This window comes from Pseudomonas sp. MD330_10, assembly GCF_042610415.1.
Lineage (GTDB): Bacteria > Pseudomonadota > Gammaproteobacteria > Pseudomonadales > Pseudomonadaceae > Aquipseudomonas > Aquipseudomonas rhodesiae.
Genome location: NZ_JBHGZU010000001.1, coordinates 56,079 through 112,033, shown reverse-complemented (window position 1 = coordinate 112,033; position 55,955 = coordinate 56,079). Strand labels below are relative to the sequence as shown.

General features: G+C 59.6%; 55 protein-coding genes (2 of these 55 cut by a window edge). 28 read left to right on the top strand and 27 right to left on the bottom strand.

Going from position 1 to position 55,955, the window contains the following annotated elements; genetic code table 11:
• From ACFZPT_RS00535 to ACFZPT_RS00525, 3 genes are all read left to right on the top strand, one after another.
• Positions 1-155, top strand: partial view of a sigma-70 family RNA polymerase sigma factor gene (locus ACFZPT_RS00535; protein ID WP_034101614.1) — the 3' portion only. Its footprint begins 352 nt before the window's first position; only the last 155 of its 507 coding nucleotides appear in the window; its start codon lies off the left edge, out of view; it ends in the stop codon at positions 153-155.
• Positions 155-1,099, top strand: a complete 945-nt coding sequence (locus ACFZPT_RS00530; RefSeq protein WP_034115590.1) for a FecR domain-containing protein — start codon at positions 155-157, stop codon at positions 1,097-1,099. The genes ACFZPT_RS00535 and ACFZPT_RS00530 overlap by 1 nt, the downstream gene beginning before the upstream one ends.
• A 90-nt stretch (positions 1,100-1,189) precedes the next feature.
• Positions 1,190-3,628 (top strand): TonB-dependent siderophore receptor, encoded by a 2,439-nt coding sequence (locus ACFZPT_RS00525; RefSeq protein WP_099312967.1) that lies wholly within the window; start codon positions 1,190-1,192, stop codon positions 3,626-3,628.
• A gap of 19 nt (positions 3,629-3,647) precedes the next feature.
• Here the strand turns inward: ACFZPT_RS00525 and mnmE are convergent, their stop codons facing one another.
• From mnmE to rpmH, 5 genes are all read right to left on the bottom strand, one after another.
• Positions 3,648-5,018 (bottom strand): tRNA uridine-5-carboxymethylaminomethyl(34) synthesis GTPase MnmE, encoded by a 1,371-nt coding sequence (gene mnmE / locus ACFZPT_RS00520; RefSeq protein WP_034101618.1) that lies wholly within the window; start codon positions 5,016-5,018, stop codon positions 3,648-3,650.
• Between the two features lie 78 nt (positions 5,019-5,096).
• Positions 5,097-6,800, bottom strand: a complete 1,704-nt coding sequence (gene yidC / locus ACFZPT_RS00515; protein WP_034115592.1) for a membrane protein insertase YidC — start codon at positions 6,798-6,800, stop codon at positions 5,097-5,099.
• 2 nt (positions 6,801-6,802) lie between these two features.
• The gene (yidD, locus tag ACFZPT_RS00510; RefSeq protein WP_080758814.1) at positions 6,803-7,048 is read right to left on the bottom strand and encodes a membrane protein insertion efficiency factor YidD; all 246 of its coding nucleotides are present in this window, start codon (positions 7,046-7,048) and stop codon (positions 6,803-6,805) included.
• Positions 7,041-7,445: a ribonuclease P protein component gene (rnpA, locus tag ACFZPT_RS00505; RefSeq protein ID WP_198712244.1), complete on the bottom strand. Its 405-nt coding sequence runs from the start codon at positions 7,443-7,445 to the stop codon at positions 7,041-7,043. The genes yidD and rnpA overlap by 8 nt, the downstream gene beginning before the upstream one ends.
• A 16-nt stretch (positions 7,446-7,461) precedes the next feature.
• Positions 7,462-7,596 carry a 50S ribosomal protein L34 gene (gene rpmH, locus ACFZPT_RS00500; protein ID WP_003213577.1) on the bottom strand — a complete coding sequence of 45 codons (135 nt, stop codon included), beginning with the start codon at positions 7,594-7,596 and terminating at the stop codon, positions 7,462-7,464.
• A gap of 585 nt (positions 7,597-8,181) precedes the next feature.
• On the opposite strand from rpmH, the gene dnaA reads away from it, so the two are divergent.
• The 4 genes from dnaA to gyrB are packed head-to-tail and all read left to right on the top strand — an operon-like array spanning position 8,182 to position 14,387.
• Entirely contained in the window at positions 8,182-9,699 is a 1,518-nt protein-coding gene (dnaA, locus tag ACFZPT_RS00495; protein WP_034101621.1) for a chromosomal replication initiator protein DnaA, read from the top strand.
• Between the two features lie 38 nt (positions 9,700-9,737).
• Entirely contained in the window at positions 9,738-10,841 is a 1,104-nt protein-coding gene (gene dnaN / locus ACFZPT_RS00490) for a DNA polymerase III subunit beta (protein WP_099312968.1), read from the top strand.
• A 20-nt stretch (positions 10,842-10,861) separates the two neighbouring features.
• On the top strand, positions 10,862-11,965 hold the full coding sequence (gene recF, locus ACFZPT_RS00485; protein WP_034101623.1) for a DNA replication/repair protein RecF: 1,104 nt from the start codon (positions 10,862-10,864) through the stop codon (positions 11,963-11,965).
• Between the two features lie 4 nt (positions 11,966-11,969).
• Positions 11,970-14,387, top strand: coding sequence for a DNA topoisomerase (ATP-hydrolyzing) subunit B (gene gyrB, locus ACFZPT_RS00480; RefSeq protein WP_034101625.1), 2,418 nt, complete (start codon positions 11,970-11,972; stop codon positions 14,385-14,387).
• Between the two features lie 105 nt (positions 14,388-14,492).
• Here the strand turns inward: gyrB and ACFZPT_RS00475 are convergent, their stop codons facing one another.
• Entirely contained in the window at positions 14,493-15,215 is a 723-nt protein-coding gene (locus ACFZPT_RS00475) for a response regulator transcription factor (RefSeq protein ID WP_034111079.1), read from the bottom strand.
• Positions 15,216-15,611: 396 nt separating this feature from the next.
• On the opposite strand from ACFZPT_RS00475, the gene ACFZPT_RS00470 reads away from it, so the two are divergent.
• A complete protein-coding gene (locus ACFZPT_RS00470; RefSeq protein ID WP_047882302.1) occupies positions 15,612-17,891 on the top strand; it encodes a CHASE2 domain-containing protein in 2,280 nt (759 codons plus the stop codon).
• 180 nt (positions 17,892-18,071) lie between these two features.
• Here the strand turns inward: ACFZPT_RS00470 and ACFZPT_RS00465 are convergent, their stop codons facing one another.
• The 4 genes from ACFZPT_RS00465 to glyQ all read right to left on the bottom strand — a co-directional run bounded on the left by ACFZPT_RS00465 (position 18,072) and on the right by glyQ (position 22,469).
• Positions 18,072-18,842: a 1-acyl-sn-glycerol-3-phosphate acyltransferase gene (locus ACFZPT_RS00465; protein ID WP_034101628.1), complete on the bottom strand. Its 771-nt coding sequence runs from the start codon at positions 18,840-18,842 to the stop codon at positions 18,072-18,074.
• Between the two features lie 83 nt (positions 18,843-18,925).
• On the bottom strand, positions 18,926-19,462 hold the full coding sequence (gene gmhB / locus ACFZPT_RS00460) for a D-glycero-beta-D-manno-heptose 1,7-bisphosphate 7-phosphatase (RefSeq protein ID WP_167389864.1): 537 nt from the start codon (positions 19,460-19,462) through the stop codon (positions 18,926-18,928).
• A gap of 2 nt (positions 19,463-19,464) precedes the next feature.
• Positions 19,465-21,519: a glycine--tRNA ligase subunit beta gene (gene glyS, locus ACFZPT_RS00455; RefSeq protein WP_034101629.1), complete on the bottom strand. Its 2,055-nt coding sequence runs from the start codon at positions 21,517-21,519 to the stop codon at positions 19,465-19,467.
• The gene (glyQ, locus tag ACFZPT_RS00450) at positions 21,516-22,469 is read right to left on the bottom strand and encodes a glycine--tRNA ligase subunit alpha (RefSeq protein ID WP_003187265.1); all 954 of its coding nucleotides are present in this window, start codon (positions 22,467-22,469) and stop codon (positions 21,516-21,518) included. Before glyQ ends, glyS begins: the two co-directional genes overlap by 4 nt.
• Positions 22,470-22,550: 81 nt before the next feature.
• Between glyQ and ACFZPT_RS00445 the strand changes: the two genes are divergently transcribed.
• Entirely contained in the window at positions 22,551-23,108 is a 558-nt protein-coding gene (locus ACFZPT_RS00445; RefSeq protein WP_034111085.1) for a DNA-3-methyladenine glycosylase I, read from the top strand.
• A gap of 40 nt (positions 23,109-23,148) precedes the next feature.
• Positions 23,149-24,036, top strand: coding sequence for a lysophospholipid acyltransferase (locus ACFZPT_RS00440; protein WP_034101631.1), 888 nt, complete (start codon positions 23,149-23,151; stop codon positions 24,034-24,036).
• A 95-nt stretch (positions 24,037-24,131) separates the two neighbouring features.
• Here the strand turns inward: ACFZPT_RS00440 and ACFZPT_RS00435 are convergent, their stop codons facing one another.
• The 5 genes from ACFZPT_RS00435 to def all read right to left on the bottom strand — a co-directional run bounded on the left by ACFZPT_RS00435 (position 24,132) and on the right by def (position 28,686).
• Positions 24,132-24,437: a tetratricopeptide repeat protein gene (locus ACFZPT_RS00435; protein WP_047882303.1), complete on the bottom strand. Its 306-nt coding sequence runs from the start codon at positions 24,435-24,437 to the stop codon at positions 24,132-24,134.
• Between the two features lie 17 nt (positions 24,438-24,454).
• A complete protein-coding gene (trkA, locus tag ACFZPT_RS00430) occupies positions 24,455-25,828 on the bottom strand; it encodes a Trk system potassium transporter TrkA (protein ID WP_034101634.1) in 1,374 nt (457 codons plus the stop codon).
• A 21-nt stretch (positions 25,829-25,849) separates the two neighbouring features.
• Positions 25,850-27,160 (bottom strand): 16S rRNA (cytosine(967)-C(5))-methyltransferase RsmB, encoded by a 1,311-nt coding sequence (rsmB, locus tag ACFZPT_RS00425; RefSeq protein WP_099312972.1) that lies wholly within the window; start codon positions 27,158-27,160, stop codon positions 25,850-25,852.
• Complete coding sequence (gene fmt, locus ACFZPT_RS00420) at positions 27,157-28,110, bottom strand: methionyl-tRNA formyltransferase (protein ID WP_099312973.1); 954 nt, start codon at positions 28,108-28,110, stop codon at positions 27,157-27,159. Before fmt ends, rsmB begins: the two co-directional genes overlap by 4 nt.
• Before the next feature lie 69 nt (positions 28,111-28,179).
• Entirely contained in the window at positions 28,180-28,686 is a 507-nt protein-coding gene (gene def / locus ACFZPT_RS00415) for a peptide deformylase (protein WP_034101640.1), read from the bottom strand.
• Between the two features lie 135 nt (positions 28,687-28,821).
• On the opposite strand from def, the gene ACFZPT_RS00410 reads away from it, so the two are divergent.
• The 3 genes from ACFZPT_RS00410 to ACFZPT_RS00400 all read left to right on the top strand — a co-directional run bounded on the left by ACFZPT_RS00410 (position 28,822) and on the right by ACFZPT_RS00400 (position 31,385).
• A complete protein-coding gene (locus tag ACFZPT_RS00410; protein ID WP_099312974.1) occupies positions 28,822-29,598 on the top strand; it encodes a peptidoglycan-binding protein in 777 nt (258 codons plus the stop codon).
• Positions 29,599-29,661: 63 nt separating this feature from the next.
• A complete protein-coding gene (gene dprA / locus ACFZPT_RS00405; protein ID WP_099312975.1) occupies positions 29,662-30,756 on the top strand; it encodes a DNA-processing protein DprA in 1,095 nt (364 codons plus the stop codon).
• A 71-nt stretch (positions 30,757-30,827) separates the two neighbouring features.
• Positions 30,828-31,385, top strand: coding sequence for an L-threonylcarbamoyladenylate synthase (locus tag ACFZPT_RS00400; protein ID WP_034101645.1), 558 nt, complete (start codon positions 30,828-30,830; stop codon positions 31,383-31,385).
• Positions 31,386-31,466: 81 nt separating this feature from the next.
• On the opposite strand, the gene ACFZPT_RS00395 is transcribed toward ACFZPT_RS00400, so the two are convergent.
• A complete protein-coding gene (locus ACFZPT_RS00395; RefSeq protein ID WP_034101646.1) occupies positions 31,467-32,444 on the bottom strand; it encodes a quinone oxidoreductase in 978 nt (325 codons plus the stop codon).
• A gap of 176 nt (positions 32,445-32,620) precedes the next feature.
• On the opposite strand from ACFZPT_RS00395, the gene hemF reads away from it, so the two are divergent.
• Both hemF and aroE read left to right on the top strand, forming a co-directional pair.
• The gene (gene hemF, locus ACFZPT_RS00390) at positions 32,621-33,553 is read left to right on the top strand and encodes an oxygen-dependent coproporphyrinogen oxidase (protein ID WP_034101647.1); all 933 of its coding nucleotides are present in this window, start codon (positions 32,621-32,623) and stop codon (positions 33,551-33,553) included.
• Entirely contained in the window at positions 33,553-34,371 is an 819-nt protein-coding gene (gene aroE, locus ACFZPT_RS00385) for a shikimate dehydrogenase (RefSeq protein ID WP_034101648.1), read from the top strand. The genes hemF and aroE overlap by 1 nt, the downstream gene beginning before the upstream one ends.
• Before the next feature lie 11 nt (positions 34,372-34,382).
• Here the strand turns inward: aroE and ACFZPT_RS00380 are convergent, their stop codons facing one another.
• From ACFZPT_RS00380 to betC, 3 genes are all read right to left on the bottom strand, one after another.
• Positions 34,383-35,951 carry a SulP family inorganic anion transporter gene (locus tag ACFZPT_RS00380; protein WP_099312976.1) on the bottom strand — a complete coding sequence of 523 codons (1,569 nt, stop codon included), beginning with the start codon at positions 35,949-35,951 and terminating at the stop codon, positions 34,383-34,385.
• A gap of 84 nt (positions 35,952-36,035) precedes the next feature.
• Positions 36,036-36,950, bottom strand: a complete 915-nt coding sequence (gene choX / locus ACFZPT_RS00375) for a choline ABC transporter substrate-binding protein (RefSeq protein WP_034101651.1) — start codon at positions 36,948-36,950, stop codon at positions 36,036-36,038.
• 18 nt (positions 36,951-36,968) lie between these two features.
• A complete protein-coding gene (betC, locus tag ACFZPT_RS00370; RefSeq protein WP_379554934.1) occupies positions 36,969-38,480 on the bottom strand; it encodes a choline-sulfatase in 1,512 nt (503 codons plus the stop codon).
• Positions 38,481-38,583: 103 nt separating this feature from the next.
• Between betC and ACFZPT_RS00365 the strand changes: the two genes are divergently transcribed.
• From ACFZPT_RS00365 to ACFZPT_RS00340, 6 genes are all read left to right on the top strand, one after another.
• Positions 38,584-39,534 (top strand): choline sulfate utilization transcriptional regulator, encoded by a 951-nt coding sequence (locus ACFZPT_RS00365; RefSeq protein ID WP_034111097.1) that lies wholly within the window; start codon positions 38,584-38,586, stop codon positions 39,532-39,534.
• A gap of 31 nt (positions 39,535-39,565) precedes the next feature.
• Positions 39,566-39,892 (top strand): DOPA 4,5-dioxygenase family protein, encoded by a 327-nt coding sequence (locus ACFZPT_RS00360; RefSeq protein WP_034111099.1) that lies wholly within the window; start codon positions 39,566-39,568, stop codon positions 39,890-39,892.
• 166 nt (positions 39,893-40,058) lie between these two features.
• A complete protein-coding gene (locus tag ACFZPT_RS00355; RefSeq protein ID WP_034101655.1) occupies positions 40,059-41,024 on the top strand; it encodes a 2-dehydro-3-deoxygalactonokinase in 966 nt (321 codons plus the stop codon).
• Position 41,025: 1 nt separating this feature from the next.
• Positions 41,026-41,646: a 2-dehydro-3-deoxy-6-phosphogalactonate aldolase gene (locus ACFZPT_RS00350; RefSeq protein WP_094064471.1), complete on the top strand. Its 621-nt coding sequence runs from the start codon at positions 41,026-41,028 to the stop codon at positions 41,644-41,646.
• Positions 41,647-41,693: 47 nt separating this feature from the next.
• Positions 41,694-42,842 (top strand): galactonate dehydratase, encoded by a 1,149-nt coding sequence (gene dgoD / locus ACFZPT_RS00345; RefSeq protein ID WP_034111103.1) that lies wholly within the window; start codon positions 41,694-41,696, stop codon positions 42,840-42,842.
• Positions 42,843-43,020: 178 nt separating this feature from the next.
• Complete coding sequence (locus tag ACFZPT_RS00340; RefSeq protein WP_034111105.1) at positions 43,021-44,331, top strand: MFS transporter; 1,311 nt, start codon at positions 43,021-43,023, stop codon at positions 44,329-44,331.
• Between the two features lie 66 nt (positions 44,332-44,397).
• On the opposite strand, the gene ACFZPT_RS00335 is transcribed toward ACFZPT_RS00340, so the two are convergent.
• The 3 genes from ACFZPT_RS00335 to trpB all read right to left on the bottom strand — a co-directional run bounded on the left by ACFZPT_RS00335 (position 44,398) and on the right by trpB (position 48,267).
• A complete protein-coding gene (locus tag ACFZPT_RS00335) occupies positions 44,398-46,056 on the bottom strand; it encodes an FAD-binding protein (protein ID WP_379554935.1) in 1,659 nt (552 codons plus the stop codon).
• A gap of 174 nt (positions 46,057-46,230) precedes the next feature.
• Entirely contained in the window at positions 46,231-47,040 is an 810-nt protein-coding gene (gene trpA, locus ACFZPT_RS00330; protein WP_034101661.1) for a tryptophan synthase subunit alpha, read from the bottom strand.
• The gene (gene trpB, locus ACFZPT_RS00325; protein ID WP_034101662.1) at positions 47,041-48,267 is read right to left on the bottom strand and encodes a tryptophan synthase subunit beta; all 1,227 of its coding nucleotides are present in this window, start codon (positions 48,265-48,267) and stop codon (positions 47,041-47,043) included.
• A 110-nt stretch (positions 48,268-48,377) separates the two neighbouring features.
• Here trpB and ACFZPT_RS00320 point away from each other — a divergent pair, with 110 nt between their 5' ends.
• Positions 48,378-49,274, top strand: a complete 897-nt coding sequence (locus tag ACFZPT_RS00320) for a LysR family transcriptional regulator (protein ID WP_099312996.1) — start codon at positions 48,378-48,380, stop codon at positions 49,272-49,274.
• Here the strand turns inward: ACFZPT_RS00320 and ACFZPT_RS00315 are convergent.
• Positions 49,271-49,597 (bottom strand): YqjD family protein, encoded by a 327-nt coding sequence (locus ACFZPT_RS00315; protein WP_034101663.1) that lies wholly within the window; start codon positions 49,595-49,597, stop codon positions 49,271-49,273. The two genes, ACFZPT_RS00320 and ACFZPT_RS00315, sit on opposite strands and share 4 nt — an antisense overlap.
• 156 nt (positions 49,598-49,753) lie before the next feature.
• Between ACFZPT_RS00315 and ACFZPT_RS00310 the strand changes: the two genes are divergently transcribed.
• Positions 49,754-49,969, top strand: a complete 216-nt coding sequence (locus tag ACFZPT_RS00310) for a dodecin (protein ID WP_003170747.1) — start codon at positions 49,754-49,756, stop codon at positions 49,967-49,969.
• Positions 49,970-50,082: 113 nt separating this feature from the next.
• A complete protein-coding gene (locus ACFZPT_RS00305; protein ID WP_034136332.1) occupies positions 50,083-50,307 on the top strand; it encodes a DUF1161 domain-containing protein in 225 nt (74 codons plus the stop codon).
• A gap of 63 nt (positions 50,308-50,370) precedes the next feature.
• On the opposite strand, the gene ACFZPT_RS00300 is transcribed toward ACFZPT_RS00305, so the two are convergent.
• Positions 50,371-51,372: an LLM class flavin-dependent oxidoreductase gene (locus tag ACFZPT_RS00300; RefSeq protein WP_034111111.1), complete on the bottom strand. Its 1,002-nt coding sequence runs from the start codon at positions 51,370-51,372 to the stop codon at positions 50,371-50,373.
• A gap of 216 nt (positions 51,373-51,588) precedes the next feature.
• Here ACFZPT_RS00300 and ACFZPT_RS00295 point away from each other — a divergent pair, with 216 nt between their 5' ends.
• Complete coding sequence (locus tag ACFZPT_RS00295) at positions 51,589-52,020, top strand: OsmC family protein (RefSeq protein WP_034101667.1); 432 nt, start codon at positions 51,589-51,591, stop codon at positions 52,018-52,020.
• Between the two features lie 141 nt (positions 52,021-52,161).
• Positions 52,162-52,401: a DUF1161 domain-containing protein gene (locus ACFZPT_RS00290; protein WP_099312979.1), complete on the top strand. Its 240-nt coding sequence runs from the start codon at positions 52,162-52,164 to the stop codon at positions 52,399-52,401.
• Here ACFZPT_RS00290 and ACFZPT_RS00285 read toward each other — a convergent pair whose 3' ends face one another.
• Complete coding sequence (locus ACFZPT_RS00285; RefSeq protein WP_034101670.1) at positions 52,402-52,824, bottom strand: hypothetical protein; 423 nt, start codon at positions 52,822-52,824, stop codon at positions 52,402-52,404.
• A gap of 110 nt (positions 52,825-52,934) precedes the next feature.
• Between ACFZPT_RS00285 and ACFZPT_RS00280 the strand changes: the two genes are divergently transcribed.
• Positions 52,935-53,978 (top strand): aminopeptidase, encoded by a 1,044-nt coding sequence (locus tag ACFZPT_RS00280; RefSeq protein WP_034111113.1) that lies wholly within the window; start codon positions 52,935-52,937, stop codon positions 53,976-53,978.
• A 66-nt stretch (positions 53,979-54,044) separates the two neighbouring features.
• Here the strand turns inward: ACFZPT_RS00280 and ACFZPT_RS00275 are convergent, their stop codons facing one another.
• On the bottom strand, positions 54,045-54,704 hold the full coding sequence (locus ACFZPT_RS00275; protein ID WP_099312980.1) for an HAD family hydrolase: 660 nt from the start codon (positions 54,702-54,704) through the stop codon (positions 54,045-54,047).
• Positions 54,701-55,243: a gamma carbonic anhydrase family protein gene (locus tag ACFZPT_RS00270; RefSeq protein WP_034111115.1), complete on the bottom strand. Its 543-nt coding sequence runs from the start codon at positions 55,241-55,243 to the stop codon at positions 54,701-54,703. Before ACFZPT_RS00270 ends, ACFZPT_RS00275 begins: the two co-directional genes overlap by 4 nt.
• A 54-nt stretch (positions 55,244-55,297) precedes the next feature.
• Between ACFZPT_RS00270 and prlC the strand changes: the two genes are divergently transcribed.
• On the top strand, positions 55,298-55,955 hold the start of the coding sequence (gene prlC, locus ACFZPT_RS00265) for an oligopeptidase A (protein WP_169902272.1). 1,439 nt of this gene lie beyond the right edge of the window; 658 of the gene's 2,097 nt are visible here — the first part of the coding sequence; its start codon is at positions 55,298-55,300; the stop codon falls past the right edge of the window.

Sequence of the window (55,955 nt, the reverse complement as noted above, 5' to 3'; positions counted from 1 at the left end):
TTGGCGGGCGTGCACGAACAATCTTCATGCTGTCCCAGATCGATGGGCTGACTTATCAACAGATCGCCGATCAACTGCAGGTTTCGCTCACAACGGTGAAAAAACACATGATCCGAGCGTTTACCGAGTGTTCATTGATCATGGCCAGTTCCTGATGGCCGCCCCCGATCGCGACACCTTTGAAGCCGCCGCCACTTGGTATGTGCAATTTCAGTCTCAAGCTCCCACACCCGCCGAACACCATGCCTGGCAGCAATGGTTGAGCCGCGACCCTTCCCATCTGGCCGCTTGGAACCAGCTCGAACAACTGCAACGTAGTCTGGGCGGGTTACCTCAGGACGTCACTCGGCGTGCGCTGTCGACGACTCAACAACGCCGGCAAGTACTTAAATGGATGCTGGTGCTTGGCGGTGGGGGTTATCTCGGTTGGAATCTTCAGCAACACAGTGGCGTGGGAACGTTGTTGGCCGACTACCGCACGCCGATTGGCAAACATCAACGTATCCAGTTGGCCGACGGCACCCGAATCGAACTCAACACTCGCTCAGCAATCGATGTGATATTCGACGAACGGCAGCGGCTCATTCGTCTGCGCGAGGGTGAGGTACTTATCCACACCGGCAGGTTGGCGGCGCAGCTACCCTTCTATGTTGAAACTCGCCAAGGTCGGGTTCAGGCATTGGGCACCCGCTTTACCGTACGTCAGTTGGCCGATTCCACTCGCGTTGGAGTGTTGGAGGATCGCGTACAGGTGTCACCCGTAGACAATCCCTCCTCTGGTCAACTCCTTAAGGCGGGGCAGAGCGCCGACTTTGATCGGCTTAATGTCGGCCCGATCCATCCCTTCACCGCAACTCAGGCCGCCTGGGTCGACGGCCAATTAATCGTGCTGGATGCGCGGCTTGGCGATGTAATCGACGAGTTGTCACGCTATCGGTCCGGTGTCCTGCAATGCGATGCCATCTCTGCCCGTCTGCGCGTATCCGGGACGTTCCGTCTGGACGCCACCGATGCAGTACTGACCAACCTGCAAGCCACCTTGCCTATCCAGGTGAAATATTTCACCCGCTATTGGGTTTCGATAACGCCAATCGGTTGATCAAAAATAATTCACCAGGAGGGTTACCTTTTTTTCACTTGGCGCGGCCCTAAAGGTAATTACGACAATACCTTCAGGGTTTATCCGCCAATGCGCCTCCCCATCCAGCTACGCCAGCGACTTTCCTGCCATGGCATGACCTATGGTCTGCTGATTGCCACTGCCACCGCAGCCAGTACCCTGTTTGCCACCGGCGTCTTGGCCGCCAGTATGGTGCAGCATTACGCCGTTGCGGCCGGTCCGCTGGACAGGGCATTAAGCCAATTTGCGGCCAGCGCGAATGTGATCTTGTCTTTTTCGCCGGAGCAGACCGCACGGCTGACGACACCTGGGCTCGAGGGCGACTACTCGATTGATCAGGGGTTCGCTTTGCTGCTGCAAAGCACTGGGTTGTCGGCGGTCGCCCAAGCTCCTGGCAGCTACGTATTGCAGGTCGCTCCCGCAGACCAACTCACGCTTGCGCCGACGACGGTGAGTACTTATCAACAGGATGGGTTCAACCGGGATATCGCTGGGGATGTGGGCTACAAGGCGCAGAACAGTCGGATCGGTACCAAAACCAGTACGCCCTTGTCGGAAACACCGCGTTCAGTCTCGGTTGTCACCGGTCAGCGCATCAAGGATCAGAAGGCGCAAAGCCTGACGGAAGTGTTGGGGTACGTGCCGGGCATCTTCGCGCCACCCTTTGCCGCCGGCGACAGTCTGGCAGGCGACCTGTTTTTCATCCGCGGTTTCAACGCCACTGACTACGGCTACGGTCTGCTGCGAGATGGCCTACGCGTGCAAGGCAATCGATACGACACCACCAGCGAGCCTTACGGCCTAGAGCGCGTTGAAGTTTTCCGCGGTCCCTCCTCCCTGCTCTATGGCGAAAACGCGCCGGGCGGCCTGGTGAATCTGGTGAGCAAACATCCGACGGCCACGCCCCAAGGTGAGGTGCAACTGGGGTATGGCTCCAATAATCGCCGCCAGTTGGGTGTGGATATCTCGGGCCCGCTCAACGGTAATGACAACGTCCTCGGCAGGCTGGTGATGCTGGGGCGAAAATCCGATACGCAAACCGACCATGTACCGGATGACCGGCTCTATCTTGCGCCGTCCTTGACGCTCAACTTCGACGATTACAACACCCTGACCCTGCTGGCCAATTACCAGAAGGATCACACCAACCTGGAACTCGGCCTTCCGGCTGCGGGAACTCTGCTTACCAACCCTAACGGCAAGTTATCCAAACACACGATGCTGGGTAACCCGGACTGGAACACCTTCGAACGTGAAGCCTGGAGCACTGGCTACGAATTCAGTCACAGCTTTAACGACGACTGGCAGTTCAGGCAGAACTCCCGTTACATGCAGTCGCGCATCAACCGCCATGAAACCTGGCCCAGCGCCCTGAACAATCGCGGCTTTGGCACGCAACTGAACATGACCGCCTACGATCGCTATAACAAATCAATGGTTTACTCCCTGGATAACCAACTGGAGGGCAAATTCCGACTCGGCGATTTGGAAAATACCGTGCTGTTGGGCGCCAGCTACGACCGTACCTCGTTCAACCAAGATTGGGACGCAGGGTTTGCGGGGACCATTAATGTGTATAACCCCGTGTACCTGCGCGATCCACTAACCCCCATCGCGGTACAAAACACCCTGCTTGAGCAACAAATGAAAGGGGTTTATGCACAGGTACAGAGCAAATACGAGCACTGGTTGTTCTTACTCGGCGGTCGTCAGGACTGGGTGGACAGCGAATTCCGCGACAAGGTGAACAAGGCCAGCAACACCCAGGCGGAAGACCGCAAATTCACCTATCAGGGCGGAGTCATGTACCAGTTCGACAACGGCCTGACGCCGTATGTCAGCTATTCCACCGCGTTCGTCCCTGTACAGCAGATCTCCAACGCTGGCTCACCGTTGAAACCGATCACCAGCAGCCAATACGAAGTGGGCGTTAAATACGAACCGCTCGGCTGGGACACGGCGATGACGCTGTCGGTGTATGACCTACGTAAACAGGACGACACCTACCTCGACGCCACCACCAACAGCTATCGGCAGGTAGGTGAAAGTCGCGCCAAAGGTGTGGAAGTGGAGGTCAACAGTAACCTCACGCAGAATCTCAATGTGACGGCAGCCTATACCTGCACCGATGCGCGTATTACCAAGGATTCGGCCACGTCTTTGGTCGAAGGGCATCAGATGACGGGCGTCCCGCGCAACCAGGCTTCCGTGTGGAGCAAGTATCGCTTCCTCGACGGTCAGCTTAAGGGGCTCTCCCTAGCTGGGGGTGTTCGCTATTTCGACAGTACTTTTTCCTACACCGCGCCGACGTTGTACGGCAAATTGGACGCAGGAAGCGTCACATTGGTGGATGCCGCGGTTGGTTACCAGATTGATAAACACTGGTCTGTGGATCTGAATGCGAAAAACCTGTTCGACAAGGAATATGTGTCCGGTTGCAACGATGCGGGGCGTTGCTACTGGGGTGACAGCCGTACCTTGCTCGGTACGGTGTCTTACAACTGGTGACCAGGTCGTGGATAACCGGTTATTTGCCGATGCAGAAGCTGGAGAAGATCCGCCCAAGTAAATCATCGGAGCTGAAGGCGCCGGTGATTTCCCCCAAAAGCTGCTGAGCCTGTCTCAAGTCTTCGGCCAGCAGCTCCCCTGCTCCTGCCAAGGTCAATTGTGCGCGTCCGTGCTCCAGGGCCGCGCTGGCCTGACGCAGCGCTTCAAGGTGCCGACGGCGAGCGCTGAAGCTGCTTTCCGAGGTCTGTTCGTAGCCCATGCAGGCTTTGAGGTGATCGCGCAGCAGCTCCAAGCCTTCCCCTGCCGATTTGGCGCTCAGACTGAGGGTGACATGGCCATCTTCGCTGGTTTGCAGAGCGATCGCTTCTCCCGTCAAGTCGGCTTTGTTACGGATCAACGTGACCTTGGCCGGATCCGGCCGCTGCTCCAGAAACTCCGGCCATAGGGCAAAAGGATCCACAGCCTCCGGTGCCGTGGCGTCCACGACCAAAAGTACGCGATCAGCTTCACCGATGGCCTTGAGTGCTCGCTCAACGCCAATTTTTTCGACCTGGTCATCGGTATCACGCAAACCAGCCGTATCGACGACGTGCAACGGCATGCCATCGATGTGGATATGTTCGCGCAGGATATCTCGGGTCGTGCCGGCGATCTCAGTCACGATGGCCGCTTCCCGACCTGCCAACGCGTTGAGCAGGCTGGATTTACCGGCGTTGGGACGACCGGCGATCACCACCGTCATGCCGTCACGTAGCAATGCCCCCTGACCCGCCTCACGCAGAACTGTGGATAACTCGTCGCGGACTTTGTCCAGCATCGCCAACACGTGGCCATCGGCAAGAAAATCGATTTCTTCCTCCGGGAAATCAATCGCCGCCTCAACGTAGATACGCAGACCGATCAACTGTTCCGTGAGGTTATGCACACGCAAAGAAAATGCGCCTTGAAGCGAGCGCAGCGCATTGCGCGCCGCCTGTGCAGAACTGGCCTCAATCAAATCCGCGATAGCTTCGGCCTGGGCCAGGTCCAACTTGTCATTCAAGAACGCTCGCTCGCTGAATTCCCCTGGCCGAGCCAGACGGCAACCCAATTGCAGACAGCGCTGCAGCAGCATATCCAACACAACCGGGCCGCCGTGTCCCTGCAGTTCCAGAACGTCTTCACCGGTGAATGAATTTGGGCCAGGAAAATACAGCGCCAGTCCTTCGTCCAACACCTCGTTCTCGGCATCCAGGAACGGGCCGTAATGCGCGTATCGGGGCTTCAGGTCTCGCCCGCTGATGGCCTTGGCGGCTACGCCAGCAAGCGGCCCGGAAATACGAACGATACCGACACCACCACGACCTTGAGCGGTAGCGACAGCAGCGATGGTTTCACGAGGAGCGCTCATCAACAGGTTCCAGAACAAATGTGACGGAAAGCAAAACGCCCCACTAGGGGGCGTCTTGAGTGGTTATCCACAGAGTAATTACGCCGCGGCTTTTTGGGTAGCCGCTTCGATTTTACGTGTGATGTACCACTGTTGAGTAATCGACAACACGTTGTTGACCACCCAGTACAGCACCAGACCCGCCGGGAACCACAGGAAGAAGAAGGTGAAGATGATCGGCATCATTTTCATCACCTTGGCCTGCATCGGATCCGGAGGCGTTGGGTTCAGACGCTGCTGGATAAACATGGTCGCGCCCATGATGATCGGCAGGATAAAGAACGGGTCTTTGATCGACAGGTCAGTTATCCACAGCATGAACGGCGCCTGACGCATTTCCACGCTTTCCAGGAGTACCCAGTACAGCGATAGGAATACCGGCATCTGTACGAGAATCGGCAAGCATCCACCCAGCGGGTTGATCTTTTCTTTCTTGTACAGCTCCATCATGGCCTGCGACATTTTCTGCCGGTCATCACCATGTTGCTCTTTCAATGCAGCCAGCTTCGGCGCCACGGCACGCATGCGCGCCATCGACTTGTAGCTGGCGGCCGACAGAGGGAAGAAGATGCCCTTGATCAGCATGGTCAGGAAGATGATCGACCAGCCCCAGTTACCGACGATGCTGTGGATATGTTGCAACAACCAGAAAATCGGTTGGGCAATGAACCACAGAATGCCGTAGTCCACAGTCAATTCCAGGCCTGGGGACAACTCTTTGAGCACAGCCTGGCTTTTCGGGCCGGCATACAGAGTCGCGCTGGTTTCGCCAGTGGCACCTGGCGCGACGGTCAACGACGGGCCGGTGTAGCCAATGATGTAGTTACCCTTGGAGTCCTTGCGTGCCAGAACCACGTTATTCTGGCCTGGCTGTGGAATCCACGCGGTCACGAAATAGTGCTGCAACCAGGCAACCCAACCGCCGTTCACGTTGTAGGTGATGGCTGGCTTGGTTTTGTCTTCGCTCACCTTGTCCATGTCTTTCATGGACACTTTTTTGTACGGTTCCGAACTTGTCCACAGGGCGGCGCCCAGGTAAGTCGCGGTGCCCGTTGCTGTACTGGACGAAGGATCGGAGCTGGCGTCGCGCTTGAGTTGCGCGAACATGGCGCCGTTCCAAGGCTGAGCGCTTTGGTTGTCGATCAGGTAGGTGACAACGATGTCGTACAGACCACGCTTGAGCGTGAACCGCTTGATGTAGTTGACGCCATCCTTGCTGAACTTCAGGTCTACGACCAATTGGTCCTGACCGTCAGCCAGTTGATAACTTTTCTTCTCCGAAGAGAAAACCGGACGACCGGCTTGGCTTGCATCGGGACCGTTGGTACCGATCAGACCGCTTTGAGCCTGGTAAATACGCTCGCCACCGTTATCGAACAGCTGGAAAGGGATTTCCGGATGGTCTTGGCGGCGTGGATACAGCGGCAGGGTCAGCTTGGCTACGTCACCACCTTGTGGGTCGACTGCCAGGTCCAACACATCCGTTTTGATCTGGATGAGGTCGGTGCTTGCTGCAACTGGAACTTCGGCGGGCGCTTTGGCTTCGCCTGCTGCGCGTGGAATGTCATCACTGGCGGCAGCGTTAGTGCCACTTGCCGTGTCGGGAAGTCCCGCAGGTGCAGTGTTGACGGCAACATTCTGAGTCGGCAGGGCAGCTTGGCCATAGTCTTGGTTCCACTTAAGAACCATAACGTAGGACACGATTGCCAGGGCGACGATCAGGATCGTGCGTTTAATATCCATGATTACTCGGCCATCGAAGAAGAACGGGAGGTGGGGACAGGTGGAACCGGGTCATAACCACCGGGATTCCACGGATGACAGCGACCTAAACGACGAAAGGTCAGCCAGCCACCGCGCAGAAGACCATGATTTTCTATGGCCTCTAACGCGTAGCAGGAACAACTGGGGTAGAAACGACAGTGATTGGCCATCAGAGGACTAATGGCGTAGCGGTAAAACTGGATCGGAACGAGGGCCAGTTTACGCATCGTTGCTGTCTACCCCTACAGTTTCGGGGCTGGCTGGAGGTGCTGGCTTGTGGGTACGCGCCAAACGTTTCCAGAGCTTGCCGAAATGCTGAATCAATTCGGGGTTTTCTACATCCCCCAAGCCTTTACGCGCGACGATAACAATATCCCAACCAACCAGGGTGTCCTGGTGGAGGCGAAACGATTCGCGCATCAGACGCTTGAGGCGATTGCGCTCAACGGAGAGCTTTACGCTCTTTTTGCCGATCACCAACCCGAGACGGGGGTGATCCAGATCGTTGTTACGCGCAAGGAGCAGGAGATTTTTCCCCGGAACCTTGCCGGTGGGGGAGTCAAAGACTGCCTTGAAATGCCGGGGAGTTAGCAGACGCTTTTCCCGACTGAAGTCCTGACTCACCACCAGTGCCGGATTATCAAACTGCCAGACGCGCACGACCTTTGGCGCGGCGACGCGACAGGACGGCACGACCGTTCTTGGTAGCCATGCGGGCACGGAAGCCGTGGGTACGGGCGCGTTTGATGGTGCTGGGTTGGAAAGTACGTTTCATGGCGTTGTTACCTGGTTCGTCACAACGGGCCGGAATGGCCCCCGTTTTAAGAGACCGGCGATTCTAGAGAAAGCAAGCCTCTAGGTCAATTTCCAACCAGCTATTCCTTTAATTAGATCTGAATACGGTAGCGTCGCTGTTTTCACCGTTCAGACACTCATCAGCACGAACCTAGATATAGAAATAAAGAAGGAAGTTATTTAAAGCCTTTCTGTAAAGCTTATAAAAGCTATGCAGTCCATCCTCTGTGGATAACTGCCTCAAGCCCTTATTCCACTTGATGTACAGAGAATGACAACACAGGGGAGAAACGGTGTTCTGCCTGTGCTGCGCTATCGGATAAGCTGTGGGTGGAATGGCATGTTATCCACAGGTCAGTTACCCACAGACTTTCGGACCTACTTGTGCAACGAGCTCAGGTACGCTTATCCACAGAGCTTATGCACAGACCATCGGTCGGCTTTTTCAAGGTTAAGGCATTGATTTTGGCTGGGGTGTCAGCAAGCTACATGTGGATAAGTGGACAGCTGATCGCTACAATGGCGGCTGTTTTTGCCTCACCGGCTTTCAACTTAGGGGATATCCGTGTCAGTGGAACTTTGGCAGCAGTGCGTGGAGCTTTTGCGCGATGAGCTGCCTGCCCAGCAATTCAACACCTGGATCCGTCCGCTACAGGTCGAAGCCGAAGGCGACGAGTTGCGTGTCTACGCGCCCAATCGGTTTGTGCTCGACTGGGTCAACGAGAAGTACCTGAGCCGTGTTCTCGAATTGCTCGACGAACATGGCAATGGTCTCGCACCAGTGCTCTCCTTATTAATAGGCAGCAAACGTAGCTCCGCGCCTCGCGCTGCACCTAATGCACCGCTGGCGGCTGCGGCGTCTCAAGCTCAGGCGGCGACCGCACCGGCTGCCCCGGCGCCTTCCGCTGCGCCGACGCCCTCCAAATCTTCAACGCAAAAAAATGCGCCGGAGCATGAAGAGCCGTCCCGCGATAGCTTCGACCCGATGGCAGGAGCCAGTTCCCAGCAGGCCCCTGTTCGTGCCGAGCAGCGCACTGTGCAGGTCGAAGGTGCGCTCAAGCACACCAGTTACCTGAACCGCACATTCACCTTTGAAAACTTCGTCGAAGGTAAATCCAACCAGCTTGCGCGCGCCGCTGCCTGGCAGGTCGCCGACAACCCCAAGCATGGTTACAACCCGCTCTTCCTTTATGGTGGCGTTGGCTTGGGTAAGACCCACTTGATGCACGCTGTGGGTAACCATCTATTAAAGAAGAATCCGAATGCCAAGGTCGTATACCTGCACTCGGAGCGCTTCGTGGCTGATATGGTCAAGGCCTTGCAGCTCAACGCTATCAACGAATTCAAGCGTTTCTATCGCTCTGTTGATGCCTTGCTGATCGATGACATTCAATTCTTCGCCCGCAAGGAACGTTCCCAGGAAGAGTTTTTCCACACGTTCAACGCTCTGCTCGAAGGCGGCCAGCAGGTTATTCTGACCAGCGACCGTTATCCGAAGGAAATCGAAGGTCTGGAAGAACGCTTGAAGTCCCGCTTCGGCTGGGGCTTGACGGTTGCTGTAGAGCCGCCCGAGCTTGAAACCCGCGTCGCGATCCTGATGAAAAAGGCCGACCAGGCCAAGGTCGAGCTTCCCCACGATGCGGCGTTCTTTATCGCCCAACGCATCCGCTCCAACGTGCGGGAGCTGGAAGGTGCACTCAAACGGGTAATTGCCCACTCGCATTTTATGGGCCGCGATATCACGATTGAGCTGATTCGCGAATCTCTGAAAGACCTGCTGGCTCTGCAAGACAAGCTGGTGAGTGTGGATAACATCCAGCGCACTGTGGCCGAGTACTACAAGATCAAGATTTCCGACCTGCTGTCCAAGCGTCGTTCGCGCTCGGTAGCGCGTCCGCGTCAGGTGGCCATGGCCCTTTCCAAGGAATTGACCAACCATAGCCTGCCGGAAATCGGTGATGTATTTGGTGGTCGCGACCACACCACGGTCTTGCACGCGTGCCGCAAGATCAACGAACTTAAGGAATCCGACGCGGATATTCGCGAGGACTACAAGAACCTGCTGCGTACACTGACTACGTGATGACACCAGCGCAGCTTATTAAGGCAAGGGACTAGACCATGCATTTCACCATTCAACGCGAAGCCCTGTTGAAACCCCTGCAACTGGTCGCAGGCGTCGTCGAGCGCCGTCAGACCTTGCCGGTACTCTCTAACGTATTGCTGGTGGTCGAAGGCCAGCAATTGTCCTTGACCGGTACCGACCTGGAAGTCGAGTTGGTGGGCCGTGTGCAGTTGGAAGAGCCTGCTGAACCGGGCGAGATCACCGTACCGGCGCGCAAGTTGATGGATATCTGCAAAAGCCTGCCGAACGATGCGCTGATCGACATCAAGGTTGATGAACAGAAGCTGGTGGTAAAAGCTGGCCGTAGCCGTTTCACCCTGTCCACGCTGCCGGCCAATGATTTCCCGACCGTCGAAGAAGGTCCCGGCTCGCTGACGTGCAGCCTGGAACAGAGCAGACTGCGCCGTTTGATCGAACGCACCAGCTTCGCCATGGCCCAGCAGGATGTGCGGTATTACCTAAATGGCATGTTGCTGGAGGTATCCGAAGGCGTCATCCGCGCGGTCGCTACCGACGGTCACCGCTTGGCGATGTGCTCGATGCGCGCCGATATCGGTCAGCCCGATCGTCATCAAGTCATCGTGCCACGCAAAGGTATTCTTGAGCTGGCACGCCTGCTCACTGAGCCGGACGGCAATGTGAGCATCGTTTTGGGCCAGCATCACATCCGCGCCACTACGGGCGAATTCACGTTCACCTCCAAGTTGGTTGATGGCAAGTTCCCGGATTACGAGCGTGTATTGCCTAAAGGTGGCGACAAGCTGGTGATCGGCGATCGCCAGGCGCTGCGCGAAGCGTTCAGTCGTACTGCCATTCTGTCCAACGAAAAGTACCGTGGTATCCGTCTGCAATTGGCCAATGGTCAGCTGAAGATCCAGGCTAACAACCCAGAACAGGAAGAAGCGGAAGAAGAAGTGGGCGTCGACTACAACGGCGGCTCGCTGGAAATCGGCTTCAACGTGAGCTACCTCTTGGACGTGCTGGGTGTGATGACCACCGAACAGATTCGCCTGATTCTGTCGGACTCCAACAGCAGCGCGCTGGTGCAGGAATCCGATAACGACGACTCGGCTTACGTTGTCATGCCGATGCGCCTGTAACCATGCTCAGCAGAAGCTAGATGTCCCTCAGTCGCGTCTCGGTCACCGCGGTGCGCAATCTGCACCCGGTGACCTTCTCCCCCTCCCCCCGCATCAATATCCTCCACGGCGCCAATGGCAGTGGCAAAACCAGTGTGCTGGAAGCCATTCATTTGTTGGGGCTCGCGCGTTCTTTTCGCAGTGCTCGTCTTTTACCGGTTATTCAATACGAACAGTTGGCTTGCACCGTGTTTGGCCAGGTCGAACTGGCTGAGGGTGGGCACAGCAGTTTGGGAATATCCCGTGATCGCGGGGGAGAGTTTCAGATCCGTATAGATGGGCAAAATGCTCGTAGCGCGGCTCAGTTGGCCGAAATTCTGCCGCTGCAGCTGATCAATCCGGATAGCTTCCGGCTACTGGAAGGTGCGCCAAAAATACGCAGGCAATTCCTCGATTGGGGAGTGTTCCACGTGGAACCGCGATTTATGGCCACATGGCAGCGCCTGCAGAAGGCCCTGCGGCAGCGGAACTCGTGGCTGCGGCATGGTACACTTGACGCCGCTTCGCAAGCGGCCTGGGACCGTGAACTGTGCCTGGCCAGCGACGAAATAGATGAATACCGCCGTGCCTACATCAAAGCCTTGAAACCAGTCTTTGAACAGACCTTGAGAGAGTTACTGGATCTCGAAGGGCTGACGCTGAGCTACTACCGTGGTTGGGACAAAGAGCGTGAACTCAGTGCAGTTCTCGCCACGTCCTTGCAGCGGGATCAGCAGATTGGTCACACCCAGGCCGGCCCTCAACGGGCTGATTTGCGTCTTAGATTAGGCGCTCATAATGCCGCGGACATCTTGTCCCGCGGTCAGCAAAAGTTGGTGGTGTGCGCTTTGCGTATCGCCCAGGGCCACTTGGTGAGCCAGGCCCGGCGCGGTCAGTGTATTTATCTGGTGGATGACCTGCCGTCCGAACTTGACGAGCAACATCGCCGCTCGTTATGCCGCTTGTTGGAAGACTTACGCTGCCAAGTGTTTATCACTTGTGTAGACCACGAATTATTGAGGGAAGGCTGGCAGACGGAAACGCCAGTCGCTTTGTTCCACGTGGAACAAGGCCGTATCACCCAGACCCACGACCATCGGGAGTGAAGGCATGAGCGAAGAAAACACGTACGACTCGACCAGCATTAAAGTGCTGAAAGGTTTGGATGCCGTACGCAAACGTCCCGGTATGTACATTGGCGACACTGATGACGGTAGCGGTCTGCACCACATGGTGTTCGAGGTGGTCGACAACTCCATCGACGAAGCTCTGGCCGGTCACTGCGACGACATCAGCATCATCATCCATCCGGATGAGTCCATCACCGTGCGCGACAACGGTCGTGGCATCCCGGTAGATGTGCATAAAGAAGAAGGCGTATCTGCGGCAGAGGTCATCATGACCGTGCTCCACGCCGGCGGCAAATTCGACGACAACTCCTATAAAGTATCCGGCGGATTGCACGGCGTAGGTGTTTCGGTAGTGAACGCTTTGTCTGAAGAGCTGATCCTGACCGTACGTCGTAGCGGCAAGATCTGGGAGCAGACCTATGTGCACGGTGTGCCTCAAGCGCCTATGGCCATTGTGGGAGACAGCGAAACCACGGGCACCCAAATTCACTTCAAGGCTTCCAGCGAGACCTTCAAGAATATTCATTTCAGCTGGGACATTCTGGCCAAACGCATCCGTGAACTGTCTTTCCTTAACTCCGGTGTAGGTATCGTCCTCAAAGACGAGCGCAGCGGTAAGGAAGAACTGTTCAAGTACGAAGGCGGTTTGCGTGCGTTCGTTGAGTACCTGAACACCAACAAGACGCCGGTCAACCAGGTGTTCCACTTCAACATCCAGCGTGAAGACGGCATCGGCGTGGAAATCGCCCTGCAATGGAACGACAGCTTCAACGAGAACCTGTTGTGCTTCACCAACAACATTCCGCAGCGCGACGGGGGTACTCACCTTGTGGGTTTCCGTTCGGCGCTGACGCGTAACCTTAATACCTACATCGAAGCCGAAGGCTTGGCCAAGAAGCATAAAGTCGCCACTACGGGTGACGATGCACGCGAAGGTCTGACGGCGATCATCTCGGTGAAAGTGCCGGACCCTAAGTTCAGCTCCCAGACCAAAGACAAGCTGGTGTCTTCTGAAGTGAAGACCGCTGTGGAACAGGAGATGGGTAAATACTTCTCCGACTTCCTGCTGGAGAACCCGAACGAAGCCAAGCTGGTTGTCGGCAAGATGATCGATGCCGCTCGCGCGCGTGAAGCGGCGCGTAAGGCTCGTGAGATGACCCGTCGTAAAGGCGCGCTGGATATTGCCGGCCTGCCGGGCAAATTGGCGGACTGCCAAGAGAAAGACCCTGCCCTCTCCGAACTGTACCTGGTGGAAGGTGACTCTGCTGGCGGTTCCGCCAAGCAGGGTCGTAACCGCCGTACCCAAGCCATCCTGCCGTTGAAAGGTAAGATCCTCAACGTTGAGAAGGCGCGCTTCGACAAGATGATTTCCTCTCAGGAAGTCGGCACCTTGATCACGGCGTTGGGCTGCGGTATTGGCCGCGAAGAGTACAACATCGACAAATTGCGTTATCACAACATCATCATCATGACCGATGCTGACGTCGACGGTTCGCACATTCGTACCCTTCTGCTGACGTTCTTCTTCCGTCAATTGCCAGAGCTGATCGAGCGTGGCTACATCTACATCGCTCAGCCACCGTTGTACAAAGTGAAAAAAGGCAAGCAAGAGCAATACATCAAAGACGACGACGCCATGGAAGAATACATGACGCAGTCGGCCCTGGAAGATGCCAGCCTGCACTTGAATGACGAAGCGCCAGGCATTTCCGGTGAAGCGTTGGAGCGCCTGGTTAACGACTTCCGAATGGTGATGAAGACCCTCAAGCGCCTGTCGCGCCTGTACCCGCAGGAGTTGACCGAGCACTTCATCTACTTGCCGGCCGTTAGCCTGGAACAGTTGAGCGACCACGCAGCAATGCAAGATTGGCTGGCTCAGTATGAAGTGCGTCTGCGCACCGTTGAGAAATCCGGCCTGGTCTACAAGGCCAGCCTGCGTGAAGACCGTGAGCGTAATGTCTGGCTGCCAGAGGTCGAGCTGATCTCCCACGGCCTGTCGAACTACGTTACTTTCAACCGCGACTTCTTCGGCAGCAATGATTACAAGACCGTGGTGACCCTGGGCGCACAACTAAGCACCCTGCTCGACGACGGTGCTTACATCCAGCGTGGCGAGCGTAAGAAACAGGTTAAGGAATTCAAAGAAGCCCTTGACTGGCTGATGGCCGAAAGCACCAAGCGCCACACCATTCAGCGATACAAAGGTCTGGGCGAAATGAACCCCGATCAATTGTGGGAAACCACCATGGATCCAAGCCAGCGTCGTATGCTGCGCGTGACCATCGAAGACGCGATTGGCGCGGATCAGATCTTCAACACCCTCATGGGTGATGCGGTCGAACCTCGTCGTGACTTCATCGAAAGCAACGCCTTGGCAGTTTCTAACTTGGATTTCTAAGTTCGATTAACGCGCCAAAAACAAGAAAGGCCAACGCTCTGCGTTGGCCTTTTTTATTGTTGGATGACCAGTTTTGCAAATGCTCCACGTGGAACATCGGCCTACTTAACCCGCCGAGCTGGTAGGAACACTTTCCAAGCGATAGCCATATCCATAAATGGTTAACAGCTGCCATCCCCTATCGGCAGTCAGTCCCAGCTTATTACGCAGTCGATAGATATGCGTATCTAGCGGCCGAGACGAGACCATTTCTTCGTGCGTCCAGAATCGCTCATAAAGGTATTCGCGAGACAGCGGACGCGCCAGATTGGCGAACAGGCAGCTGGCCAATCGGTACTCGCGCTCGGTGAGGTTGATCGGTTTTCCTGCGCGGGTGACTGTCAGTTCAGCATCGTCAAAAGTCAGGTCGTTGAAACTTTGCAGTTCATGGGTCGTGGATTTTTGCAGGCCATGGCGGCGAAGAACCGCGCTGACACGCGCCTTCAATTCATTCGGGCGAAACGGTTTGCTGACATAGTCATCGGCACCGCTGTTCAACGCCGTGACAATATCGCTTTCAGCGTCACGGCTGGTCAGCATGATGACCGCAGGGGGCGCATCCATGTGTTCGCGTGTCCAGCGCAGCAGTGCGATACCGGTGATGTCTGGCAACTGCCAGTCGAGTATCAGTAGATCAAAGGTTTCTCGACGTAACTGGCGTAGCAGGTCTTCACCCCGCTCGAAACAATGCAGGGTCCAAGGCTGTTCAGTGGTACCAGGGATTTGTCGCAGTGTCTGTTCCACCCGGCGCAATTCCGCGGGTTCGTCATCCAGTATTGCGACACGCATGGGTGGGTCCTTTCATTGAAGAGTACGGCAGCCGTCAGCCTGATCAAGGCACGTACTGCGCAGATGCCGGCCGTTGAATCTGAAGAATTGTGCTCAGAAACGGCGCTCCCTGGATCTCTCGGTAGGCTGAAGTCCATGAGCGGTTAACATGGAAATCCTCGCTACTCAGGTAGGGAAGATACCGACTCCCGATAGTAAGGAAAAGGATCAGCCGACGCATGAGCTGTCGTAGACTCCTGTCCGAGTTACCGCCAAATAATCCCATCGTGCTCAATTCGCCACGGGCAATGCCTTCATGAACTTCAAGCAGGAAACATCCTCCAGCGGGTCGAAAATGAGCTTCACTGGGGTCAAGGCGTGTGTGCCTATCCAGCCACTGCTTAGATACGGTGACCTATGATGCTTTGGGGCAAGGCTGAAAAACGCCAACCGACCCACGCCCAGCGGTTGTTTCATGGCCTGGTGCGCGAATGGGTGTGGATTGGCTTGCTGCTGCTGCCTATGACGGCCTACCTGTCGGTGAGTTCGGGGTTGGCGCTGAATAACTCCTTCTATGACACTTTTCGCCGCCTCACTCCTCTACCGGTGGATCCGCGCGTATTGCTGGTGACCATCGACGAACCGAGCCTCAAGAAACTGGGGCCGTGGCCATGGTCACGCAGCGTGCACGCCGATTTGATTGACCGCCTCAACGCTGCACAACCGGAAGGAGTTCTGTTGGATGTCATCTTCAGCGAACCTGAAGAACCTGCGAGCGACAAGCGCCTGTCTGACGCCTTATGTAACGCCGGCAATGTAGTGCTGCCGTTGGTTCGCGAAGGCTCTTCTCGCTACAGCCAGGCCGACGCGCAAATGTTGCCCCTGCTTAAATGTGCCAAAGGGCTGGGCCATATCAACGTAGAAGCCGACCCTGATGGCGTGGTGCGCAGTCTGTACCTACGTGAGGGACCTGCCGGTGCCACCGTCCCGCAGTTGGCCTGGTTGGCTTATGAAATGGGCAGGGAGCCGAACCCGATGCCGGGCACCCCGCAGGCGTCGATATCGCAACGTTGGCAGCGCGAGTATGGGGTTCGTGTCCCCGTTATTGCGTCTGATACCCGGTTTCCCAGCGTCTCTTATGTCAGCGTATTGCATGGTGAGGTACCACCTGAAATGCTGCATGGCCGCCTGATTTTGGTGGGGGCGATGGACTCAGGCCTGGGCGATTATTTTTTCAGCCCGCTCTCCTCCGCTGTCGGCGCCACGGCCGGGTTGGACATCCAGGCCAACGTTCTCAATGCCTTGCTCCAGGGACGCAGCATCGTGGATCTGCCAGGATGGCTGGCGGCGCTGCTAGCGACGAGTCTTGTGGCGGTGCTGCTGGGCCTGCTGCTTCATCGTCCCCGCTATGCCCTGTGGATGACCGTGGGCTGCATGCTCACGGCGTTGCTTATCGCTTTGGGGTTACTGCGGTTGGGTCACTGGTGGTCCCCCGCCGCGTGTTTGATCGGTTTGCTGCTCAGCTACCTGATCTGGAATTGGCGTCGCCTGAGTGTGATCCTGGCCTATTTCGGTTGGGAACTGGCGCGTCTGGATAACGAGCCCAAGGTGCTTCCCGAACGTCGCCGCGCACCCGCCAGCCGTGGTGATGTGTTGCAAGCACGCATTTTTGCCTTGGAACAGGCCGTCAGCCGCACGCGGGACACCCGCCGTTTTATGGCTGATGGGTTGGAATGCCTGCCGGTGGCCACGCTGATTACCGACCCCCGCGGCAATATTCTGTTGGCTAACCGCATTGCCCGTGAGGTGTTCGGTAATGACCTGGTCGCCGAAAACCTGCTGGAGCAACTTGCCGATCTGGGCTATCCACCGCTGCACAATGGCGTGCGCCCCGCCCTGTCGGCGTTGGAATTGGTGGAGTTTCGCGACATCCATCAACGCAGTCTGCGCATGGAGCTTGCCCCGTTGCTACCGGCTGAAGGGGACATCGCCCTCGGCTGGCTGCTGAGCCTCACCGACCTGAGCAAAGAGCGCGAGGCCCAGCAGCATCGAGAAACCATGCTGCGGTTCCTGTCCCATGACCTGCGTGCGCCCCACTCGGCCATCCTCGCGTTACTGGATGTGCACAGCGGTGAGTCGCCGGTGTTTGCCCAGGTCGAACAACAAGTTCGACGTGCGCTGAGCCTCACGGAGTCATTTGTGCAGTTGGCGAAAGCTGAGGCCGACGGCTATCAATTCCAGCCGACTTTGTTCGCCATGTTGGTGATGGATGCCTTCGACCAAGTGGCAGTGATCGCCCAGCTCAAAGGCATACACCTGGTTCATGATCTGGATGAGACTGACGAAGGCATGGTGTCAGCCGACCAATCGCTGCTGACGCGTGCGTTGTTTAACGTGCTGGAGAATGCCGTCAAATACTCACCTTCCGGGACTACCGTCAGGTTGAGTCACGCCAGTGAGCAGGGCTGGTTGGAATGCCGGATCAGCGACCAGGGCCCAGGTATAGCACCAGAGGATTTGCCGGAGCTGTTCAGCCAGTACCGGCGCTTTGATTCTGCACAGGGCAGCGAAGGGCTGGGGTTGGGGCTGACGATGGTTAAAGCGGTGGTTGAGCGCCACAGAGGCCGGATCGACTGCGAAAGTACACTGGGCAAAGGCACCGCCTTCAGCCTACGTTTGCCCCTTTTGGATGAATGAGTAACGGCTTTTTCACAGGCACAAAAAAACCGGTCATCAGGACCGGTTTTTTATAGCTGGAAAAACTTATGCACGGTTTTGGTGATTTTATTCTTTTTTTGAATATTCAATAAAATCAGCTAGTTATGTTGAAAAAAGAGCCATTTGCCAACAATCCGTGCACAGGTTATCCACAGAACTTCAAACGACGGGCGTGTCCACCACCACCGGCTCCGGAGGCAGTGAGCCCATGGCCCGTTGCTGCGCTTCATTCCACGCCTGAGCACGGTCGTTCAGCGCTGCAATAGCCCTTGGGCCCTCTCCTTCGGCGTACATCGGTTCGCCAATCACCACAGTGATCGTGCCTTCGCGTTTGGCCCAGCCAGTTTTTGGCCAGAATTTGCCGGCGTTATGGGCAATCGGCAATACCGGCAGATTGGCGTTGACCGCCAAAGCCGTCCCGCCACGGGAGAACTTGCCCACAGTGCCGTAGGGTACTCGTGTGCCTTCGGGGAAGATCAGTACCCACACACCATCTTTGAGTAGCTCATCGCCCTTCTTGGCAACGTGCTTGAGCGCGGCTTTGGGGTTGTCTCGATCAATCGCGATCGGCCGCAACATGGCCATGGCCCAACCGAAGAACGGAACATACAGCAGCTCGCGCTTGAGCACCTGGCTCAGGGGCGAAAAGTATGCCGAGAGAAAGAACGTTTCCCAGGTGCTCTGATGGTTCGACAGAATCACGCAAGGCTGCTGCGGGACGTTTTCCGCGCCCTTGACCTCGAAACGGATATTCAGGAATACCTTGGCCAACCACAAAGCGCAGCGGCACCAGTAGACGTTGATAAAGCGATAGCGCGCCTTGAACGGCAGGAACGGCGCAATAAAAAAGCTCAGGGTGCACCAGAGAAACGAACTGGTGCCCAGCAGCAGGTAAAAGAAAAAGGTTCTGATGGCCTGCAAGATCGACATGGCGGCATTTACCGTTGCGGGACACGGCCCGCCTGTTGAACAGCGCACTCCCGAACAATCCTTGGTCAGGAAGTCGAGGGCGGCTAGTTGTTGATAAGTTCTGCGGCAACTGCCGCCAGATCGTCAAAAATCAAAGTGCCTACCGGCAGGTTTTTCGCCTGGGTCTTTTCGCCTTTCCCGGTCTTTACCAAAACTGGCTGAGAGTCGACGGCCTTGGCCGCCTCCAGGTCACCGAGGCTGTCTCCGACGAACCATATCCCAGCCAATGGCACGTTGTAATGTTCTGCAATGGTTTTCAACATGCCCGGCTTGGGTTTGCGGCAATCGCAGCCCTCGTCCGGTCCATGGGGGCAGTACACCACCAACCCCACCTCACCGCCCTGCTCGGCCACCAACGTGCGCAAGCGCGCGTGCATGGCGTCCAGGGTTGCGAGGTCATAGTAGCCACGGGCAATGCCGGACTGGTTGGTGGCGACGGCCACCGTCCAGCCGGCTTTGCTCAACTGCGCAATGGCCTCGATCGAGCCGGGCAGTGGAATCCACTCCTCCACCGACTTGATGTAAGCGTCGGAGTCGTAATTGATCACCCCGTCCCGATCGAGAATCAGCAGTTTCAGCATGGTCAGCTCAGGGTCGAAATATCGGCGATATTGACGAACAAGCCGCGCAGACGCGCGAGCATGGCGTAGCGGTTTTTCCGTACACCGGCATCTTCGGCATTGATCATCACCGCTTCGAAGAACGCATCCACCGGCTCACGCAAGGTAGCCAGGCGCGCCAGTGCTTCGGCGTAATTGCGTTCTGCAATCAGCGGTTTCACCGCATTCTCGGCCTTGGCGATGGCCGAGTTCAGCGAGAACTCCTTGGCATCGGCAAACAGGCCAGGGTCGACGTCGGCATTGCCCAGGCCTTCGGCCTTGCTCAGCAGGTTCGACACACGCTTGTTCACGGCCGCCAGTGCGTCGGCTTCCGGCAACTTGCGGAACGCCTGCACGGCTTGTACGCGCTGGTCGAAGTCCAGTGCCGAGCCCGGTTGCAGAGCGCGAACCGACAGGTACACCGACACGTCCACGCCCTCGTCTTCGTAACGCGCACGCAGACGGTCGAACACGAATTCCAGCACTTGTTCAGCCAGGCCGGCCTGCTTGACCTTGCCGCCGAACTGGCCGACCGCGAACACCACGGCCTGGGTCAGGTCGAGGTCGAGCTTCTTGTCGATCAGAATGCGCAGCACGCCCAAGGCCGCACGGCGCAGGGCATAGGGGTCTTTGCTACCGGTCGGCAGCATGCCGATACCGAAGATGCCGACCAGGGTGTCCAGCTTATCGGCGATGGCCACGGCCGCGCCGGTCAGGGTGGACGGCAACTCGGCGCCGGCACCGCGCGGCATGTACTGCTCGTTCAGCGCCAAAGCCACGTCGTTCGGCTCGCCGTCGTTGAGGGCGTAGTAGTAACCGGCGACGCCTTGCATCTCGGGGAACTCACCGACCATCTCGGTGGCCAGGTCGCACTTGGACAGCAAGCCCGCACGCGCGGCCCAGGCGGCATCACCGCCAATGCGCGGTGCAATGTAAGCGGCCAGTTTCGAAACCCGGACGGCCTTGTCATAGACACTGCCGAGTTTTTCCTGGAACACCACGTTCTGCAGGCGCAGGTTGAAGTCTTCCAGCTTCTGCTTCTTGTCTTGCTTGAAGAAGAACTCGGCGTCGGTCAGGCGCGGGCGAACGACTTTCTCGTTACCGGCGATGATCTGCTGCGGGTCCTTGCTCTCGATGTTGGCCACGGTGATAAAGCGCGGCAGCAACTTGCCATCCATGTCCAGCAGGCAGAAATACTTCTGGTTGTCCTGCATGGTGGTGATCAGGGCTTCCTGCGGCACGTCGAGGAAGCGCTCTTCGAACGAGCACACCAACGGCACCGGCCATTCAACCAGCGCGGTTACTTCGTCGAGCAGGTTCGGCGGCACGATGGCGGTGCCTTCCTGCAGGCGGGCCAGCTCTTCGGTGCGCTTGCTGATCAGTTCACGACGTTCATTGGCATCGGCCAATACGTAAGCGCCGCGCAGGTCACTGAGGTAATTGGCCGGCGAGGTGATGCGCACGCTTTGCGGATGATGGAAACGGTGACCGCGGGAGTCGCGGCCAGCCTTCTGGGCGAGGATGGTGCAGTCGATGACTTGGTCACCGAGCAGCATCACCAGCCACTGGGTCGGACGCACGAACTCTTCCTTGCGCGCGCCCCAGCGCATGCGCTTGGGAATCGGGAGGTCGTTCAGGGAGTCTTCGACAATGGTCGGCAACAGGCTGGCGGTCGGCTTGCCGGTAATCACCTGGCTAAAGCGCAGTTTCGGACCACTTTGATCGATGTCGCTCAGCTCGACGCCACATTTTTTGGCAAAGCCAAGGGCGGCCTGGGTCGGGTTACCTTCGGCGTCGAACGCGGCCTGGCGCGGCGGGCCGTCGAGGTTTATGCTGCGGTCCGGCTGTTGGGTTTCCAGCGCGGTCAGCAACACCGCCAGGCGGCGCGGCGCGGCGTAGACTTTTTTCGCTTCAAACTTCAAACCTGCGGTCTGCAGGCCTTTTTCGATCCCGGCCAGGAACGCATCGGCCAGGGTATTGAGTGCCTTGGGTGGCAGCTCTTCGGTGCCCAGTTCAACCAGGAAATCTTGAGCACTCATTGTGCAGCCTCCAGCTTAGCCAACACTTCATCACGCAGGTCCGGGGTTGCCATCGGGAAGCCCAGCTTGGCGCGTGCCAGCAGGTAGGCTTGGGCGACGGAACGCGCCAGGGTGCGTACACGCAGGATGTATTGCTGACGCGCGGTCACCGAGATGGCGCGGCGGGCGTCCAGCAGGTTGAAGGTATGGGAAGCCTTCAACACCATTTCATAGCTCGGCAACGGCAGCGGCTGATCCAACTCGATCAGGCGCTTGGCTTCGCTTTCATAGAAATCGAACAGTTCGAACAGCTTGTCGACATTGGCGTGTTCGAAGTTATAGGTCGACTGCTCCACTTCGTTCTGGTGGAACACGTCGCCATAGGTGACTTTGCCGAACGGGCCGTCAGCCCATACCAGGTCGTAGACCGAGTCCACACCTTGCAGGTACATCGCCAGGCGTTCCAGGCCGTAGGTGATTTCGCCGGTCACCGGGTAGCACTCGATGCCGCCGGCCTGCTGGAAGTACGTGAATTGCGTCACTTCCATACCGTTGAGCCAGACTTCCCAGCCCAGACCCCAGGCGCCCAGGGTCGGCGATTCCCAGTTGTCTTCGACGAAACGGATGTCGTGTACCAGAGGGTCCAGGCCCACATGCTTGAGCGAGCCCAGGTACAGTTCCTGGAAATTGTCCGGGTTGGGCTTCAATACCACCTGGAACTGGTAGTAGTGCTGCAGACGGTTCGGGTTTTCGCCGTAGCGGCCGTCAGTCGGGCGGCGACTGGGCTGCACATAAGCGGCGTTCCAGGTTTCCGGGCCGATGGCCCGTAGGAATGTTGCGGTGTGGAAAGTGCCGGCGCCTACTTCCATATCGTAGGGCTGAAGTACCACACAACCTTGCTCGGCCCAGTATTGCTGGAGGGCGAGGATCAAGTCTTGGAAGGTACGCACGGCTGGCGTAGGCTGGCTCACGAAATTCACCTGTTACTTGGGCTGCGATTTAAAGAGCGGGAGTATACCCGATTCGGCCGCGCCACCATCCCCTGGAGCCTTATGCCACGCTGCTTTTGGTGTTCTGAAGATCCGCTGTACATGGCTTATCACGATCAAGAGTGGGGAACGCCGCTGCGCGATGCGCAGGGTTTGTTCGAGTTGTTATTGCTCGAAGGGTTCCAGGCGGGCCTGTCCTGGATCACCGTTTTACGCAAACGCGAGCATTATCGAAAGGTGTTGTTCGGCTTCGACGCCCAGCGCCTGGCGCGCTTGAGCGATGATGAAATCGAAGCGTTGATGCAGGACCCAGGCATCGTGCGCAATCGCTTGAAGCTCAACGCCACCCGCCGCAATGCGGCTGCCTGGCTGGCGCTGGAAGACCCGGTGGGCTTGCTATGGTCTTTCGTCGGTGGCGTGCCCAAGATCAATCACTTCAAGGATCGCAGTGAAGTTCCGGCGATCACGCCAGAGGCCGAGGCGATGAGCAAAGCCTTGAAAAAAGCCGGTTTCACCTTTGTCGGTCCGACCATTTGCTACGCCTTTATGCAGGCCTCGGGCATGGTCATGGATCACACTCAGGATTGCGACCGTTACGCGCAGTTGGTCAACGCCGGTTAGAATGCGCGCTTTGCGCACCGCACACGATCAGGAGTGACCTGTGGAAAAGTTTAAAGGCGCCTTGTTGGTAGGCGCTCTCCGGTTGTTCGCCCTACTGCCCTGGCGCGCTGTCCAGGCCGTCGGTACCGCGATTGGCTGGGTCATGTGGAAAACCCCCAACCGCTCTCGCGACACGGTGCGGATCAACCTCTCCAAATGCTTTCCGGACATGGACCCCGCCGAGCGCGAGCGGCTAGTCGGCCGCAGTCTGATGGACATCGGCAAGTCCCTGACCGAAAGCGCCTGCGCCTGGATCTGGCCGGCCCAGCGCTCCATCGACCTGGTGCGTGAAGTCGAAGGACTGGAAGTCCTGCACGAGGCTCTGGCGTCGGGTAAAGGCGTGGTGGGCATCACCAGTCATCTGGGCAACTGGGAAGTGTTGAACCACTTCTATTGCAGCCAGTGCAAACCGATCATTTTCTACCGCCCGCCCAAGCTCAAGGCGGTGGACGAATTACTGCGCAAACAACGGGTGCAACTGGGCAACCGCGTAGCTGCGTCCACCAAGGAAGGCATCCTGAGTGTGATCAAGGAAGTGCGCAAAGGTGGCCAAGTGGGTATTCCCGCCGACCCGGAACCGGCGGAGTCCGCGGGAATCTTCGTACCGTTCTTCGCCACCCAAGCCCTCACCAGCAAATTCGTGCCCAACATGCTCGCCGGCCACAAGGCTGTGGGCGTGTTCCTGCATGCCCTGCGCTTGCCGGACGGTTCGGGCTACAAAGTGATCCTGGAAGCGGCGCCGGAAGACATGTACAGCACCGACACCGCCACGTCCTGCGCGGCGATGAGCAAGGTGGTGGAACGTTACGTCGGCGCCTACCCGAGCCAGTACATGTGGAGCATGAAGCGCTTCAAGAAACGTCCGCCGGGTGAAGCACGGTGGTACTGACCTACTGCTGACCGAAAAACAACGGCAAACCAAATGTGGGAGGGGGCAAGTCGAATCGTCGCACCGCCCCTCCTACATTTTCGATCTGCTCGGGTTCAGCGGTCGAGTTTCTTCAGGAACACCATCATCTCTTTCTCGGCCTGCTTGTCGCCGTGGGCCTGGGCCGCTTCGACGCCCTTCTCCCACGCCTGTCGTGCTGCGGTGTTATCGCCCAGGCCCAATTGCGCCTTGCCTAACAACTTCCACGCCGCCGAATATTTCGGATCAAAGCCGACGCACCGCTGCAAATGCTCCGCTGCCTTGGCGTTGTCCTTCAAATCCAAATAACCCTTGCCCAGGCCAAAGCGCAGCAGCGAGTTATCCACACCCTTGGCGAGCATTTTCTCCAGGGATTCAAGCATGCCGGCGTACTCCTAAATCAGAAAAAGCTCAGCCCCACGTGGAACAGTTTCTCCACGTCACGGATATGTTTCTTATCCACAAGGAAAAGGATGACGTGGTCACCAGTGGCGATCACCGTGTCGTCGTGGGCAATGATCACCTCTTCATCGCGAATGATCGCGCCAATGGTGGTGCCCGGCGGCAGGCCAATGTCGCGAATGGCCTTGCCGATGACCTTGCTCGACTTCGAATCGCCGTGGGCAATCGCCTCAATCGCTTCCGCCGCGCCCCGGCGCAGGGAGTGCACGCTGACGATATCGCCACGGCGCACATGGGCGAGCAAAGTGCCGATGGTCGCCAGTTGCGGGCTGATGGCGATGTCGATATCGCCACCCTGGATCAGGTCCACATAGGCCGGATTGTTGATGATGGTCATCACCTTTTTTGCCCCCAGGCGCTTGGCCAGCAGGGAGGACATGATGTTTGCCTCGTCATCGTTGGTCAGCGCCAGGAAAATATCGGCGTCGGCGATGTTCTCTTCCACCAGCAGGTCGCGGTCTGAAGCGCTGCCTTGGAGTACGACCGTACTGTCCAAGGTGTCGGATAAATGCCGGCAGCGTGCAGGGCTCATCTCGATGATCTTGACCTGGTAGCGGCTTTCGATGGCCTCTGCCAAACGCTCACCGATTTGCCCGCCGCCGGCGATGACGATGCGCTTGTAGGTTTCGTCCAGTCGGCGCATTTCGCTCATGACTGCGCGAATATTCGCTTTGGCGGCGATGAAAAACACTTCGTCGTCGGCTTCGATCACCGTGTCGCCCTGGGGCAGGATCGGCCGATCACGACGGAAAATCGCCGCCACGCGGGTTTCGACGTTCGGCATATGTTCGCGCAATTGGCGCAACTGCTGGCCCACCAAAGGCCCGCCGTAATAGGCCTTCACCGCTACCAGCTGCGCTTTGCCTTCGGCGAAGTCGATCACCTGCAAGGCGCCGGGGATCTCGATCAGGCGCTTGATGTAGTGGGTAACCACCTGCTCCGGGCTGATCAAGACATCCACCGGGATCGCATCGTTATCGAACAGCCCTGCGCGGGTCAGGTAGGCGGCCTCACGCACCCGGGCGATCTTGGTCGGCGTGTGAAACAACGTGTGGGCGACCTGGCAGGCGACCATGTTGGTTTCGTCGCTATTGGTCACGGCGACCAGCATGTCGGCGTCGTCGGCACCGGCTTGGCGCAGTACGGTAGGAAACGAGGCGCGGCCTTGTACGGTTCGGATATCCAGGCGGTCACCCAAATTCCGCAGACGCTCGGCGTCGGTGTCCACCACGGTGATGTCATTGGCTTCGCTGGCCAAATGTTCAGCCAACGTGCCACCGACCTGCCCTGCGCCTAGGATGATGATTTTCATCCGGTCACTCCCTCAAAGCCTTTAGCCGCGCGCGGCGGCGATCTTGATCAGTTTGGCGTAGTAGAAGCCATCGTGCCCGCCTTCCTGCGCAAGCAGTTGGCGGCCATGGGGCTGTTTGATACCGGCCGCGGTGGCGAGGTCCAGCTCCCGCGCCCCGCTGGTGCGCGCGAGAAAGGCTTCAATGACCTCGGTGTTCTCGGTGGGTAAAGTGGAGCAAGTGGCGTAGAGCAGAATGCCGCCGACTTCCAGGGTTGGCCACAGGGCAGCGAGCAACTCCCCTTGCAGCGCGGCGAGGGCGGCGATGTCATCGGCTTGGCGGGTGAGTTTGATGTCCGGGTGGCGGCGGATCACGCCGGTGGCAGAGCATGGCGCATCGAGCAGAATGCGCTGGAAAGGTTTGCCGTCCCACCAAGTGGCGGTGTCGCGACCGTCGGCGGCAATCAGTTCGGCGCTCAGGCCCAGGCGCGCAAGGTTTTCCCGTACACGCACCAGGCGCTTGGCTTCCAAGTCGACGGCGACTACCTGCGCCAGGTCTTTTTCCACTTCCAGAATGTGACACGTCTTACCGCCCGGCGCGCAGCAGGCATCCAGCACACGTTGGCCTGGCGCCAGATCAAGCAGGTCGGCGGCCAGCTGTGCGGCTTCGTCCTGCACGCTGATCCAACCCTCGGCAAACCCCGGCAGGCTGCGCACATCGGTGGCGGCTTCGAGCACGATGCCGTCGACGCTGTAGGCGCATGGCGTGGCGCTGAGACCGGCATCGCTGAGCAGTTTCAGGTAGGCGTCGCGCTGATGATGGCGGCGATTGACTCGCAGGATCATCGGCGGGTGCGCATTGTTGGCTGCGCAGATCGCTTCCCACTGCTGCGGCCAAAAAGCTTTCAGGGATTTCTGCAACCAACGTGGGTGGGCGGTACGAACCACCGGGTCATGTTCAAGCTCGGCCAGCAGCGCTTCGCTTTCACGCTGGGCGCGGCGCAGCACGGCGTTGAGCAGGGCCTTGGCCCAGGGCTTTTTCAGTTTGTCGGCACAGCCGACGGTTTCTCCGATGGCGGCGTGGGCCGGCACCCGGGTGTAGAGCAGTTGATAGAGGCCCACCAAAAGCAGCGCTTCGACATCCGCATCCGCCGCCTTGAACGGCTTTTGCAACAGCTTGGCTGCCAACGCCGACAAACGTGGTTGCCAGCGGGCTGTGCCGAAGGCCAGGTCCTGAGTGAAACCGCGATCGCGATCTTCAACCTTATCCAACTGTGTGGGCAGCGAACTGTTGAGCGATGCCTTGCCGTTGAGAACGGCGGCGAGTGCCTTGGCGGCGGCCAGACGAGGGTTCATTGGACGGCTGCCCCGAGGACGGTACCCAGGGAAAACTTCTCACGTCGGCTGTTGAACAAATCGCTGAAATTCAGCGCTTTGCCACCGGGCAATTGCAGACGAGTCAGGCATAGCGCCTGTTCGCCGCAGGCCACCAGCAGGCCGTCCTTGCTGGCGCCGATGATCTCACCGGGCGCGCCGGTGCCGTCGGCCAAGGTAGCGGCCAGCACTTTCAGGGCTTCGCCATTGAGGGCGCTGTGGCAGATCGGCCAGGGGTTGAAGGCCCGCACGAGGCGCTCCAGCTCCACGGCCGGGCGGCGCCAGTCGATGCGTGCTTCGTCTTTGTTCAATTTGTGTGCGTAAGTGGCCAGGCTGTCGTCCTGCACTTCGCCTTGCAGGGTACCGGCAGCCAGGCCGGCGATGGCCTGGATCACGGCTGGCGGGCCCAGCTCGGCGAGGCGGTCGTGCAGGCTGCCGCCGGTGTCTTCGGCGGTGATTGGGGTGGTGACTTTCAACAGCATCGGGCCGGTGTCCAGGCCTGCTTCCATGCGCATCACGGTCACGCCGCTTTCGCTGTCGCCGGCCTCGACGGCACGCTGGATCGGCGCCGCACCGCGCCAGCGCGGCAATAGCGAGGCGTGGCTGTTGATGCAGCCCAGGCGTGGGATATCCAAGACGGCCTGAGGCAGGATCAGACCGTAGGCCACCACCACCAGCAGGTCCGGTTGTAACGCGGCCAATTCGGCCTGGGCCTCGGCGTTGCGCAGGGTCGGCGGCTGCAGCACTGGGATGTTGTGTTCCAGCGCCAGTTGCTTGACCGGGCTCGGCATCAGTTTTTGCCCACGCCCGGCCGGGCGATCCGGCTGGGTGTACACCGCGACCACCTCATAGGGGCTGGCGAGCAGCGCCTTGAGGTGTTCGGCGGCAAATTCGGGTGTACCGGCAAAAACAATGCGCAGTGGCTCGGTCATGGGCGTTCTCGGTTAAAAACAGTCACAAAAGAAAAAGGCTTGCCGCAGCAAGCCTTTGGAAGAGGGGCATCAAGCTTGCTGGCGATGCTTTTTTTCCAGCTTCTTCTTGATCCGGTCACGCTTAAGCGTGGACAGGTAATCGACAAACAGTTTGCCGTTGAGGTGGTCGCACTCGTGCTGGATACATACCGCAAGCAGGCCGTCGGCGATCAGTTCATAGGGCTTGCCATCACGGTCCAGAGCCTTAATTTTCACGCGCAACGGGCGCTCGACGTTCTCGTAGAACTCCGGCACCGACAGGCAGCCTTCCTGGTATTCGCCCATCTCGTCGGTCAGCGGTTCGAATTCGGGGTTGATGAACACCCGTGGTTCGCTGCGATCTTCCGACAGGTCCATGACCACGACGCGCTGATGCACGTTGACCTGGGTCGCGGCGAGGCCGATGCCCGGGGCTTCATACATTGTTTCAAACATGTCATCGACCAACTGACGAACCTTGTCGTCCACTACGGCCACCGGTTTGGCGATCGTGCGCAGGCGCGAGTCGGGAAATTCGAGGATGTTCAAAATAGCCATAAGCGTAATTGCTGCACATGTGAGGTAAAGGCAAATCGGCGGTGGGATGGACCCATACGGCCGGTGTGAAACGCTCGAAAGCCGCGAAGGCCAAGGCATTTCACGCGAACGCACATAATAAAGGAGATTGACCCCATGAGGAAATCGCTACTCGTCTTGCTGCTGTGGGCGCCGTTTGCCATGGCGTTCTTGCCGCGGCCAGACCAGCCTCTCGATCCATCGACGCAACAGGCCATCCAACGCTTCCTGCTGCATAACCGCATTCTGGATAAACCCGAGGATCTGGACACAGCGCCTTACATTATCGCGGCCGACAACGGTCGGGTCATGGGCGCCAACGGTGAGCGTGTGCATGCCCGTGGCGTTTTGGATCCCGCCCAGCCCGCCTACGCCGTGGTGCGGCGCGGCAAGCTTTACACGGACCCTGCCACCCATGAATTGCTGGGCGTCAATGCCGACGATATAGGCAATGCTCGCTTTATCCACTCTGGTGATCTGAGCACCCTGGCGCTGCAACGGGTGACCCAAGAGGTACGCCCCGGTGATCGCTTGCTGCGTGCCGAGCCTGCGGTGGACCTGGCAAGGCTCAAAGTGCCGCTGAATGCGGCGTTTATCGAAGGGCGCATCATCGATGTCCCCCGAGGCGTCACCCAGATTGGGGTACTCGACGCCGTCACTCTGGACAAAGGTCGTCGCGATGGCTTGGTCGAAGGCCAGTTGCTGACCGTCATCAAAGCCGGTGCCACCATCAGGGACTCCCTGAATGACTCCCCGGTAACGCTTCCCGATGAGCCCGCCGGCACCCTGCTGGTGTTTCGCACCTATGAAAAGCTCAGCTTTGGCCTGGTGCTCAGCGCTTCACAATCATTGGCGGTGATGGACCGTTTCGAGACTGCCCGTCAAACCCAATAAGTAGCCTGCTAAATAAGTTACCAACAGACTTATCCACAGCTTGTTCCGGTCAAGGATGATCAGATGACTCCAATAAACAGCCACGAAATTTCCCCATCAGAACTGGAGGCCCGCCTACGGTTGCACAGGCTGCCAGAGCTGGGGCCGAAGCGTTTTCGTTTGTTGATTGAGGCGTTCGGTTGCGCCTCCAAAGCCATCAGCGCCCCTGCCAGTGCCTGGCGATCTCTGGGCTTGCCGGCCATCAGCGCCGAGGCACGGCGAAGCCAGGACATCCGCGACGGTGCCAGCGCGGCATTGGCGTGGCTTGAGCATCCGGCCCAGCATTTGTTGATGTGGGATCAGCCTGAATACCCGGCACTGTTGGCTCAGATCGATGATGCACCGCCGTTGTTATTCATTGCCGGCGACCCTGGCATTCTGGAAAAACCGCAGTTGGCGGTGGTCGGCAGTCGTCGCGCATCCCGCCCAGGTATGGACACCGCCGCTGCGTTTTCCCGCAGCCTGGCGGGTGCCGGGTTTGTCATCACCAGTGGCTTGGCGTTGGGTATCGACGGCGCGGCGCATCAGGCTGCGCTGGAGGTGGGCGGTCAGACAATCGGCGTGCTGGGCACGGGAGTGGAAAATTTTTATCCACAACGTCATCGGCGCCTTGCCGCGGCGATGATTGCTCAAGGCAGCGCGGTGGTTTCTGAGTTTCCGCTGGATGCCGCGCCCCAGGCTGCCAACTTTCCACGGCGTAACCGGATCATCAGCGGGCTGTCCCTGGGCGTACTGGTGGTGGAAGCCAGCATGGCCAGCGGTTCGCTGATTACGGCCAAACTGGCGGCCGAGCAGGGCCGTGAGGTGTACGCAATCCCTGGCTCTATCCATCACCCTGGCGCCAAGGGCTGCCATCAGTTGATCCGCGAGGGTGCGGTGCTGGTGGAAACCATCGAGCATATTCTGGAAGGGTTGCGTGGCTGGCAGGCGTTATCACAGCCGGCGCCGATCCCGGTTACTCATCCGCTGGTCGCACTGCTGCACGCTGCTCCCCAGACCAGCGAGGGGTTGGCCATTGCCAGCGGGCGCACATTATCCCAAGTGCTGGCGACGCTCACCGAGCTGGAGCTGGAAGGCCAGGTCATCTGCGAGAGCGGGCGCTGGCTCGCGCGTGGCTAGGTTTTTGTGCTGCTAGGTTTTGCAAAGAAGATGGGTAAACTGCGCACAGCTTTAGTCCGGAGAGTTAAACCATGGTCAACAGGTGGCGTGTGCTGAAAGCCGCACAAGAGGTTCGCGCAGGCGCGGTGATTGCCTATCCGACCGAGGCGGTCTGGGGCCTGGGCTGCGACCCTTGGAACGAAGAGGCGGTGGATCGGCTGCTGGCGATCAAGAATCGTTCGGTGGACAAAGGCCTGATCCTGGTGGCGGACAATATCCGCCAGTTCGATTTTCTGTTCGAAGACTTCCCGCAGGCCTGGATCGAGCGCATGGCCAGTACCTGGCCCGGGCCCAATACCTGGCTGGTGCCGCATCAGAATCTGTTGCCGGAATGGGTCACCGGCGTGCACGACACGGTAGCGTTGCGGGTAAGCGATCATCCGCTGGTACGGGACTTGTGCGCACTGGTGGGGCCGCTGATTTCCACCTCCGCCAACCCCCAGGGCCGCCCGGCGGCACGAACGCGGATCCGCGTGGAGCAGTACTTCCGTGGCCAGCTAGACCTGGTGTTGGGTGGTGCCCTGGGCGGACGCAAGAACCCGAGCCTGATTCGCGACCTGGCGACGGGCAAGGTGGTCCGCCCGTCTTGATCCTCGCACCTACCCTGGGGCGAAGGCGCTGGTTTCGGTTGGCCTGTTAAGCAGGCCAACCAGCCCAGGCACCTCAGCCCGTCAAGGTAACAGGATGGTCGACCCCGTTGTACGCCGTCCCGACAGCTCGGTCTGCGCCTTGGCCGCCTCGGCCAGCGCATATCGCTGGTTGATATCGATGCGTACCTTGCCGCTTTGGATCATCGAGAACAGATCGTCAGCCATTGCCTGCAAGTTTTGTGGATTGTTGGCGTAGGTCGCCAGGGTTGGCCGGGTGACATACAGCGAACCTTTCGCCGCCAGAATCCCCAGGTTTACCCCATCCACCGCGCCCGATGCGTTGCCGAAGCTCACCACCAGCCCGCGTGGTGCGGCGCTGTCCAGCGAGGTCAGCCAGGTGTCCTTGCCGACGCCGTCATACACCACCGGGACTTTTTTGCCGTCGGTCAATTCCAGCACTCGCTGTGCGACATCTTCCTTGCTGTAGTCGATGGTTTCCCACGCGCCGAGGGATTTGGCCAATGCGGCTTTCTCCGGCGAACTTACCGTACCGATCAACTTAACGCCCAGGGCCTTGGCCCATTGGCAGGCCAGCGAGCCCACGCCACCGGCGGCGGCATGGAACAGGATGGTTTCACCACCCTTCAATTCATAGGTCTGGCGCAGCAGGTACTGCACCGTCAGACCCTTGAGCATGGCCCCGGCGGCTTGTTCGAAGCTGATGTCGTCGGGCAAGTGCACCAAGTTGGCGGCAGGCAGCACATGCAACTGGCTATAGGCGCCCAACGGGCCGCTGCCGTAGGCGACGCGATCGCCGACCTTGAATTGCGTGACCTCGCTGCCCACTGCATCCACCACGCCGGCCCCTTCCGCGCCCAGCCCCGATGGCAGGGATGGCGGTGCGTAGAGGCCGCTGCGGAAATAGGTGTCGATGAAGTTCAGGCCTATCGCCTCATTACGTACGCGAACCTGCTGTGGGCCCGGTTCCGCCGGCGTGTAGTCCACATATTCAAGTACTTCGGGGCCGCCATGGGCACTGAACTGGATACGCTTGGCCATCTGCACTTCTCCTTGGGTCGTTTTCACGAAGGCCCCTATCGGACTCCTATGCTTGATCTTCGTCAACTGCGGCGCACCTAAGTGCAGTGCTCATTAAGCGCGGTGGTATCCTGTGCGCCCATTTGCCGCCGACGCCTGATGGCCTCGCGTAGCTTTGCCCGATTCAAGGTGATGCCATGACTACCCGCACCGAGGCTGTAAAGGCCTACCTGCTTGACCTGCAAGACCGCATTTGCAGCGCCCTGGAAACCTTCGAGACGGACACTCGCTTTATCGAAGACGCCTGGACCCGGCCTGCCGGCGGCGGCGGTCGCACCCGTGTGATCGCGAACGGGACGGTGATCGAAAAAGGCGGCGTTAACTTTTCCCACGTGTTCGGCAGCGGCCTCCCACCGTCCGCCAGCGCCCATCGCCCAGAGTTGGCCGGTCGCGGGTTTGAAGCGCTGGGCGTGTCACTGGTGATTCACCCGCACAACCCCTATGTGCCGACGTCCCACGCCAACGTGCGTTTTTTCATCGCCGAAAAAGAAGGCGAAGAAGCGGTGTGGTGGTTTGGCGGCGGCTTCGACCTCACCCCTTACTACGCCAACGAAGAAGACTGCATCCACTGGCACCGTGTGGCCGAGCAGGCGTGTGCGCCGTTCGGCCCCGACGTCTACGCGCGTTACAAAGCCTGGTGCGACACCTACTTCCACATCAAGCACCGCAACGAACCGCGTGGCATCGGCGGCCTGTTCTTCGATGACTTGAACGAGTGGGGCTTCGACACCTGTTTCGCCTTTATTCGCGCCATCGGCGACGCCTATATCGACGCCTACCTACCGATCGTGCAGCGCCGCAAGGCCATGGCTTATACCGAGCAACAACGCGAGTTCCAGGAGTTCCGTCGTGGCCGCTACGTCGAGTTCAACCTGGTCTACGACCGCGGCACCTTGTTTGGCCTGCAATCGGGTGGCCGTACCGAGTCGATCCTGATGTCGCTGCCGCCGCAGGTGCGCTGGAGCTATGACTGGAAAGCCGAGGCCGGCAGCGAAGAAGCGCGTCTGACCGATTACTTCCTGCAGGACCGCGACTGGCTCGGCATCGCGGCCCCCAAGGCGGCGAACTGATGGATCGCTACGTCGTCTTCGGCAACCCCATCGGCCACAGCAAATCGCCGCTGATTCACCGGATGTTCGCCGAGCAGACTGGCGAACAGTTGGACTACAGCACGTTGCTTGCACCGCTGGAGGACTTTACCGGCTGTGCCCGTGAGTTTTTTCAACAGGGCCGTGGCGCCAATGTCACCGTGCCGTTCAAGGAAGACGCTTATCGCCTGGCCGACACCCTCACCGAACGCGCCAAGCGCGCCGGTGCGGTGAACACCTTGAGCAAACTCGCCAATGGCACCCTGCTGGGCGATAACACCGACGGCGCCGGGCTGGTGCGTGACCTGACGGTCAATGCCGGGTTGAGCCTCAACGGTAAACGCATCCTGCTGCTGGGCGCCGGCGGCGCGGTGCGTGGGGCGCTGGAACCGTTGTTGGCCGAACACCCGGCTTCGCTGATCATCGCCAACCGCACAGTGGAAAAAGCCGAATTGCTCGCCGAGTTGTTCGATGACCTGGGCCCAGTGTCGGCCAGTGGTTTTGATTGGCTGCGTGAGCCAGTGGACGTCATTATCAACGCCACCTCCGCCAGTTTGTCAGGCGATGTACCGCCGATTGCCAGCAGCCTGATCGAACCGGGTAGGACTTTTTGCTACGACATGATGTACGCCAAGGACCCTACCCCCTTCTGCCGCTGGGCCACGCAGCACGGCGCCGCCGTCTCGATGGATGGCTTGGGCATGCTGGTGGAACAGGCGGCCGAAGCGTTCTTCCTGTGGCGTGACGTGCGCCCGGCATCGGCTCCGGTGCTGGCTGAGTTGCGTCGGCAGTTGGCCTGACGCCCCTCTGGTTAGTCTTCGAAATGGATGGGGCAGTGGTCGGCCCCTTCCAGCTTCTTCAGTTCCTCGACCACCTGCGGTCTGGCCCGACGCAACGTCAGGCTGCGCCCCAACCTGCGTAAACGCCGCGCTTCCTGGTGCAGCATCTCCACCCCGGAATAGTCGATAAAGTTGATCTGCTGCGCCTCGATGACCACGCGTTCGCCCTGTAAGCGTTGCAAGCGCGCTTGCAGGTAGTGGCTGGCGCCGAAAAAGATCGAGCCGCCGACGCGCAGCACATCCTCGTCACCGTCGCGCCAATGGTGGACGCGGGGCTGCGAGGTGCGCTTGAGATAGAAAAACAACGAGGCCAGCACGCCTGCATAAATCGCCGTTTGCAGCTCCAGCAGCAAGGTGGCCACGCAGGTCAGGCCCATCACCGCAAATTCGGCGCGGCTGACCCGGAACAATGCGCGAATACCGCGGTGATCCACCAGGCCCCAACTGATCAGGAGGATGCTGGCGGCCATGCTCGGGATCGGGATTTGTGAGATCAATGCCGCGCCAAACAGCGCGAACAGTGCCACCCATAACGCGGAAAACACCCCAGCCAGCGGTGAGCAGGCGCCGGCTTCATAACTGAGCCCGGAACGGGTAAAGGACCCGGCTGACAGGTATCCGGAGAAAAATCCGCCGATGATGTTGGAGAGTCCCTGCGCGCGAATTTCCTGATTCGCATCGAGCAGCTGTTGCGAGCGGGCCGACAGCGAGCGCGCAATCGACAGGCTGGTCACCAGCCCCAGCATGCCCACGGCCACGGCGCTGGGGAGCAGGCGCAGAATCGTGTCCAGGTCCATCGGCAACGGGCTGAACGGCGGCAATTTGCCCACGAATGAACTGACCCGCGCCACCTGCACGAACATCGCCGGCCACAGCCAGGCCACCAGGCTACTGAGGGCCAGGGCGATCAACAGCGTCGGCCAGCGCGGTTTCCAGTATTTGAGCAGCGCCCCCGCCAGCAATGTGCCGAGGCCCAGAGCGAGCGAGGCGTGGTCCCATTCGCCGCGGTGCTCGATCAGCGCCAGCAGGCTGTTAATCGCCGTGGCCTGGCTGGGCAAATCCAGCCCCAGCAAATTGGGCAGTTGCCCCAGCGCGATCACCACCGCGGCGCCCAGGGTGAACCCCAGCACCACCGAATGGGAGACGAAATTGACCAGCGCGCCGAAGCACAGCATGCCCAGCAACCACTGGAAAACGCCGGCTATACAGGTGAGCAACAGGATCAAGGTGATGTAGTCCTGCGATCCGGGCACGGCCAGAGGGCTGACACTGGCGTAGAGCACGATGGAAATCGCGGCGGTCGGGCCGCAGATCAAGTGCCACGACGAACCCCACAGGCAGGCGATCAGCACCGGGATGATCGCGGCGTACAGCCCGTATTCCGGTGGGAGGCCGGCGATCAGCGCGTAGGCAATCGACTGCGGCAACGCCAACACCGCGCCGCTGAGGCCGACTATTGCATCGCGGCCCACGCTGGCGCGGGTCTGGCGCGGCAGCCAACTGAGGAAAGGCAAGAGAGTGTGGCGGTTGAGCCGGGGCATTTATAACTCGGTTGAAAAGGTTTGAATCAGGGTATCAGTACACACCGAAGTTTGTGGGAGGGGGCCCTCCCACAATGTCAGCCTTTAGAGTTTGGCTTTTACCGCCGGCAATGCCTCTTGACCGTCCAGGGTTTTTACGCCGTCGAGCCACTTGTCCAGCACCGCTGGGTTCGCCTTGATCCATGCCTTCGCCGCGTCGGCATTGCTGACTTTGTTGTTGGCGACCTCGGCCATAATGCTGTTCTCCATCTCTTGGGTAAAACTCAAGTTGGTCAGCAGTTTTCCTACGTTCGGGCAGGCCTGTGCATAACCTTTGCGTGTCAGGGTGTAGACGCTGCCGGTGTCACCGAAGTACTTCTCGCCGCCCTTGAGGTAGTGCATTTTCAATTGCACGTTCATCGGGTGCGGGGTCCAGCCCAGGAAGGTGACGAAACGCTGTTTTTTCACCGCTCGCGACACTTCGGCCAACATCGCCTGTTCGCTGGATTCGATCAGCTTCCACTGGCCCAGGTCGAAGTCGTTCTTCTTGATGATCTCTTGCAGCGAGATATTGGCCGGTGCGCCGGAGCCGATGCCGTAGATCTTCTTGTCGAACTTGTCGGCAAATTTGTTCAGGTCAGCAAAGTTGTGCACACCGGCATCCCATACGTAGTCCGGCACGGCGAGGGTGAACTCGGTGCCGTCGAGATTTTTCGCCAGTTGCACCACGTCGCCATTGGCCACGAATTTGTCGTAGAAGCCTTGCTGTGCCGGCATCCAGTTGCCCATGAACACATCCACTTGGCCGTCCTTGAGCCCGCCGAATGTGATCGGCACGGCCAGGGTATCGACCTTGGGTTTGTAGCCCATGCCCGTCAGCAGAAAACCGGTGATGGCATTGGTCGCGGCGATGTCGCTCCAGCCTGGGTCGGCCATCTTCACCGTCTCGCAACTGGTGTCTGCGTACACGTTGGCGCTGGTCAGCGCCAGGATGCTCAGTACTACCGTTAACTTTTGCATGGCCTTCCCTCAGTTTTATTAGTGTTGGCAGGGTTGTGGATAACGTGCCTTGCGCTCCAGGTCGTCGAGGTCGATATGGTTGCGCATGTACTGCTGACTGGCGTCGACCAGTGGCTGGTGATCCCAGCTCTTCAGCTTGCCGTGGGTCAGCGCCTCGAACACCAGGCGACGACGGCGTTGGCTGGCGAGCACCTGCTGGTGGATCGCCGGGATGTCCCATTTAGCCCGCGCTTCCTGCAAAAACGCCTCGAACAGTGGCCGGTGTTCCGGTGACTGGCTGAGGTTTTCCCGCTCGTGCGGGTCGTTGTGTACATCGAACAGCAGGCATGGGTCGTCCTCGCTGTAGATGAATTTATAGGCGCCCCGGCGGATCATCACCAGTGGGCTGATGGTGCCTTCGGCCATGTACTCGCCGAATACCTCGTCATGGCCGCCCTGCCCTTGCAGATGCGGAACCAGCGAGCGGCCGTCCAGCGGCAGGCGTTGGTCCAGTTCGCCACCGGCCAGTTCCACCAGGGTCGGCAGCAGGTCGGCGGTGGACACCGCAGCGCTCACCCGGCCCGCCGCGAATTGCCCCGGCGCGTATACCAGCAGCGGCACGCGGGCGGCCATCTCGAACCAGTGCATTTTGTACCAGAGGCCGCGCTCGCCGAGCATGTCGCCGTGGTCGCCGGAGAACACGATCAGGGTGTCGTCGGCCAAGCCGGTGTCTTCCAGGGTTTGCAGAAGTTTGCCGACATTGCTGTCGATGTAACTGCACGCACCGAAGTAGGCGCGGCGGGCGTCGCGGATCTTATCCACAGGCAGCGGCTTGTCCCACAGGTCATAGACCTTGAGCAAGCGTTGGGAATGGGGATCGAGGTCGCCTTGGGCCGGTGTGGCGGGCAAGGGGATATCGCTGTCGTCGTACAAATCCCAGAACGCCTTGGGAATGGTGTACGGGTCGTGGGGATGGGTCATCGACACGGTGAGGCAGAACGGTTGGTCACCGTCTTCGCGGATATGGTCGAACAGGTATTGCTGGGCTTTGAACACTACTTCTTCGTCAAAATCCAACTGGTTGGTACGCACGCACGGGCCGGCTTGCAGCACCGAGGACATGTTGTGATACCAGCTGGGGCGCACGTCCGGCTCGTCCCAGTTCACCGCCCAGCCATAGTCGGCGGGGTAGATGTCGCTGGTCAGGCGTTCTTCGTAGCCGTGCAATTGGTCGGGGCCGCAGAAGTGCATCTTGCCCGACAGCGCAGTGCGATAACCGAGGCGGCGTAGGTAGTGGGCATAGGTCGGTACATCGGCGGGGAAATCCGCTGCGTTGTCGTAGGCGCCGATCTTGCTTGGCAACTGGCCGCTGACCAAGGTGAAACGCGAGGGCGCACACAGCGGGCTGTTGCAATAAGCGGCGTCGAACACTACACCCTGGGCGGCGAGACGGCTGAGGTTGGGCAACTTGATTGGCGAGGCGCCGTAGAACGGCAGCAGCGGCGCGGCCATTTGATCGGCCATGATGAAAAGAATGTTCTTGCGCTTCATGGGTTATCGGCATTCCATAGGCGATGTTTATGCCAGTGAGCATGCAGCCCATGAAAAATGGGGTAAAGCCCATGAAAAGCAATGTCTAGGATAAGCACAGCTTATGTATGAAGCCCTGGGAGATCTGTCACTGGACCTGCTGCGCGCATTTGAAGCCGCCGCGCGCCACCGTAGTTTTACCGCCGCCGCCATGGAGCTGGGCACCACCCAGCCGGCCATCAGCCAGCAGATCAAGCGCCTGGAAGAACAATTGGCGATTCGCCTGTTCGACCGCATCTACCGTGGCATTGAACTGACCGACGCTGGCGCTCTGCTGTTCGAACACGTCCAAGGCGGCCTGCAGGCTATCAACCAAGGCCTGAGTACGATCACCCAGCACAGCCAGCACGAAGTGCTGCAAGTGGCCACCGACTTTGCTTTCGCCGCTTACTGGCTGATGCCGCGCCTGCATCGATTCCACCAGGCCAACCCGCAGGTGGATGTAAGCCTGGTGACCAGCGAACGCAACCACGCCACCTTGCGCAGCGATATCGACGTGGCGGTGTTGTTCGGCGATGGCCGGTTCAAGCAGGGCGACAGTCTGTGGTTGTTCAACGAGGAGGTTTTCCCGGTGTGCAGCCCGCAGTGGCTCAAGGGCCAAGACAAAGCCTTGACCGTGCAGGACTTGCCCGACTGCCCCCTGCTGCACCTGCGCCAGGAAAACAACAGCCAGTGGTTCGATTGGAGCGGCGTGTTCCGCGAATTGGGCCTCAGCGCCGCACCGCCCCCCGGCCAATTACGCTTCGACAATTACACCTTGCTGATCCAGGCGGCGATCGCCGGCCAAGGCGTGGCCATTGGCTGGCGTCATCTGGTGGATAACCTGCTGGAACAGAACTGGCTGTGCCGGCCATTCAGCGACACGGTGATCTCGCGCTTCGGCTATTACGTGGTGCAACCGCAGCGCAAACGGCGTGGGCAACTGGTGGAGCGCTTCGTCGATTGGCTGGTGGCCGAACAAGCCAGCAGCGCGCAATCGCTGACCGGACTGGCCCTGCCCTCGATTGCGGTCTAGCATCTGGCGCACATCCCCATCGGAGCCGGTCATGCACCGTATCAAGGGTTATCACGCTCATATCTACTTTGATGCCAGCACGCTCGAACAAGCGCGCGCCTTGTGCGAGGACGCGGCCAAGCTCTTCCCGATACGCATGGGCCGTGTGCATGAGCGCCCCGTAGGCCCGCACCCAGACTGGAGCTGCCAACTGGCCTTCGACGCTGAGTACATCGGCGTCATGCTGCCGTGGCTGGCGCTGCATCGAAACGGACTGGTGGTGTTCCTGCACCCCGATACCGGCGATGAGTTGAAGGACCACACCGACTACGCGATCTGGATGGGTGCAATGCGCGAGCTGGATCTGTCGGTTTTTTAACCGCTTCTTGCAAGACGCAAGTCCGCACATTCCCGATGACACGTAGGACTTTGCTTGTCTATCTCCCACTATGTGGGATAGCCATTTATATATTGAGATATTTCACGGCATAGGTTTATAGTCGCCCATCTGCTTATTTCAGCACCCACACATTTCAGGTGAAGCGATGCAGGCGCAATTGATCGCGCTCGACTGGGGGACCAGCTCCCTTCGTGCTTACAAACTCGGCCCCGCAGGCGTGGTGCTGGAACAACGCTCGCTGGCGTCGGGCATCATGCATCTGCCCAGCGAACCCCGCGACATTGCCGGCGTGCGCTGCAGCGATGGTTTTGAGTTGGCGTTCGACGCGGCGTGTGGGGATTGGCTCGACGCCGAGCCACACCTGCCGGTGATCGCCTGCGGCATGGTGGGCAGCGCTCAGGGCTGGAGCGAAGCGGCATACCGCAATACGCCGGTGGACGTCGCCAGTCTCGGCAAAGCCTTGCACAGCGTACGCAGCCTGCGTGGCGTGGCGGTACATATCGTGCCCGGCGTGATCGAGCAAGGCCGCTTGCCCAACGTAATGCGCGGCGAAGAAACCCAGGTGCTCGGCGTGCTGCACAACCGGCCTGCCGGCGGTGAAGTCTTGATCGGCCTGCCGGGCAGCCACTCCAAGTGGGTCGAGGTGGTCGGTGGCTGCATCACCCATTTCGACACCTTTATGACCGGTGAAGTGTTCGCGATCCTCAGCAAGCACAGCATCCTGGGGCGTACGCAACAGCCTTGCGAGCATTTCCAGGCCGAAGCCTTTGATCGCGGCGTGCAAGTGGCGCGCTCTCAGGATGGCCAGCGCGGCGTGCTGTCGACGCTGTTCAGCGCTCGCACCCTGGGCTTGACCGCCGAACTCGCGCCCGATCAGCAAGCGGACTACCTGTCCGGTCTGATGATCGGTCATGAGCTGGCCGGTCTGCCTGAGCGCGCCCGGCACACCCCGATCATCCTGGTCGGCGCCGGCCCTTTATGCGCGCGCTACCAACGCGCCCTCGCCCTCTGCGGCTTTGCCCATGTCAGCCTGGCCGAAGAAGCCACCGAGCGCGGCCTGTGGCAATTGGCGCTGGCGGCCGGGCTCACTCAACCTGCAACGGAGGCCTGACATGCTCAAGCAAGCACTCGCTCAAAACGGTTTGATCGCCATCCTGCGTGGCCTGCGCCCGGAGGAAGCCCAGGCGGTCGGCCAGGTGCTGTACCAGGCCGGCTTTCGCGTGATCGAAGTACCCCTTAATTCACCGGACCCTTACACCAGCATCCGCATCCTGCGTGACAGCTTGCCCGCCGATTGCCTGATCGGTGCCGGCACGGTGTTGACGCCCGAGCAGGTCGAGCAGGTGAAAGCCGCCGGTGGTCAAGTGATCGTCATGCCCCACAGTGACGCCAAGGTATTGCGCGCTGCCAAAGCGGCGGGCCTGTACCTGTCGCCGGGTGTGGCCACGCCCACCGAGGCCTTTGCCGCACTGGCCGAAGGCGCCGACGTGTTGAAGCTGTTCCCGGCCGAGCAAATGGGCCCGGCGGTGATCAAGGCGTGGTTGGCGGTATTGCCGGCGGGCACGTTGTTGCTGCCGGTGGGCGGCATTACCCCGGACAACATGCAGGTGTTCACCGACGCCGGCGCCAAGGGGTTCGGGCTGGGTTCCGGGTTGTTCAAACCGGGTATGACAGTGGATCAGGTAGCGAGCCGCGCCCAGGCTTATGTCGCCGCCTGGAAAGCCCTGAGCTGAATTCAAGTTCCGCGCCCCTGGCGCTGCATCTACAAGAGAGATAACAGATGAAAATCACCAAACTGACGACCTTTATCGTCCCGCCGCGCTGGTGCTTCCTGAAGGTCGAAACCGACCAGGGCGTGACCGGCTGGGGTGAGCCTGTGGTCGAAGGCCGCGCCCACACCGTGGCTGCTGCCGTTGAAGAACTGTCCGACTACCTGATCGGTAAAGACCCACGCAACATCGAAGACATCTGGACCGTGCTCTACCGCGGCGGTTTCTACCGTGGCGGCGCGGTGCACATGAGCGCCCTCGCCGGTATCGACCAGGCGCTGTGGGACATCAAAGGCAAGGCCCTCGGCGTTTCCGTCAGCGATCTGCTGGGCGGCCAGGTGCGCGACAAAATCCGCGTGTATTCATGGATCGGCGGCGACCGCCCCGCTGATACTGCCCGCGCGGCCAAAGACGCCGTGGCGCGTGGTTTCACTGCGGTGAAAATGAACGGCACCGAAGAGCTGCAATTCCTCGACAGCTTCGAAAAAGTCGACCTGGCCCTGGCCAACGTCGCCGCTGTGCGTGATGCGGTCGGCCCCAACGTCGGCATCGGCGTCGACTTCCACGGCCGCGTGCACAAGCCGATGGCCAAGGTGCTGATGAAAGAGCTGGACCCGTACAAGCTGATGTTTATCGAAGAGCCCGTACTCAGCGAAAACTACGAAGCGCTCAAGGAGCTGGCGCCGTTGACCAGCACCCCGATCGCCCTGGGCGAGCGCCTGTTCTCGCGTTGGGATTTCAAGCGCGTGCTCAGCGAAGGTTATGTCGACATCATCCAGCCGGACGCCTCCCACGCCGGCGGCATCACCGAAACCCGCAAGATCGCCAACATGGCCGAAGCCTATGACGTAGCGCTGGCCCTGCACTGCCCGCTGGGCCCGATTGCGCTGGCGGCGTGCCTGCAACTGGATGCGGCCTGCTACAACGCGTTTATCCAGGAGCAAAGCCTGGGGATCCACTACAACGAGAGCAACGACTTGCTCGACTACGTGCGTGACCCCGGCGTGTTCGACTATGAGCAGGGCTTCGTCAAGATCCCTAACGGCCCGGGCCTGGGCATCGAGATCAACGAGGAATACGTGATCGAGCGCGCGGCCATCGGCCACCGCTGGCGCAACCCGATCTGGCGCCACGCCGACGGCAGCTTCGCCGAGTGGTGATCACCCAATGAAGAGCGCCGGTTAAAAAATGTGGGAGGGGGCTTGCCCCCGATTGCGATGGCCCTGCCACTGACGATGTCGACTGACACTCAGCTATCGGCGGCAACCTCCCCTCCACATTCAATCCGGTTTCTTCAGTAAGACTTGTCCTCAATAAACATAAGAAGAGACTCCCCCCATGCAACCTGAATCCTTGACCGGGCAGGCTCCTTTAGTTACGCCTAGCCGAAAGCGTTTCTTCATCATGGTGCTGCTGTTTATCACCGTGGTGATCAACTACCTGGACCGCAGCAACCTCTCGATTGCAGCCCCGGCCCTGACCAGTGACTTGGGTATCGACCCGGTGCACGTCGGCCTGATTTTCTCGGCCTTCGGCTGGACCTATGCGGCCATGCAAATCCCCGGCGGCTGGCTGGTGGACCGGGTGCCGCCGCGCATTCTCTACACCGCTGCCCTGCTGCTGTGGTCCATCGCTACCGTGATGCTGGGGTTTGCCGCCAGCTTCATTGCGCTGTTCGTGTTGCGCATGGCAGTCGGTGCGTTGGAAGCGCCGGCCTATCCGATCAACAGCCGCGTGGTCACCAGTTGGTTTCCCGAGCGTGAACGCGCCACCGCCATTGGCTTTTACACCTCCGGGCAATTTGTCGGGCTGGCATTCCTGACGCCGGTCCTGGCCTGGCTGCAGCATCGCTATGGCTGGCACATGGTGTTTGTGGTGACCGGTGGCGTCGGCATTCTGTGGGCGGCGATCTGGTACTCGGTGTACCGCGAGCCGCGTGATTTCAAAGGTATCAACCAGGCCGAAATCGACCTGATCCGCGACGGCGGCGGGCTGGTGGACCTCAGCACTCAAACGGCCAAGACCAAGACGCCATTCAGCTGGGTCGACCTGGGTATTGTCCTGAGCAAGCGCAAACTGTGGGGGATCTACCTCGGGCAGTTCTGCCTGAACTCCACGCTGTGGTTCTTCCTGACATGGTTCCCGACGTATCTGGTGAAGTACCGCGGCATGGACTTCATCAAGTCCGGCATGCTCGCGTCGCTGCCGTTTCTCGCGGCATTCGTTGGGGTGCTGTGTTCCGGGCTGTTTTCCGACTGGCTGATCCGTCGCGGCGCGAGCGTGGGTTTTGCGCGCAAGTTGCCGATCATCAGCGGCCTGCTGATCTCCACGGCGATCATCGGCGCCAACTTCGTCGAATCGACCCCGCTGGTTATCGCCTTCCTGGCCGTGGCGTTCTTCGGCAACGGGCTGGCTTCGATCACCTGGTCGCTGGTCTCGACCCTCGCCCCGGCGCGCCTGCTGGGCCTGACCGGCGGGGTGTTCAACTTCATCGGCAACCTGGCGGCGATTACCACGCCAATCGTCATCGGTTTCCTGGCCAGCGGCGATTCGTTTGCGCCAGCGATCACCTACATCGCGCTGCTGGCGTTGCTGGGGGCGTTGTCCTACGTGCTGCTGGTAGGCAAGGTCGAGCGCATCGAGCTGTAAACCAGCCACCCGCTGGCGAAGGCGCAATGCCCTCGCCAGCGGGGCTGTAGCCTAAGAGGCCGGTCGTTATGGGAGTGGCACCGACATTTCGTTGCGGAACACATTCAATGGGTCCCAGCGTTGCTTGGTTCTACGCAGACGGCTCTCGATGAGGGGGTTGGGGAAGAAAATTCCATACCACGACGGGTTCTTGGCATTGGCCGGGTCGCCGCCGATGTAGGTCATATCCAAGTCCGGGTAGTTGATGTAGCAGCCCTCGAATTGCGCATCGTCCGGCACGCCGGTGCTGAACGCCGCTTTAAAAAGTCCGCGAATCCAGTTGGCATGGGCCTGGTCCACTGCATCGTCCGCCGAATGCCAATAGCACTGCGGTTGCCATTTGAGGTACGAGGAACGCTGGGCGGCGGAGGTCTGCGCCAGGATCGGAGCCTCCATTTCGTTGATGCGCCCGCCGAACGATTGGATCTGTATCAGGCTCTGGGTCAGGTATTGCGCTTGGTCGGGCCATTTCAATGTGTTCCAGATCGCGTCCTTGACCTGTAGCGTGAACGCGCCTTTCTGATACGCCGATTTATAGCGACCGCGCTGATTGTCGCCAGAGCCGTTGAGCGATTGCGTGGCGTACAGCCAGTCCAGGCGCCTGGCGGCGTCATGGGCGGTGCGCAGGGAGGTGATGTGGCGGCCCTTATTCATGCCGCTGGGCTGGTGCACCACATGAAACGGCAACAATGATTCCCGTGCACTCCCGCCGACCGCAGCGAGCATGCTGCTGACAAAGTCGTCGAAGGGCGCGAGGTCATCGAGTTGGCCATCCTTGTCGACGTAATGAATGCCTAGAGTGACGTTGCCGGTATTGGCGTGACGCATCTCCAGCTTGGTGGCCAGGCCCCAGGTGCTGGGGTCCGCCTGATGGCTTGCAAACCAGAGCTGATAAGCGTCCAGCAGCCCGCCGAGCTTGGTGCGGTCCAGTTCGTTCAAATCCCATTCCAACGGCAGCCAAAGCACTTCCTTCGGTGCCGGCGGCAGCGCCTTGAAGTAGTAACTGGTGATGATGCCGAACTGGCCGCCACCGGCACCGCAGCAGGCCGCGAACAAATCCAGCTCGTCGCTATCGGTGCTGTCGCGTGACACATGCACCGGTTCAAGGCCTATGCCGGTGGCATCGGCCACCAGGATATCCACACCGTCCAGCCAGTCGCAGACCAGCCCGTATTTGCGCGATAGCAACCCGTAACCGCCGCCGCAGATATGCCCGCCGAGCCCCACCGAATAACAGGAACCGCTCGGCAAGGCTTTGCCCGCCAGCTTGTACAGCGCGACGCTGGTGTCCCAATTCTGGCAACCAGGTTCCAGGCGCACGCTGTAGCGGTAGGTCGAGTCGGGCACCAGCACTGAGCCAATCTGCCCATTGGGGTCGTAGGCCACTTGGTTCATCTGGCCTACATCCAAAATCGATAATGCCTCGCCAGGCGCATTGGGCATCACGTTGGAGACGAAGCCCTCGTAACAGTGGCCGCCGCTGCGCACGGTGATGCGGCCGTTGGGCATCGCCAATGCCTGGGCGGCGGCGTCGATGATGTCCTGGGGGGTGTGACACAGGTATATCAGGTTGGCGCCGTCGGGCGACGACTCGCCCTGAACGTTGCCTTTTGGCCAGCGCAGGTTGAAGCCTTTTTGCAAGGTGGAGTGACGCGGGTCTGAAGGTGGGACGAGATCAAATGCCATGATGGACTCCAGGGAGACAATGATGACTTCTGATGCAACTAACTTAACGACCGACGGAGCAAGAACGGTGGGGCTTGCAGAGGTGGTTAGACAGCAATAGGCAAGAAGTGCGTTGAAGGTGGGGCGCAATGCCCACCTTCAGCCTAGCCTAGATCAGTCGGGAGCCTGAGGCCTTTACTTACGAGCGTTACGTACACCTTCCGACAATGCTGCGCAGTGGCTGAGCACGCCGTCGATAGCCTGCTGGTCGCTGCTGGCATTGGCGATGTGATCGATCAACGCCGAGCCCACCACCACACCGTCCGCCAGCCGTGCAATTGCGGCGGCCTGTTCCGGCGTACGAATACCGAAACCGATGCTGATCGGCAGATCGGTGTGCCGACGCAGACGCGTGACGGCTTCTTCGACGTGTTCCAAGGTGGCGGCGCCGGCGCCAGTCACACCGGCCACCGACACGTAATACACAAACCCGGAACTGCCGTTGAGTACGGTCGGCAGGCGCGCGTCATCGGTGGTCGGCGTGGTCAGGCGGATAAAATCCATGCCTGCGGCCTGGGCCGGGTCGCACAGCTCGCCGTTATGCTCGGGTGGCATGTCGACCACGATCAAACCGTCCACACCGGCGGCTTTGGCATCGTCGATAAAGGCGGGCACGCCGTATTTGTGGATCGGGTTGAAGTAGCCCATCAACACCAGCGGTGTTTCGTTGTTGTCCTTGCGGAACTCGCGAACCATCTGCAGGGTTTTCGCCAGGTTCTGCTTGGCGGCCAGCGCGCGGATGTTGGCCAGTTGAATGGCCGGGCCGTCGGCCATTGGGTCGGTGAAGGGCATGCCCAGCTCGATCACGTCGGCACCGGCAGCCGGCAAGCCCTTGAGGATCGCCAGGGAGGCATCATAGCCGGGGTCGCCGGCGGTGACGAAGGTCACCAGGGCGGCACGGTTTTGTTCCTTGAGTTGCGCAAAGCGGGTTTGCAGGCGGCTCATTTAGTGTTTCTCCTGCTGAGACTGTTCCATGTGGTGCATCACGGTCTGCATGTCTTTGTCGCCACGGCCGGACAGGTTGACCACCATCAGGTGATCCTTCGGCAGCGTCGGTGCGCGCTTGAAGACCTCGGCCAGGGCATGGGCGCTCTCAAGTGCAGGAATAATCCCTTCCAGACGGCAGCATTTGTGGAAAGCATCGAGGGCTTCGTGGTCGGTCACCGAGGTGTACTGGACGCGGCCGATATCATGCAACCAGGCGTGTTCCGGGCCGATGCCGGGGTAGTCCAGGCCGGCGGAAATCGAGTGGGCGTCGATGATCTGGCCGTCGTCGTCCTGCAACAGGAAGGTGCGGTTGCCGTGCAGTACGCCCGGTACGCCGCCGTTGAGGCTGGCGGCGTGCTTGCCGGTCTCAATGCCGTGGCCGGCCGCTTCGACGCCGATGATTTCCACGCTCTTGTCGTCCAGGAATGGGTGGAACAGGCCCATGGCGTTGGAACCACCGCCGATGCACGCCACCAGGCTGTCCGGCAGGCGGCCTTCCTGGGCTTGCAGCTGGGTGCGGGTTTCCTTGCCGATCACGGCCTGGAAGTCGCGCACCATCGCCGGGTACGGATGCGGGCCGGCCACGGTGCCGATCAGGTAGAAGGTGCTGTCGACGTTGGTGACCCAGTCGCGCAGGGCTTCGTTCATCGCATCTTTCAGGGTGCCGGTGCCGGCGACCACTGGGATTACTTCAGCGCCCAGCAGCTTCATGCGGAACACGTTGGCCTGCTGGCGCTCGATGTCGGTGGTGCCCATGTAGATCACGCATTGCAGGCCGAAACGCGCAGCCACGGTGGCAGTGGCCACGCCATGCATGCCAGCGCCGGTCTCGGCGATGATGCGTTTTTTGCCCATGCGTCGCGCCAGCAGGATCTGGCCGATGCAGTTGTTGATCTTATGCGCGCCGGTGTGGTTCAGCTCTTCGCGCTTGAGGTAGATCTTGGCGCCGCCGCAGTATTCGGTCAGGCGTTCGGCGAAATACAGCGGGCTTGGGCGACCGACGTAGTCGCGTTGGAAGTAAGCCAATTCCTCGTTGAATGCCGGATCGATCTTGGCCGCTTCGTATTCGCGGGCCAGGTCGAGGATCAACGGCATCAGGGTTTCAGCGACGTAGCGGCCGCCGAACGCGCCAAACAGGCCGCTGGCGTCTGGGCCGTTGCGTAGATCGGTCTGGGACTGAGTCATGGGACGCTCCAGGAAAGAATTCGTGTGGGAAGCAATGAGGGCCACTCTACCCCTCACATTCGATGCTGAAAACCGATAAGATCGCCGCAACCTGTCAGGAAAACTCACAGATGAGCCGAGACCTCCCGCCCCTCAATGCCTTGCGTGCATTCGAGGCCACCGCGCGCCTTAACAGCGTCAGCCAGGCCGCTGAGCAACTGCATGTGACCCACGGCGCAGTAAGTCGCCAGTTGAAGGTGCTCGAAGAACACCTGGGCGTCAGCCTGTTCGTCAAAGAGGGTCGTGGCCTTAAACTCACAGATGCCGGGGTACGGCTGCGGGATGCCAGCGGCGAGGCGTTCGAGCGCTTGAGGGATGTGTGTGCCGAACTTACTCAGAGCAGCGTGGATGCCCCATTTGTGCTCGGTTGCTCAGGCAGTTTGCTCGCGCGCTGGTTGATCCCGCGGCTTGGCCGGCTGAATGCCGATCTGCCGGACCTGCGCCTGCATCTTTCGGCGGGCGATGGCGATCTGGACCCGCGTCGGCCTGGGCTGGATGCCTTGCTGGTGTTCGCCGAACCGCCATGGCCGGCGGATATGCAAGTGTACGAGTTGGCCAGTGAACGTATCGGGCCGGTAATGAGCCCGCGCTTCAGCGGCTACGAGCGTTTGCGCCAGGCGCCCGCCTCGGCGTTGTGTGGCGAGGCGCTGTTGCACACCACTTCACGACCCCAGGCTTGGCCCAGCTGGGCGCAGCAATATGGCATCGCACCGGCGGCGTTAAAGCACGGGCAAGGCTTTGAGCATTTGTATTATTTGCTGGAGGCGGCAGTGGCCGGGCTGGGCGTGGCGATCGCGCCGGAGCCGTTGGTGGCAGAGGATCTGCGGGCCGGTCGCCTGGTGGCGCCGTGGGGTTTCAGCGAAACCCCGGCGCACCTGGCGTTGTGGCTACCCAAGCGCGCCGCGGATGGGCGCGCTCAGCAGTTGGCGCAATGGCTCAAGGCTGAGCTGTCGCGCCAACTGGTTTAGTCACCGCGCTTGCACAGCAGGTAAGCCGCCAGCAGGCCCAGTGCGCCAACGGCGACGCCGGCGGTGGTCCATGGGTGCTCTTGTGCGTAATCGCGAGTCGCCACGCCGGTTTCGCGCAGTTTGACTTTGCTTTCTTCGTAGGCGTCGGTGATCAGGTGACGGGAATGCTTGAGCGCGTTCTCGGCATTGCTTTTCAGGGCCTTCAAGGTTTTGCGCGACTCATCGGACGCATCGTCCTTGAGACTTTCAAGGGACTTGAGCAGGCTCGAAATCTCGGCTTCCATGCTTTCCAGCGACGCTTTGCGTAAAGAAGTGTTGGCCATGTGGACTCTCCTGAAGTGATTGAGTGGCGTGTGTAGATACCGACTGCGGGGTTTGCAGAAAGTGCAGTAAATCTGAACTTTCGGGTAGGAACGGCCGCCAGAAGCAGTACGAAGATTGACTGCTAGGCTGCATAAACCACCCTTAGGAGAAACACCATGAGCGATCATCACACGTACAAGAAAGTCGAATTGGTGGGTTCGTCCACCACCAGCATTGAAGACGCAATCAACAATGCCATCGCCGAAGCGAACAAGAGCCTCAAGCATCTGGAGTGGTTCGAAGTCACCGAAACCCGTGGCCATATCGAAAACGGCAAGGTGGCGCATTACCAGGTGACATTGAAAGTGGGATTCCGGATTGCCAGCAGTTGATCCCGTGAGTTGAACTTGCTGACTGGCCGATTGCCATAACCTGCGCTACACCGTTCGGGTGCCGATGCCATTGCAACGGTATGTCCATTTCGATCAGCGCAAGGAAGTAACGGATGAAGAAGCTCCTGTTAGCAGTAGGTTTGTTGAGCATTGCAGGCTCCGCACTGGCCGCGGGTAAGCCGTGTGAAGAGCTCAAAAGCGAAATTGCCGCGAAAATCGACGCCAAAGGTGCTTCGGGCTATTCGCTGGAAATCGTCGACAAAGGCGCTTCGACCGACGCCCAAGTGGTCGGTAGTTGCGAAGGCGGTACCAAGGAAATCGTCTACAAACGCGGCTAACCCCGTGTTGCAGACATAAAAAACCGACGCGGGTGCGTCGGTTTTTTTTCGCCTGAGGTTGGGTCAGCCCTTCATCAGCTGCGCCAGCAACTCGTAGGAATGAATCCGGTCGGCGTGTTCGTACAGGTCGCAGGTGAAGATCAACTCGTCGGCGCCGGTCTGTTCGATCAGCACCTCAAGTTTGGCGCGGATCTTCGCCGGGCTGCCCACCATGGCCAGGCCGAGGAAGCTGCCGACTGCGTCCTTTTCATGGGGCAACCACAGGCCGTCCATGGTTTTCACTGGTGGGCGCTGCACCAGGCTCTGGCCGCGCATCAAGGCGAGGATGCGCTGGTAGACAGACGTCGCCAGGTAATCGGCCTGCTCGTCGGTATCGGCCGCCACCAGCGGAATGCCCAACATCACGTAGGGTTTATCCAACACGGCTGAAGGCTTGAAGTGGTTGCGGTACACGCGAATCGCTTCGTGCATAAGGCGCGGTGCGAAATGGGAGGCGAAGGCGTAAGGCAAACCGCGCTCGCCGGCCAGTTGCGCACTGAACAGGCTCGAACCCAGCAGCCACACCGGTACGTTGGTGCCGGTGCCGGGTACGGCGATGACCCTTTGATCTGGCGTGCGCGGCCCCAGGTAGGCCATCAGTTCGGCCACGTCTTCGGGGAAGTCATCGGCGCTGCCCGAGCGCTCACGGCGCAGGGCGCGGGCGGTCATCTGGTCGGAGCCAGGCGCGCGGCCCAGGCCCAGGTCAATGCGCCCGGGGTACAGGCTTTCGAGGGTGCCAAACTGCTCGGCGATCACCAGCGGCGCGTGGTTGGGCAGCATCACGCCGCCGGAGCCGACGCGAATCGTCGAGGTGCCGCCGGCCAGATAGCCGAGCAATACTGAAGTGGCTGAGCTGGCGATGCCATCCATGTTGTGGTGTTCAGCCACCCAGAAGCGGTTGTAGCCGAATTTTTCCAGGTGCTGAGCCAGGTCCAGGGAATTGCGCAGGGACTGCGCCGGGCTGCCATTGGCCCGCACGGGCACCAGGTCGAGGGCGGAAAACTTAATGTCGGACAGCGATTTCATAAGCCTGCTTCTCCAGTAGGGGCGCAGGCTTCTTAAGACGAACCAAAACCTGCCGCTTCATGTGCATGTTCTATGCAATGAGGGCATATACCCGAGATTCAATAGTGCGTGTAAAAAATCCTACTTAATTGCTGGGTTTTTCCTACGACTGAACTTTGCCAGAGCTTCTATCCTCAGAACCTTACTGAAGCAAAACCACCGTTCGAGGAGAAAGCTATGAGTATCGTTAAAAAGGCATCCGCGCATTGGGAAGGTGATCTGAAGACAGGTGTGGGCTCCATTTCCACCGAAACCGGCGTACTGCGTGAAGCGCCTTATGGTTTCAAGGCCCGTTTTGAAGGCGGCAAAGGCACCAACCCGGAAGAACTGATCGGCGCCGCCCACGCCGGCTGTTTCTCCATGGCGTTTTCCATGATTCTGGGCGATGCCGGCCTTAAGGCTGACAGCATCGACACCCAGGCAGACGTGACCTTGGACCAGGTCGACGGTGGCTTTGCGATCACCGCCGTGCACCTGACGCTCAAGGCCAAGATCCCAGGCGCCAGCCAGGCCCAGTTCGATGAACTGAGCAAAAAGGCCAAGGAAGGTTGCCCGGTATCCAAGGTGTTGAATGCAACCATCACCCTGGATGGCACGCTCGTAAACTGACACAAGGTCCATCGTGGGAGGGCGTAAGCCGCCTCCCGCGATGTTCTGCGTTAAATCAGAACTCCCGATTCGCAACTGTGGTCCTATACCCTATGCAGCCTAGTCGCACACTCGTGCGCAATGCATTCAGGGAGCTTCAACATGAAACGTTTTGCCTTGGCGATCATCTGCGGTGTGTTGGCCACATCGGCCGTGGCCGCTCCAAAAAATTGTGAAGAACTCAGGAAAGAGATCGAAGTGAAGATCCAGGCCAAGGCGATTCCGTCCTACACCCTGGAAATCATCACCGCCGAAGAAGCGAAGAACCACGACAGCGCCATGATCGTCGGTACGTGCGAAAACGGCACCAAACGCATCATCTACCAGAAAAACAACGACTGATTAAAGGCAGTTCACACTGCGCTCCTCTGCCAGCAACTGACGGCCCGAGTCGTAGAGCCGGATGTTGGGCGTGAAGGCCAGCGAGCGACCTTCCAGCAGGTAGCGCTGGCCGGCCTGGAAGTGGTCGTACTGCAACGTCATAAAACAGGTTCGGTACATCATCTGGCTGAGGCTACCTAGGCCGCCACCCGCCGGCACCTCAAAATCAAACCGCACCATCAGTTCATGGGCGCCGGGCGGCATTTGGAAGTAGCGCCCGTCGTCGAGATTCTTGCCGTCCAGACGCTGTGCCATCACCAGCTTCGCCCCCGGAGTGGGCGTGATGAAATCGACCCATGCCTGTTGTGGGTCGGCCGACGGCACCGGCGTTGTGGTGCAGGCACTCAGAAGTAAGGCAGCGGCGGCAAACAGCAATGGGCGCATGGCACAGTCTCTATGCAGGATGAGGTTTGAGTATAAACACCTCAGGCCGTGGAAAAATTCCCGGCAGGCACGCTAGTCTGGCGCGCACATTACCCAGGAGCAGTCGGAATATGGTCAGGCGTTTTGTTGTTGCGGCGTTGACTGTGCTGCTGAGCGGTTGCTCCAGTGTCACTTACTACAGCCAATTGGCGAGCGGTCAATGGCAGTTATTGCGCGCCCGCGAGCCCGTGGCCCAAGTCATTGCCGACCCGACGCGCCCGCAAGTACTGCGCGAACACCTGGCACAAGCGCAGAAGGCACGCACCTTCGCCAGCGACCATCTGCACTTGCCCGATAACCTGAGTTACAGGCTGTACGCGGACATCGGTCGTCCCTATGTGGTCTGGAATGTCTTTGCCACGCAGGAGTTTTCTCTGACGCCTCAGACCCATTGCTTTCCCATTGCCGGCTGCGTGGCCTATCGCGGTTATTACAACCAGGGCGCCGCACGGGGTGAGGCGGCAATGTTGAAGCTGCAAGGCATGGATGTGGCGATCGGCGGCGTGGAGGCTTATTCCACCCTGGGGTGGTTCGACGACCCGATCATGAATTCGATGTTGAACTGGGGCGATGAGCGGCTGGCCACGTTGATCTTCCATGAATTGGCTCACCAGCGTTTCTATGTAAAAGACGACACGGAGTTCAACGAGTCGTTTGCCAGTTTCGTCGAGCAAGAAGGCACGCGCCAATGGCGTGCAGCGAGGGGGCTGGGGCCGATCAGCAATACCCAGGCGCGGCAGCGCGAGCAATTTATCCGCCTGATCCTCGACACCCGCCAATGCCTGGAAAAACTCTACGCACAGCCCTTGGCCCCGGAGGTGATGCGGCAGGCCAAGGCGGCGCAGTTCGAGCAATTGCGCCACGACTATCGACAACTGCGCGACACCCAGTGGGCGGGCGATAAACGCTATGACGCCTGGATCAATCAGCCGATGAATAACGCTCGGCTGCTGCCGTTTGGGCTGTATGACCAGTGGGTGCCGGCGTTTGCGGCGTTGTTTGCCCAGCAAGGTGGGGATTGGCTGAAATTCTACGCCGCGGTGGAAAAGATGGGCGAGATGCCGCAGATGCAGCGCAAGGCTGCGTTAAGGCAGTTGGAGGGTGTGGGCTTGTAGGGCCTCATCGGGGGCAAGCCCCCTCCCACCTTTTTACGCTGCACAGCTTGCCCCCGGTGACGATTTTTAAGGCCGCTGCAAAAACGCCCCGTGCATCGCGGCCAATGTCTCGAAATGCCAGGTCGGCGCTTCGGCATTCAATTCTTCAAAGCTGCCAAATCCATACCCCACCGCCGCCGAATCCAGCCCATTGCTACGGGCGCCGATCAGGTCGTGCTTGCGATCGCCGATCATCAGGGTGTTGGCCGGGTCCAGGCCCTCTTCTTTGATCAGGTGGGCAATCAGCTCGACCTTATTTGTGCGGGTACCGTCCAGCTCGCTGCCGTAAATCACCTTGAAGTGCTTGGCAAAGTCGAAATGCCGCGCAATTTCCCGGGCAAATTCCCACGGCTTGGAGGTGGCGATGTACAGCTGGCGGCCTTGGTTGTTGAGTGCCTCCAGCAACGGCATCACCCCGTCGAATACGCGGTTTTCGTACAACCCGGTGACCTTGAAGCGCTCGCGATAGAAATTCACCGCGTCCCAGGCCTTGGCTTCATCGAAGTCATAGAACTGCATAAAGGCTTGCAGCAACGGCGGGCCAATGAAGTGTTCCAGGCGGGTCAGGTCTGGTTCATCAATGCCCAACTTGGCGAGGGCGTACTGGATCGAGCGGGTGATGCCTTCGCGCGGGTCGGTGAGGGTGCCGTCCAGATCGAACAGCACGGTGGAGTAATGCAGGGTCATCGGTCGAATCCTTCCGCCAGGTGCAGGTCTTTGAGCTTCACGTAGTTCGCCGCGCTGTAGGTGAAAAAGGCGCGTTCCTTGTCAGTCAGCGCACGGATTTGTTTCACCGGGCTGCCCACATACAAAAAACCGCTTTCCAGCGTCTTGCCCGGCGGCACCAGGCTGCCGGCGCCGATGATCACGTCATCCTCCACCACTGCGCCGTCCATCACGATGCTGCCCATGCCGATCAGGATACGGCTGCCCACCGTGCAACCATGCAGCATGACCTTGTGGGCGATGGTCACATCGTCGCCGATCAGCAGCGGGAAACCGTCGGGGTTGAAGGGCCCGGCGTGGGTGATGTGCAGCACGCAGCCATCTTGGATGCTGGTGCGCGCGCCGATACGGATGCGGTGCATGTCGCCGCGAATCACGGTCAGCGGCCATACGGAGCTGTCGGGGCCGATTTCGACATCGCCGATCACCACCGCCGAAATATCGACAAACGCCCCGACGCCCAGGGTTGGCGTGTGGTTCTGATAGGTGCGAAGGGTCACGATAGCTTCTCTCTCTTTTGCTGATAGCTGCGGTGGGCATTGATTGTAATTAAGATGGCCCCATCTTTGTTCTTACATGTTTCTCCAGCCAAGGTACCCACCGTGAGCGCGAACAACCCTCTTCTGCAGCCCTACGACCTGCCGCCGTTCTCGGCGATCCGTGCCGAGCACGTTCAGCCGGCCATTGAACAGATCCTCGCCGACAGCCGCGTTGCCATCGAAGGCATCCTGCAAAGCCAGGGGAAAAATCCGACATGGGCCGGCTTGGTCCTGGCCATGGATGAACTCAATGATCGCCTGGGCGCGGCCTGGAGCCCGGTGAGCCACCTCAACGCCGTGTGTAACAGCGCTGAATTGCGTGAAGCCTACGAGGCGTGCCTGCCGGCACTGAGTGCTTATTCCACCGAAATGGGCCAGAACCGCGAGTTGTTCCAGGCCTTCGAAGCCTTGGCCAATAGCCCGGAAGCCGCTGGCTTCGATGTGGCGCAAAAAACCATCCTCGAACACTCCCTGCGCGACTTCCGCCTGTCGGGTATCGATTTACCGCCCGAGCAGCAGAAACGTTATGCCGAAGTGCAAAGCAAACTCTCCGAGCTGGGCAGCAAGTTTTCCAACCAACTGCTCGACGCCACCCAGGCCTGGACCAAGCACGTCACCGATGAAGCTATCCTCGCCGGCCTGACTGACTCGGCCAAGGCGCAGATGGCCGCCG

Excerpts from the sequence above, each read along its gene's own strand:
- ACFZPT_RS00400 (WP_034101645.1), top strand. The coding sequence starts at position 30,828 with ATGGTCAACAGGTGGCGTGTGCTGAAAGCCGCACAAGAGGTTCGCGCA.
- dnaN (WP_099312968.1), top strand. The coding sequence starts at position 9,738 with ATGCATTTCACCATTCAACGCGAAGCCCTGTTGAAACCCCTGCAACTG.
- glyS (WP_034101629.1), bottom strand. The coding sequence starts at position 21,519 with ATGAGTGCTCAAGATTTCCTGGTTGAACTGGGCACCGAAGAGCTGCCA.
- ACFZPT_RS00435 (WP_047882303.1), bottom strand. The coding sequence starts at position 24,437 with ATGCTTGAATCCCTGGAGAAAATGCTCGCCAAGGGTGTGGATAACTCG.
- yidD (WP_080758814.1), bottom strand. The coding sequence starts at position 7,048 with ATGCGTAAACTGGCCCTCGTTCCGATCCAGTTTTACCGCTACGCCATT.
- ACFZPT_RS00280 (WP_034111113.1), top strand. The coding sequence starts at position 52,935 with ATGGTCAGGCGTTTTGTTGTTGCGGCGTTGACTGTGCTGCTGAGCGGT.
- fmt (WP_099312973.1), bottom strand. The coding sequence starts at position 28,110 with ATGACCGAGCCACTGCGCATTGTTTTTGCCGGTACACCCGAATTTGCC.
- dprA (WP_099312975.1), top strand. The coding sequence starts at position 29,662 with ATGACTCCAATAAACAGCCACGAAATTTCCCCATCAGAACTGGAGGCC.
- betC (WP_379554934.1), bottom strand. The coding sequence starts at position 38,480 with ATGAAGCGCAAGAACATTCTTTTCATCATGGCCGATCAAATGGCCGCG.
- gyrB (WP_034101625.1), top strand. The coding sequence starts at position 11,970 with ATGAGCGAAGAAAACACGTACGACTCGACCAGCATTAAAGTGCTGAAA.
- rsmB (WP_099312972.1), bottom strand. The coding sequence starts at position 27,160 with ATGAACCCTCGTCTGGCCGCCGCCAAGGCACTCGCCGCCGTTCTCAAC.
- choX (WP_034101651.1), bottom strand. The coding sequence starts at position 36,950 with ATGCAAAAGTTAACGGTAGTACTGAGCATCCTGGCGCTGACCAGCGCC.
- ACFZPT_RS00475 (WP_034111079.1), bottom strand. The coding sequence starts at position 15,215 with ATGCGTGTCGCAATACTGGATGACGAACCCGCGGAATTGCGCCGGGTG.
- ACFZPT_RS00300 (WP_034111111.1), bottom strand. The coding sequence starts at position 51,372 with ATGAAATCGCTGTCCGACATTAAGTTTTCCGCCCTCGACCTGGTGCCC.
- ACFZPT_RS00465 (WP_034101628.1), bottom strand. The coding sequence starts at position 18,842 with ATGTCGATCTTGCAGGCCATCAGAACCTTTTTCTTTTACCTGCTGCTG.
- ACFZPT_RS00340 (WP_034111105.1), top strand. The coding sequence starts at position 43,021 with ATGCAACCTGAATCCTTGACCGGGCAGGCTCCTTTAGTTACGCCTAGC.
- hemF (WP_034101647.1), top strand. The coding sequence starts at position 32,621 with ATGACTACCCGCACCGAGGCTGTAAAGGCCTACCTGCTTGACCTGCAA.
- ACFZPT_RS00335 (WP_379554935.1), bottom strand. The coding sequence starts at position 46,056 with ATGGCATTTGATCTCGTCCCACCTTCAGACCCGCGTCACTCCACCTTG.
- ACFZPT_RS00395 (WP_034101646.1), bottom strand. The coding sequence starts at position 32,444 with ATGGCCAAGCGTATCCAGTTCAGTGCCCATGGCGGCCCCGAAGTACTT.
- ACFZPT_RS00355 (WP_034101655.1), top strand. The coding sequence starts at position 40,059 with ATGCAGGCGCAATTGATCGCGCTCGACTGGGGGACCAGCTCCCTTCGT.
- ACFZPT_RS00530 (WP_034115590.1), top strand. The coding sequence starts at position 155 with ATGGCCGCCCCCGATCGCGACACCTTTGAAGCCGCCGCCACTTGGTAT.
- ACFZPT_RS00410 (WP_099312974.1), top strand. The coding sequence starts at position 28,822 with ATGAGGAAATCGCTACTCGTCTTGCTGCTGTGGGCGCCGTTTGCCATG.
- rpmH (WP_003213577.1), bottom strand. The coding sequence starts at position 7,596 with ATGAAACGTACTTTCCAACCCAGCACCATCAAACGCGCCCGTACCCAC.
- dgoD (WP_034111103.1), top strand. The coding sequence starts at position 41,694 with ATGAAAATCACCAAACTGACGACCTTTATCGTCCCGCCGCGCTGGTGC.
- gmhB (WP_167389864.1), bottom strand. The coding sequence starts at position 19,462 with ATGCTGAAACTGCTGATTCTCGATCGGGACGGGGTGATCAATTACGAC.
- ACFZPT_RS00380 (WP_099312976.1), bottom strand. The coding sequence starts at position 35,951 with ATGCCCCGGCTCAACCGCCACACTCTCTTGCCTTTCCTCAGTTGGCTG.
- ACFZPT_RS00290 (WP_099312979.1), top strand. The coding sequence starts at position 52,162 with ATGAAACGTTTTGCCTTGGCGATCATCTGCGGTGTGTTGGCCACATCG.
- ACFZPT_RS00310 (WP_003170747.1), top strand. The coding sequence starts at position 49,754 with ATGAGCGATCATCACACGTACAAGAAAGTCGAATTGGTGGGTTCGTCC.
- mnmE (WP_034101618.1), bottom strand. The coding sequence starts at position 5,018 with ATGAGCGCTCCTCGTGAAACCATCGCTGCTGTCGCTACCGCTCAAGGT.
- aroE (WP_034101648.1), top strand. The coding sequence starts at position 33,553 with ATGGATCGCTACGTCGTCTTCGGCAACCCCATCGGCCACAGCAAATCG.
- ACFZPT_RS00350 (WP_094064471.1), top strand. The coding sequence starts at position 41,026 with ATGCTCAAGCAAGCACTCGCTCAAAACGGTTTGATCGCCATCCTGCGT.
- ACFZPT_RS00470 (WP_047882302.1), top strand. The coding sequence starts at position 15,612 with ATGATGCTTTGGGGCAAGGCTGAAAAACGCCAACCGACCCACGCCCAG.
- trkA (WP_034101634.1), bottom strand. The coding sequence starts at position 25,828 with ATGAAAATCATCATCCTAGGCGCAGGGCAGGTCGGTGGCACGTTGGCT.
- ACFZPT_RS00295 (WP_034101667.1), top strand. The coding sequence starts at position 51,589 with ATGAGTATCGTTAAAAAGGCATCCGCGCATTGGGAAGGTGATCTGAAG.
- ACFZPT_RS00275 (WP_099312980.1), bottom strand. The coding sequence starts at position 54,704 with ATGACCCTGCATTACTCCACCGTGCTGTTCGATCTGGACGGCACCCTC.
- ACFZPT_RS00285 (WP_034101670.1), bottom strand. The coding sequence starts at position 52,824 with ATGCGCCCATTGCTGTTTGCCGCCGCTGCCTTACTTCTGAGTGCCTGC.
- trpA (WP_034101661.1), bottom strand. The coding sequence starts at position 47,040 with ATGAGCCGCCTGCAAACCCGCTTTGCGCAACTCAAGGAACAAAACCGT.
- recF (WP_034101623.1), top strand. The coding sequence starts at position 10,862 with ATGTCCCTCAGTCGCGTCTCGGTCACCGCGGTGCGCAATCTGCACCCG.
- ACFZPT_RS00360 (WP_034111099.1), top strand. The coding sequence starts at position 39,566 with ATGCACCGTATCAAGGGTTATCACGCTCATATCTACTTTGATGCCAGC.
- ACFZPT_RS00445 (WP_034111085.1), top strand. The coding sequence starts at position 22,551 with ATGCCACGCTGCTTTTGGTGTTCTGAAGATCCGCTGTACATGGCTTAT.
- ACFZPT_RS00365 (WP_034111097.1), top strand. The coding sequence starts at position 38,584 with ATGTATGAAGCCCTGGGAGATCTGTCACTGGACCTGCTGCGCGCATTT.
- ACFZPT_RS00315 (WP_034101663.1), bottom strand. The coding sequence starts at position 49,597 with ATGGCCAACACTTCTTTACGCAAAGCGTCGCTGGAAAGCATGGAAGCC.
- yidC (WP_034115592.1), bottom strand. The coding sequence starts at position 6,800 with ATGGATATTAAACGCACGATCCTGATCGTCGCCCTGGCAATCGTGTCC.
- def (WP_034101640.1), bottom strand. The coding sequence starts at position 28,686 with ATGGCTATTTTGAACATCCTCGAATTTCCCGACTCGCGCCTGCGCACG.
- ACFZPT_RS00525 (WP_099312967.1), top strand. The coding sequence starts at position 1,190 with ATGCGCCTCCCCATCCAGCTACGCCAGCGACTTTCCTGCCATGGCATG.
- trpB (WP_034101662.1), bottom strand. The coding sequence starts at position 48,267 with ATGACTCAGTCCCAGACCGATCTACGCAACGGCCCAGACGCCAGCGGC.
- ACFZPT_RS00320 (WP_099312996.1), top strand. The coding sequence starts at position 48,378 with ATGAGCCGAGACCTCCCGCCCCTCAATGCCTTGCGTGCATTCGAGGCC.
- ACFZPT_RS00305 (WP_034136332.1), top strand. The coding sequence starts at position 50,083 with ATGAAGAAGCTCCTGTTAGCAGTAGGTTTGTTGAGCATTGCAGGCTCC.